The following is a 57,671-nucleotide window of genomic DNA, read 5'->3' as shown; positions in this document are numbered from 1 at the left end:
CAACAGATTTGGATAAGATTGCAGATCGAATTATAATGCTTAATCAAGGAGAAGTCATTCTAAATAAAGAAAAAGATGTATTATTGGAAGAACATGCTTTGGTAAAGGGAGAAAAGCAAATGCTAAACAGTAGCAATCGAACACAGTTTATCTCGCTTTCTGAACGAGGCTTTTCCTTTGAAGGGCTTACGGGCCAAAAAGAAAAGTTAAAAAGAGAAATGGAGAACGCCTTATTTGAAAAACCAACAATTGAAGATGTCATGATTGCATATATGGAGAGGTAGGGATGTTATGTATTTATCATTAATTAGAAAAGATTATAGTATTGTGCTTCGAAACAATATAGGATTGTTAATAGCACAGATGTTATTTATTTTAATTATTGTTTCAACAAATCTTGGAATCATGGGATATGCAATTATGGCCGTATCGTTTGGATGGCAAATATTAATGACAGTAAGTGCAAAAGATAAAATGAATCACTCCATGTCGCTTTTGTTATCCATGCCTTTTCAGAAAAAGACAATTGTGAATGCAAGATATATGAGTGTCATGTTAGGATTTGCTTTTGTTAGCCTTTTTTATATTGTAATCGTTGAAATTACAAAGTTTTTTCATGTGTTTTTATTTAAGCCTTTAAGCATTGAAGTTTTCTTTTTAACACTCTGTGCATATTCGTTGTTTGCGAGTGTTACCTTGCCACTTTATCTTAAGTTTGAAGACAGCGTAGTACGTGGTATTTCTTTGTTTTCTATCTTAGGAGTCACCATTTTAGGGGTCCTGATTTGGGATAATACAAACATAAGATTTCTCATCGATTCTATGACTTGGTTAAAAGAATATTATGCAATCATTTGTGTGGCAGTGATTTTCTTAAGTATAACTATATCAAGAAGTGTATCTATGTATTTCTTTGAAAGTATGGAATTTTAGGAGGAGATAGTATGAACCTGATTCGAAAAGATTTTATGCTGGTAAAAAATAAAATGCTAGCATATGGTTTTTTATGTACATTTATTACGTTGTTGTTTAAACTGCTGATTGACCATACGGTTATTGAAAATGCGCTTGTGTGTGCAATAGGATTGCTGTTTTCTTACTTTAATACCATCATATCCTTTGAGGCAGAAGGAAAGTATAAGGCAGGAGCTACAATTATAACACTACCATATATAAGACAAAATATTATAACTGCCAAATACTTAAGCATATTGCTGATAAACACCTTGTATTATGCAACGAATCTTCTTTTGCTGGCAGGCATGTATTTATCTGGAATTGATACATGGTCAGGAAAAGGTATTCTATATGGTGTTGCAGGTGGCTTAATAGTCTTGTCAATCATGATTCCTTTTTTTATTCGTTTTGATTATATTAAGGCATCTAACGTAATGATGCTTAGTGTTATGCTAGTTGGAGTTTTGATTGCATTATTTTCTAAAAAAAGTACGAACTTGAATGAAATGTTTTTTAACATATTTTTAATAGATGCAAAATATTTATGTTTTATTTCGCTTTTAATTGTGCTACTTTCTTATCTGATTTCTTCAAATATATTTTTAAAAAAAGAATTTAACACATAACTGCTATGAGAACCAACAACTCCTCTATTCTTTTATAAAGGGTAGGGGAGTTGTTGTATACTTTTAAATTAGAAATCCAAGAGCATCCAATTGTTTTTCGATTTCATCTAAAATCGATTCATTGTCCGCCTCGACGGTATGAGAATGTATATCACCTCCAAGAGTCTTAAGAGGTACTGCTTTCGAGGTTTCAACCTTGTTGACAAATTTATCAACATCTCGTCTAGAGGCAATATTTAAATCCGCAGTAATATTACCATATACCTCATGCTTCACCATTACATTACGAATAAATCCGCCACAATCAACGATACAATATAATTCTTCTTTGATTTGACTGGTATCATGAGATACAGTAAAAACTCTCGAAACGTTCATTGGGGAATCAGGAAATAGTAAGTATCCTCTGTTAGTGGATAATATATTATAATTGCGAGCCTTAAGGACAGCAATATCTTGTACGATGATTTGTCTGCTTACCCCTAACTGCTTAGAGAGAGCATCCCCTGAAACAGGAGTTTTCAATTGTTGCAATGTAGTTAGAATTTGTTCTCTGCGCTTTTCTACGTCCATAAAATATTCCTTTCGTATGTTCATTATCTAAAGTATAGCTTACAAGTACTTATTTGTACATACATTCCTTTTAAAATCACTTTGATTTTTGTGTGATTTCATGTAGAATAATAGGGATGGTAAGTGAAACGATTTACTTACCAGGGAGAGAGTAAGAATTGGAGGCAACATGAAGTCTAGTCTAAATAAAGGACAATTACAAGCTGTTACCCACGTAAAAGGACCATGTATTGTAATTGCTCCACCAGGAAGTGGAAAGACGATGGTCATTACACAACGAACAAAATATTTGATTGAGCAATGTGCGATAAATCCAGCCAATATTTTGGTCATTACTTTTACAAAGGCTGCAGCTTTGGAAATGAAGGAGCGTTTTCAACGCTTAATGGGTAAAAGTGTACCAGTTTCTTTTGGTACATTTCACGCTATATTTTTTACCATTTTAAAACATGCTTATGGATTTCGTGCAGAGAACATTCTAAGAGATGAGCAAAGAGTTGAATTCCTAAGAGATATCATACATAAATTCGAACTAGAAATCGATGATGAAATGGAATTTATTTCAGACATCACAGGTGAAATTAGTTTAATTAAAAATGATAGAATATCACTAGAAAATTATTATTCGACCAATTGTCCAGAGGATGTGTTTCGAAAGATATTTAAAGAGTATGATAATAAGCTTAAAAGATCTCGTTTAATCGATTTTGACGATATGCTTGTTTATTGTTATGAGTTATTTTTGGCAAGAGAAGATATTTTAAAGGCATGGCAAAATAAATATCAATATATTTTAATTGATGAGTTTCAAGATATTAATAAAATCCAATATGACATTGTAAAAATGCTCGCAAAACCAAACAACAATCTTTTTATTGTTGGAGACGATGATCAGTCTATTTATCGGTTTCGAGGAGCAAAACCAGAAATTATGTTAAATTTTGAGCATGATTTTAAGAAGGTAAACAAGGTTTTACTTGATATGAATTATCGGTCTACACAGTCAATTGTCGAAGGAGCAGTAAGAGTCATAAAGAATAATAAAAGTCGATTCGATAAAAAGATAAACACCATACATGGTCAAGGTGTTCCGATTGTAATCAAGAAATTTAAAGATCAAAACCTAGAAAATATGGAAATTATAGATAAGATATTAGCTTATAAAAAGTCAGGCAAAAGCTTTTCTGATATCGCCATACTTTATCGTACCAATACACAGCCACGTACCTTAGTCGAAAAGCTTATGGAATATAATATTCCATTCAAAATGAAAGATGTATTACCAAATATCTACGAACATTGGATAACAAAGAACTTAATATCCTATATTAATTTGGCAACTGGTTCTAGAGAACGAAAAGAGTTTTTGCAAATTATTAATCGTCCAAAACGATATATTAGCAGGGAATGCATTGATAATATGCAAATATCTTTTGAAAATATAAGAGAGTTTTATAAAGACAAAGATTGGATGATAGAACGAATCAACAAGTTAGAATATGATTTAAAGATGCTAACAAATATGCCTCCCTATGCAGCAATTAACTACATACGTCAAGGAATTGGTTATGAAAATTACCTAAAGGAATATGCAGAATTTAGAAGAATTAAGCCAGATGAATTAATAGACACCTTAAATGAAGTACAAGAAAGTGCAAAGCCATACAAGACTTATGGAGAATGGTTCCTTCACATGGAGGAGTATACAAACGAGCTAAAATCACAAGTGAAAAATAGAAACCACCAAGAGGATGCAGTTTCATTAGCAACCATGCATAGTTCGAAAGGACTGGAGTATAAAGTTGTTTTTGTAATTGATGCGAACGAAGGGATTACACCTTTTCGTAAAGCAATCCAAGAAGCCGACTTAGAAGAAGAAAGACGCATGTTTTACGTTGCGCTTACAAGAGCCAAGGAAGAACTGTATGTTTACTCACTAGAGGAGCGTTTGGGTAAGAAGTTAGAGGTATCTAGATTTGTTGGTGAATTAATGATTAGCAAGCAGGAATTGATACCGAACGCAGAAATTATTCATAAAAAGTATGGAGAAGGTATTATTAAAGCAGTTGATAAAGAAAAATTGATTATTTACTTTAAAAAATCTGAAAAGGTATTAGTACTAGATAGCAGCTTTTGTATTAGCAATCAATATATAGAAATCAAACGCTCGTAAGATAAGGAGAATGAATATGCTAGAAAAAGAAAAATTTATTTCTCTAAATTTTTTAAAAAAAGAAACGTTTACGGGAAGCTTAAAAGGGATGAGATATCGGTTATGCAAAGAAGTACAAGATGAGAAATCTCTCTTAAAAGTTACAATTTGGCCAGAACCATATTGCTTTGAAGTAACAAACGAAGAACAAAAACAATCTGTTGTGTTTGAATTTAGCAACGAAGGAAAGGACATGGCAGTCGACTGGTTAAATGAGCAATACGAAACGAAAAAAGAAGTATGGGATAGCGTGAATCCTTACAAATAAAAAACACATCAACCAGAAGTTAATAATTTCTGGTTGATGTGTTTTCTAAATTCAATGAAATAGAATGTGTTAGATATTATTATTCTTCTATTTCATCAAATTCTTGAGAGTCAAGCAATTCATCAAAGGCATCGGCAACCTTTTCATATTCGTCATCATCTTCAATGTTTGATAATTGAGGCTCTTCGTTTTCATCTTCAGTGTAACGATATAAGAATACTTCGCCTTCTTCATTTTCTCCATTTTCATCCAATGGAAGAAGTGCAATATAGTCTTGTTCATCAACAGGAAAAATGGTAAGAATAGCACACTCAACAACAGTGTCATCGTCTAGTGTTAAAGTTACGGTTGAGTTTACGTCAAAGCCATATTCTTCGTTGCAGCCGCAGTCACAATTTTCATCATGTTTACTCATGTAATATTCCTCTTTTCATTCTATCAATAGTATACCTATAAATAACTATAGGTATTCTTAATGTATCAGAATTATTTATGAATTGCAACCAGAATGTGGATGATAATGAAAATAAGAAATAAAATTAGCCATTTATATGCATGTTTGGAATTTATTACAAATCGCAATATTAAATATATATAAAAAAAGAAAAAAAATTGAAAAAAATGTGTTGACATTATTCAGTTTTATAATAAAATGAGAGTGGTAGAATTTTATAAAATTTGAGAGGAGAAACTTTCGTGGTTAGCAGTAGTACAAGTGAAGAACGTACCAGTCGGGGCAGCTATACAAACACCAATAATGGACCAAGACAAGAATACAAATCCAGAGGCTATAATAAGGACTTTAAATCTGGTACAGGCGCAGACAAAAAAGATTACAGAAATAACAATGGCGAGAAAAGAGAATACAGAGGCCAAAATAACACGGAACGAAAAGATTATAAAAAAAGAGATGGAAATGATAGACCAAACTATAACAACAGATTCAATAAAGATGATGATGATTATGGTCAGTCTAAAGGTTCTAGGTCGGGGAATAACCACGGGAAAGATTTTAGATCAAGAGGTAATGATTCAAAGGGTGGAATGGCTTCGCAAAAAGATACGAAGATAAAAGAACAACAACCAGATAAGCTGGATATTGTTAAGCGCTTAGAAAAAGAAAAAAAGGCGATGCAAAAAAAGACAGAAGCAAGTAACAAAAAAGCGAAGGCTGCTAATGCCAGACCACAGGTAAAAGTAAAAAGAACAAATAATATTGATTGGACAAAAGAGTATGAAAATGATTCATTTGATGATGATGATATGTTTTATATGTTTTAGCCAGTTAATAGAATTTTAATATATTAAGCCGAATTCCGTATAAACAGTACGGTTTTTGGCTTTTTTTCGTATAATAATACAAAAGAAGCTTGCAGATATAATAAAATATGGTAAAATAATGACAAGACATTCGATTTACATAAACAAATGAAGATTACGAGGTGAAAGGATGGCAGGTATACGTATAGAACGAGGAGCAGATCCTTCTAGATGTCCTATATGTGGAGCGGATTACAAACAAATAGTTCCTGAATTAGTAAAGTGTCCTAGTTGCGGATTTGAAGAGAAAAGTACCTTTGGAATTGTAAAGGAATATATAGAAAAAAATGGAATTACAACTATGTCAGTTGTATCGAAAGAATGTGGTGTTCCAATAAGAAAAATTGATAACTTTTTAAGAAGTGGTCAGTTAGAAATTCCTGAAGGATCTGATATATTTATAAAATGCAAGAAATGTGGTGTTGATATACGGTTTGGTAAGTATTGCAAGGAATGCGCTACAGAACTAATTAGAGACTTATCCAATGCAATTGAAATTAAAGAAAGTGAAATCGGTGATATTCCAAGAAAACTAGAAGGTAAAATGCGTTACATCAACAAGGATTAATTCACAGCCTACCTTCTATATAATGAAAGAAATTAAAATAGGAAGATTTGAACAAGAGATAGTTAACTATTTCTTGTTTTTTTTATATAATGGGAAAGTTATTAAAACTTTCTCATTATATAATTTCTCTTGAAAAATTACTTTACTTATCGTAGTAGTTATGTTACAATTACTACGACAGATAAAGTACGACAGCCGTAGTATGATAGATGAAGTAATTTTTGAAATACCATATTTGTCACTAAACGAAAGGAGTGATGAAATTTTGATAAGTAGCGATATCATTCGTGGCTATAATGATATTATAATTTTGTATTTATTATTAGAGGATTCTTCTTACGGATATGAGATATCTAAAAATATTAGACAGATTACGAATGAAGAGTACGTAATGAAAGAAACAACCCTATATTCTGCGTTTGCAAGATTAGAGAAGAATGGATATATTCAATCGTTTTTTGGTGAAGAAACACAAGGAAAAAGAAGAACCTACTATAAAATAACGCAAGAAGGATTGCAGTATTATAAGGAAAAATGTGAAGAATGGGAAGTAACCAAGGAAGTTATTAATAAATTTATAAAGGAGATGGGATAGTATGGAGACAATCAAAAACTATTTAGATAGTATCTTTATTGGATTACCTGAGTCAGAAGAAATTATGAGATTGAAATCTGATTTACAAGACAGCATGGAAGATAAATATATAGAATTAAAAAGAGAGGGAAAGACGGAAAATGAAGCAATTGGAATTGTAATATCTGAGTTTGGAAATATTGATGAACTGTTAAATGAGATGGAGGTTCAAACAAAGATGAATCAAAGCCAACTACCAACGCTAGATTTAGAACCAGCAAAAGAGTATTTGTCTTTAAAACATAAGTCAGATAAAATGGTAGGATTGGGTGTATGGATGATTATATTTAGTACTTCTATTCTTGCTTTTGTATACCAGGCATTAGAAGATAATTTATTTTTAACACAGTTGTCTGGTAATGCAAAAAATACGTTTCCAGCTTTGATTTTCCTTGTTTTCTTAATTCCAGCGGTTGCGATTTTAATCTATAGTGGTACTAAGCTTGATTCTTATAAATTTATTGAAGAGAATAAATTTAAAACTACATTAGCCACAAGAGCATATGTTGAAAACTATTACAACCAGGAAAAAACAAAGCAAACGCAAGGCGTAATCATTGGAGTAAGTGTGTGCTTTCTTTCGCTAGTGCCAGCACTAATCTCTAATATGATTAGTGATGATGCAACAACTTATGGTGGATCAATACTTCTTTTTATGATAAGTATAGCAGTCTATATATTAATAACCACAGGTAGTAAAGCAAATGCATGCAAACAATTACTACAAATCGATGAATACAAAGTCGAAAAAAGCAAAGAAAGTAAAGTAATAGGTATTGTAGCCAGCATTATATGGCCAATTGCAGTTTGCATTTTCTTATTTACAGGGCTTGTTTATCATAAATGGGAGATTAACTGGATTGTATTTCCTCTTACAGGAATCTTGTTTGGTGGATTTTGTGCCGTATATTCAATGTCCACGAAAGAAAATTAATATTGATTAAAAAGTGCAATAATTCTCATATCCAAAGAAGCATAGGAAGAGAATTATTGCATTATTTTTTATGTAAAAGGCTACTCATTGTTCAATATAGAAAGTTTATAAAAAAAATCTTGACAAAAAAAATGAAACTATATATACTTTGAATATCAAACTATTTGCAAATCAAAACAATGTAAAATAAAGGAGAACCTATTATGTTAGAAAGAATGAAAGAAATTATTGCAGAGCAATTAAGCGCACAGGAAGATACGATTACACTAGAAACATCATTTAAAGAAGATTTAGGTGCAGACTCTTTAGACCTATTTGAATTAGTTATGGCACTAGAAGATGAATACTCTGTAGAAATTCCTTCAGAAGATTTAGAAAAATTAGTGACTGTTGGTGATGTGGTAGATTATTTAAAAGGAAAAGGCGTTGAATAATATGAAAACCAGAGTAACAGAGCTTTTGGGTATTGAATATCCAATTATCCAAGGGGGAATGGCTTGGGTTGCTGAACATAATCTTGCGGCAGCTGTATCAAATGCAGGAGGCTTTGGATTAATCGGAGCAGCAAATGCCCCGACAGAAGTAGTTCGAGATCAAATACGAAAGGCGAAGGAGTTAACCGACAAGCCATTTGGTGTAAACATTATGTTGTTAAGTCCGCATGCCGAAGAGATTGCAAAGATTGTAGTAGAAGAAGGAGTTGCCGCTGTTACAACAGGAGCAGGAAACCCTGAAAAATATATGGAAATGTGGAAGGCAGCAGGAATCAAAGTAATTCCAGTTGTAGCTTCGGTTGCACTTGCAAGACGTATGGAGCGTTATGGAGCAGATGCAGTTGTTGCAGAGGGATGCGAATCAGGTGGGCACATTGGAGAACAAACGACAATGACACTAGTTCCACAAGTGGTTGACGCTGTAAATATCCCTGTCATAGCAGCAGGCGGTATTGGCGATGGCAGAGGATTTGCAGCAATTCGTATGCTTGGTGCAGAGGCAGCTCAAATAGGCACAAGATTTGTGGTTGCAAAAGAAGCAGTGGTTCATGATGCTTATAAGCAACGTGTGATTGCAGCAAAGGATATTGATTCTGAAGTTACTGGTAGAAGTACTGGTCATCCAGTAAGACAACTTAGAAATAAAATGACAAGAGAATACCTAAAAATGGAAAAGGAAGGTGCTTCCTTTGAAGAGTTAGAGTATCTGACACTTGGGTCATTGCGTAAAGCAGTTGTAGAAGGTGATATTGTTGACGGAACAGTAATGGCAGGACAAATTGCAGGGCTTATTAAACAAGAGCAAACATGTAGCCAGATTATACAAGAGATTATAAAGGAAGCAGAGCAATTATTAAAGATTAATTAGTTAGTTTCCTATTTGTCACTTTAAAAGAGACGGTGGCGAATAGGAACAGCAGGAAATTTTTTTAAATAAATACTTTGATAATCAAAATAAATGTCGATTTAGGAGAGCAACATGAATAAATTAGCTTTTGTCTTCCCAGGACAAGGGGCACAATACATTGGAATGGGTAAAGATTTTTATGAAAACAGCGACGAAGCAAGAAAAATATTTGAAAAAGCCAGCGAATTAGGAAATATAAATATGGCAGAGCTTTTGTTTGAAGAAAATGATAAGCTAAACATTACGGAGTTTACGCAAATTGCAATGCTTACGGTATGCTGTGCTATGTTAAAAGAGATAGAATTAAGAGGTTATTCACCCCAAATCAGCGCAGGCTTAAGTCTTGGTGAATATAGTGCCTTGGTAGCATCCAAGGTGCTTAGCTTTGAAGAGGCCTTTAAGGTAGTAAAGCAAAGGGGTAAATTTATGCAAGAAGCAGTACCAGAAGGTGGTGCGATGGCAGCCGTACTAGGACTTGATACTATCAGAATCGAAGAAGTCTGTAACAGTACACAAGGAATTGTTCAAATTGCTAATTACAATTGCCCAGGCCAAATTGTAATATCAGGTGAAGAAGAAGCCGTAAATACTGCTTCAGAAAAATTAACAGAAGCTGGGGCAAAAAGGGTAATTAGACTTAATGTAAGTGGACCTTTTCACTCTCTTATGTTAAAGGAGGCTGGCAAGAAGCTACGAGAAGTACTAGATAAGGCTGTTTTTAGTGATGTAACGATACCATATGTTAGTAATGTTACGGCAAATTATGTAACGGATAAGTTACAGGTTGTCGACTTACTAGAAAAGCAGGTATATTCTTCTGTAAAATGGCAGCAGAGTGTAGAAACAATGATAAAGGACGGCGTAGATACTTTTGTAGAAATTGGACCTGGAAAGACACTATCTTCCTTTATTAAAAAGATTGATAGAACGGTAAAGGTAATTAACATAGAAAAATATGAGGATTTAGGTAAACTGGCTGAATTATAGATGTAGGTAGCTAGGATAGGAGAGTTGTATGTTAAAAGGAAAAATAGCATTAGTAACGGGAGCAAGCAGAGGAATAGGAAAAGAAATAGCCATTACACTCGCAAAAGAAGGTGCTTTTGTAGCCGTTAACTATAATGGCTCGAAAGAAAAGGCAGAAGAAGTGATTCAAGAAATCATTTCTTTTGGTGGCAAGGCAAAAGCGTATCAATGCAATGTCAGCGATTTTGAAGAGGCTTCTAGTCTAATAGCAGATCTTATCAAAGAACATGAAAGAATCGATATCTTAGTAAATAATGCAGGAATTACAAAAGATAATCTTCTTATGAAAATGAAGGAAGAAGAGTTTGACCAAGTTATTGACATTAACTTAAAAGGTACCTTTAATTGTATGAAACATATATCAAGACAGATGTTAAAGCAAAAATCTGGAAAGATTATTAATATTTCATCTGTATCTGGAATACTTGGCAATGTTGGTCAGGCAAATTATTGTGCCTCAAAGGCAGGAGTAATTGGTCTTACAAAATCAGCTGCAAGAGAGCTTGCTAGCAGAGGGATTACGGTAAATGCAGTTGCACCAGGATTTATAGAGACAGATATGACACAGGTTTTATCTGAGGCAGTAAGAGAACAAGCAACAAAGCAGATACCACTTGGAAGATTTGGAAAAGTAGAAGAGATTGCTAATATGGTTTGTTTTTTAGCATCTGACAAAGCAAATTATATTACAGGTCAGGTAATCAGTGTTGATGGCGGAATGGCAATGTAAAAAGGAGTATGGTATGAGAAGAGTAGTAATTACTGGTATGGGTGCAATCACACCCATTGGATTAAGTGTAGAGGAATTTTGGAATAGCGTAAAAGAAGAGAAAATAGGCTTTGCTGAAATTACGAAGTTTGATACTTCTGATTACAAAACAAAGTTGGCAGCAGAAGTAAAAGGCTTTGACGGAAAAAATTATATGGATGCTAAGGCAGCAAAGAGGATGGAGCTATTTTGCCAATATGCAATCGCTGCTACCAAAGAAGCATTAGAAAACTCCAAGCTTGATTTGGAAAAAGAAGATCCTTATCGTATTGGTGTGTCAGTAGGCTCTGGAATTGGTAGTCTACAGGCAGTCGAAAGAGAACATAAAAAGTTATTAGAAAAAGGACCTGGAAGAGTAAATCCATTATTGGTTCCAATGATGATATCTAATATGGCGGCTGGTAACGTATCGATTCAGTTTGGTCTGAAAGGAAAAAGTATCAATGTAGTTACGGCATGTACAACAGGTGCTAACTCTATTGGTGAGGCATTTCGTAGCATCCAGTGTAGTGAGGCTGATGTTATGGTGGCAGGAGGAACAGAAGGCTGTGTAACCCCAATTGGAGTAGCAGGCTTTGCAGCATTAACAGCACTTTCTGATTCAACAGACCCAGCAAGATGTTCCATTCCATTTGATAAAGAAAGAAGTGGATTTGTCATGGGAGAAGGCGCAGGAATTGTTATTTTGGAAGAATTAGAACATGCAAAAAAACGTGGTGCGAAGATATATGCAGAAATAGTAGGCTATGGTACCTCAAGTGATGCATTTCATATCACATCTCCAGCAGAAGATGGTTCAGGAGCTGCAAGAGCTATGATGAATGCGGTAAAGGAAGCTGGATTGGAACCAGAAGATATTACTTATATTAATGCACATGGAACTAGTACGCATCATAATGATTTGTTTGAAACTAGGGCAATTAAGCTGGCGTTTGGCGAACATGCGTATCAAATGAAAATTAACTCAACCAAATCTTTGGTAGGGCATTTGCTTGGAGCTGCTGGTGCAATTGAGTTTATAACTTGCGTAAAAGAAATACAAGAAGAATTCATTCATGCCACAGTAGGATATCAAATCAAAGATGAAGAATTAGATTTAAACTATATGGCAAAGGCAGAGAATTGCAAGGTAGATTATGCTTTAAGTAATTCCTTTGGATTTGGTGGACACAATGCCAGTATTTTAGTGAAAAAATACAGTGAGGTATAACAAATGGAATTGAATAACATAGAAAAATTAATTAAAGCGGTATCTGATTCTTCTATCACAAATTTTGTATATGAAGAAGAAAATATAAAGCTTGTTTTAGAAAAGAATACCCAAACACAGATTGTTTCAGCAGTAGGGGCTACTCCAATTGTTGCTACAGAAGCGCAGATTAGTAAGCAGTCGATAGAAAAAGAAGGAAAAATAATTTCTTCTATTTTGGTAGGGGTGTTTTATAGTGCACCAGGTCCAGAAGAAGAAGCTTTTGTAAAAATTGGAGACACTGTGAAAAAAGGTCAAATCATTGGTATTATTGAAGCAATGAAGCTGATGAATGAGATTGAGTGTGATTGTGACGGTGTAGTAGAAGAAATACTAGTAAAAGATGGTGATATGGTAGAGTATGGCCAGCCACTATTTCGAATAAAGGAAGTGTAACTATGTTAAACATTAAAGAAATTATGGATATTATACCCCATAGGCATCCCTTTTTGTTAATCGATCGAATTGAAGAACTAGAGCCAGGGAAAAGAGCAGTTGGAACCAAATGTGTAACCTATAACGAACCATTCTTTCAAGGACATTTTCCAGCTGAACCAGTTATGCCAGGTGTTTTAATTATTGAGGCATTGGCGCAGGTAGGAACGGTTGCTATGCTTAGCATACCTGAAAACAAAGGCAAAATCGGATTCTTTGGTGCTATCAATTCGGCAAAGTTTAAAAAGAAGGTTGTACCAGGGGATGTATTAACGCTTGAAGTTGAAATAATAAAACAAAAAGGACCGATGGGTGTTGGTAGTGCAAAAGCCTATGTAGACGGTAAAGTTGCAGCAGTAGCTGAACTGACCTTTGCAATCGGATAAATGAGGTGCAGGTAGATGTTTAAGAAAATTTTAATCGCAAATAGAGGGGAAATTGCAGTACGTATCATTCGTGCTTGCAGAGAAATGGGAATCCAAACAGTAGCAGTTTATTCGACGGCTGATAAAGAAGCGCTTCATACCTTACTTGCTGATGAAGCCATATGCATTGGACCTGCACCAGCAAAAGAAAGTTATTTGAATATGGAACGAATCATTAGTGCTTGCATTGCCACAAAAGCAGATGCGATTCATGCAGGATTTGGTTTTCTATCAGAAAATAGTAAATTCGTAGATATGTGTGCGAAGTGTAACATTACATTTATTGGACCAAGTGCTAATGTGATTCATAAGATGGGAAATAAGGCAGAAGCTAGAAGAACAATGATAGAAGCTCTTGTTCCTGTAGTTCCAGGAACAAAAGAGCCCGTATATACAGCAAAGGATGGAATAAAATTTGCAGATGAGATTGGCTATCCAGTCATCATAAAGGCTTCCAGTGGTGGGGGCGGAAAAGGTATGAGAATTGTAGAAGACCATAATTCCTTTGAACAGCAATTTAACACAGCTCAAATTGAATCAGTAAATGCATTTGGTGATAACACCATGTACATCGAAAAATATGTTCAAAATCCAAGGCATATAGAATTCCAGATTCTAGCAGATAAGTATGGAAATGTCATACAACTTGGAGAAAGGGACTGCTCCATACAAAGACATCACCAGAAATTAATTGAGGAGTCTCCATCCATTGCCATTAGCAATGAACTACGAAAGAAAATGGGTGATACAGCCATTTTAGCAGCAAAAGCCGCAAACTATGAAAATGCGGGAACGATAGAATTTTTACTAGACAAAAGTGGAGAATTTTATTTTATTGAGATGAATACAAGAATCCAGGTAGAACATACAGTAACAGAGACAGTAACTGGTATTGATTTAGTGCAAGAGCAAATCAAAATAGCAATGGGTGAGCCATTAAGTATCAAGCAAGAACAAGTTATTCTTAATGGACATTCCATTGAATGTAGAATTAACGCAGAAAACCCAAAGAAGAATTTTACACCAAGTCCTGGAAAGATAACAAATCTTCACATACCAGGAGGAAAAGGCGTAAGGATAGACACCGCCCTGTTCCATGGATACACAATACCAGCTGTTTACGATTCTATGATTGCAAAAGTAATCGTACATGATAAATCAAGAGAAAAAGCAATCAACAAAATGCGAAGTGTACTTGGAGAATTTATTATAGAGGGAATTGATACAAATATTGATTTTCAGTATGAAATATTAAGCCATGCTGATTTTCAAAGTGGAGATATCAGCACAGATTTTATTAGTCAGACTTTTCTGGATAATTCTAATTGAGATTAGGAGATAGTCATATGTTAAAGTTTAAAAAGACAACATATATTACAGTGAATAGGAGCATTGAGCGTCCACTAAAGAAAACAGGGGAAGAAGAACTGTTTAACGAGCCACATGTACCAGAAGGTATGTGGAAGAAGTGTAACAAATGTCAGAGTATGATATATACCGAAGACGTGATTCATGAAAACCATACATGCGGAAAATGTGGACACTATTTTCGAATCGATGCGACGACCAGAATCAGTATGATAGCTGATAAAGGAAGTTTTATAGAATGGGATACAGGAATAGAAAATAGCAATCCACTAGATTTTAACGGATACAAAGAAAAAATCAAAAAGCTGCAAGAACAGACGAATTTGGATGAATCCGTCATGACTGGAGAAGCTTTAATACAAGGACAAAAATGTGCACTTGGAGTTTGCGATGCAGGATTTTTGATGGGAAGTATGGGCTATGTAACAGGTGAAAAGATTACGAGAATGATAGAAAAAGCGACGGAGAAAAGATTACCTGTTATCATTTTTGCATGCTCTGGAGGAGCAAGAATGCAAGAAGGAATTGTATCGTTGATGCAAATGGCAAAAACTTCTGCTGCGCTTAAAAAACATGCAGATGAGAAATTATTATATATTACGGTTTTAACCGATCCAACAACAGGTGGAGTCACTGCAAGCTTTGCCATGTTAGGAGATATTATTCTTGCTGAGCCTGGTGCTTTAATAGGGTTTGCAGGACCAAGAGTCATTGAACAAACCATTGGTCAAAAGCTTCCAGAAGGTTTTCAAAGGGCAGAATTTCTAGTAGAACATGGTTTTGTGGATCGCATTGTAAAAAGGGAAGAGATGAAGGAAGTCTTAGCAAAATTAATTAGGATGCATAATCAATCCAATTCTCTTACAGACATAAAATCCGTAAATGCACCTGCTTTGTTAAAAGAATCAAAAGCAAAAAGAAGTGCATGGGAGCAAGTGCAACTTGCAAGATTATCAGACCGTCCAACGGCTCTTGATTATATTGGACTTATTTTTGACGACTTTGAAGAATTCCATGGAGATCGATTATATAAGGACGATAAGGCAATGGTGGGTGGAATTGGATATTTTCGCGGCATACCAGTTACCATAATTGGCGAACAAAAAGGTAGGTCGACGAAAGAAAATATCGAACGAAATTTTGGAATGCCATCTCCAGAAGGATATCGTAAGGCACTACGTTTGATGAAACAGGCAGAAAAGTTTAACAGGCCAATCATAAATTTTGTAGATACCCCAGGAGCCTTTTGCGGTCTAGAAGCAGAAGAGAGAGGACAAGGAGAGGCAATCGCCAAAAATCTATTTGAAATGTCTAGTTTAAAGGTACCTGTTTTAAGTATCATCATAGGTGAAGGCGGAAGCGGTGGAGCATTGGCGTTAGCAGTTGGAAATGAAGTTTGGATTATGGAAAATGCAACGTATTCAATTCTTTCTCCAGAAGGTTTTGCCTCGATTTTGTGGAAGGATAGCAAACGTGCCGATGAAGCAGCTAAAGTAATGAAGATTACTGCAAAAGATTTGAAAAAGTTAAATATAGTAGAACGAGTGATTCCAGAGCCAGAAAAGCTTGATATTACAACACTAAATAAACTAAAAGAATATTTTTTATGTCATATCAGTGAATTCTTATTGAAATACCAAAGCTTCACGGAAAATGAAGTGATGGAAGAACGTTATAAACGTTTTAGAAGCATGTAGTGGAGGATAAAGGATTGGAAATAAAACCATTAAAAATAGGAGATTTGGTTGCAAAAATTCCTGTGATTCAAGGCGGCATGGGTGTAGGAATAAGTTTGTCTAGACTTGCTGGTGCAGTTGCACTAGAAGGCGGAGTAGGCATAATATCAACAGCACAAATCGGATTTCAAAGCCCTGACTTTGATAAAAACCCCATTGCTGCTAATCTAAAAGCCATTGGAGAAGAAATTAAAAAGGCAAAAGAAATTGCAAAGGGAGGCATCATAGGTGTTAATATTATGGTTGCCACAAAAGATTATGAAGAATATGTAAAAGCGGCTGTCAAAGCAGGTGTTGACCTTATAATTTCTGGAGCAGGGTTACCAACAACATTACCTAAGCTGATTGAAGGATCAAGAACAAAAATTGCACCAATTGTATCCTCTTTAAAATCAGCAGATGTGATTTGTAAAATTTGGGATAGAAAATATAAAAAGTCTCCAGATATGGTTGTAATAGAAGGAGCTAAGGCTGGAGGACATTTAGGCTTTACGGTAGAAGAAATTGAACAATTTGATGAAAGCGAATATGACAAAGAAATTGAAAAAATCATTTCACTTGTAAACCAATATGGGGAAAAATATAATAAGCAAATACCTGTGGTGGTAGCTGGTGGTGTATTTGACCAGAAAGATTTAATGCATTACCTAGAACTTGGAGCAAGTGGTGTACAAATTGCAAGCCGCTTTGTTGCAACCTATGAATGTGATGCAGACGAGAAATACAAGCAAGCTTACATCAATGCAAAAAAAGAAGATGTGGTAATTGTTAAAAGTCCAGTAGGACTTCCAGGTAGAGCGATAAATAACCCTTTTTTAGAACGTTTAAAGGAAGGTCCGATTAAGGTTTCAAGCTGTAGAAAATGCCTATCGCACTGTAATCCTGCTACCATACCTTATTGCATTACACAAGCGTTAATCAATGCTGCAAAAGGTGATATTGATCATGGACTTTTATTTTGTGGAGAAAATGTTTATCGTATTAATAAAATGGTTCATGTAAAAGATATTTTAGATGAGTTTCGATAATTTTTATAAAGTGTTAAGAAAGTGTCAGTTTTCTGGCACTTTTTTCTTATACTCGGTTAGTTCTTAATAGAAGGGCATAACATTAACATATGCAATCAACAAAAAAGATATTCTTATAACAGTGTTTCAAAGTACCAGTGTTCTTCATAATATATATTAATGAGTTGACTGGAGAAATCAAGTGTATTATGTAAAGAAGAAAGTAAACTATAATTATGCGAGTCAAAATAACATTACAGGCAGAGGAGTTACAATTGCCATAATGGATACTGGGATATACCATCACAGTGACTTTGATAATAGAATAATAGGTTTTAAGGATTTAGTGAATAATAGAATAGGAATATATGATGACAATTCACATGGTACGCATGTAGCAGGTATTTGTGCTGGAAATGGTAAATTATCCATTGGTAAATATGCAGGAATGGCACCAGGTAGTAATATTGTTATGATTAAAATTCTAGATGATGGCGGAAATGGTGAGTCTAACTCCATTACAAGAGGTGTAGAGTGGATTTTACGGAATAAGAATAGATATAATATAAGATTATTAAATATATCAGTTGGTACATTACCTAGAACAGGTGCAGAAGAAAAATCTGCAATATTAGATAGTGTGGAAGAGGCTTGGGACAATGGAATTGTTGTTGTAGCAGCAGCAGGTAATAGTGGTCCAGGAGGCTATACCATTACGACACCTGGGATTAGTAGAAAAGTAATAACAGTAGGTTCCTCCGATGATGGATTACAAGATGTATTTGGAAGAGTAAAAACAAATTATTCAGGGAGAGGGCCTACGATGTCATGTATATGTAAGCCTGATATTGTTGCCCCTGGTATGAATATTACTGCATGTAACGCAATGAATTTGAGAGATAGTAAAGCCTATTCCATTAAGAGTGGTACTTCTATGTCAACGCCCGTTGTAACAGGAGCTTTGGCATTGTTATTAGAAAAACACCCCGATATGGGAACAAGAGATGTTAAAATGCGAATCAAGGATAGTGCAGTTAATCTAGGCTTGCCAAGAAATAGGCAAGGATGGGGAGCACTTGACATAGAACAATTATTAAAAAATTAAAGACTAAAGGGACTGTTGCAATTGATTTTGCAACGCCCCCTTATACATATTCGTCTAATGGTTTAATTGATTAAGTGTTTACAAAACATTACGTCAAGCATATACTAGGAATTAAAAGAGATAAGGAGGACTTGATGAAAAAGCAAATAGTAACACTTGGGATTTTGGTAAGCTTATCACTTGTTGCTTGTCAAAATAGGCAGTTAATAGAAACAAATCAATTGGATACGAAAGAAGATCTTGTAACAGAACCTATAATGCAAAAAGAAATCGCTCAAAAAGTAACAACAGAAAATAATGAATATATCAAAGATAAGAAGAATTTGGAAAATAATTCAAACATATCCGTTGTATTTGAAGATAGATCTAGAGAAGAAAGAGATAAAAAGGGTAATTTATTATTAACAGTAACAAGTAACATACCAGTTGTAACCATACAAGGTAATGAAGAGGCTTCACAAAAAATCAATGCTTACTACAAAGAAAGTGAAAAAAAGCAAGAAGAAAAAATAAAGGAATACATAGATTATGCAACCGATCACTTTTCCTTGTTAAATACCGATCAGGTTGAGAACTGGAACGGATACGGATTAGGGGATATTTATGGCAGTAAAAGAGTGGATCAAGCAGCAATTAGTATTGTTGATGATACCTATGAGTATGCAGGCGGAGCGCATCCTAATACTACAAGGACAGCACAAAACTTTGACACTCAGTCAGGTAATCTTTTGACTCTTAAAGATGTTTTGACGGATGAAGAAAAGGGAATAGCATTTGTTAACGAATTTCTGCTAAAAAAAATGAAGGAATCTGAAGATGAGTTAGGTTTTTTTGAAGATTACGAAAACTATGTAAAGGATATTTTGACAGATCAAACTTGGTATTTCTCTGATGAAGGATTTGTTGTGATTAGTAATGTATATATTGTCTCACCATATGCGGCAGGAATCCAAGAATATGTGATTCCTTATTCACAATTTCCGTACTTGGTAGAAAAATACCAAAAGAAATAGACTGGTAAATGCTTTTCCTTTATTCTATAATGTGATAGGGGATGTTAGGAAAGGAAAAACAAATGCAATACGATTACAGCAATATAATTGAATATTTACTACATTGGTTTGATTATAATGCAAGAATTTTAAGATGGCGTCTTGAACCAAAGGCATATTACATATGGATATCTGAAATCATGCTTCAACAAACAAGGGTAGAAGCTGTAAAGGGATATTTTGATCGTTTTGTGGAAGAACTGCCAGATATAAAAGCACTTGCTGAATGTGAGGAAGAGAAATTATTAAAGCTTTGGGAAGGATTAGGCTATTATAATCGCGTTAGAAATCTGCAAAAAGCAGCAAAAATAATAATGAGTGATTACCAAGGACGGTTGCCAAATAGTTACGAAGAGCTTCTAAAGCTACCAGGTATAGGTAGTTATACGGCTGGAGCCATTGCATCAAATGTATACAAGATACCAGTGCCTTCTGTGGATGGAAATGTACTTCGAGTTGCAAAACGAATTGCTGGAAGTTTTGATGATATTACAAAGGCTTCGGTAAAAAAGCAATTAGAAAATGATTTGAGAGAAATCATGCCAAAGGATAGGCCAGGTGACTTTAATCAGTCGCTAATGGAACTTGGTGCAGTGATTTGTATTCCAAATGGAAAACCTCTATGTGAACAATGTCCAGTGTCTCATTTATGTAAGGCGCATCAACAAGGAATAGAAATGAAAATTCCTGTAAAAACACCAAAGAAATCAAGAAAGATAGAACATAAGACAATTCTTTTGTTCGAATATGAAGAGCGAGAAGAATTAACCAATAAAAAGCAAACGCATCGTATGTTAAGCTATTATTTGATTCAAAAAAGAAATAAAAAAGGATTACTTGCGGGATTGTGGCAGTTACCTTCATTGGAAGGAAAGAAGACTGCTTTAGAGATAGAAGAATATATAAGCAAGATGATGCAAGAACAGCAACTAGATTTTGGTATATTGGTAGAACCTCTTGGTGAAGGAAAACATATTTTTTCCCATATTGAATGGCATATGAAAGGATATCGAATTAAACTAACATCCAAAGATGACTCTTCTATAGTAGAAATAAAAGATATGATAAATCAGTTTCTATTAGCAGAGAATCAAGAAAGCAAAGAAGTAAAATGGATACATGCAAAAGAGTTAGAAGACTATGCATTGCCTTCTGCATTTGATACCTATCGAGGCTATCTAATGGAATAGATTGAAACCTACTATCAATTGTTGCTTTTTTTAATAGGACAAAGATGTTATACTGTAACCTATCAAAAAGAAAAGAGAAAGAAATGAGTCAAATAAATAAATTTATTAGTTTTAACTTATCAAAAGAAATTTTAGAAGCTTTGACCATGTTGAAATATTTAGAGCCTACAAAAATACAAGATATGGTGATTCCTAAAGCTTTAGAGGGCATAGATATTGTAGGAAAATCAAAAACAGGTACAGGAAAAACGGCAGCATTTGCAATACCCATTTGTGAACAAATTATTTGGGATGAGTATTTACCACAGGCCTTGATACTGGAACCGACAAGGGAGCTTGCAGTTCAGGTAAAAACCGAGGTGTTTCATATAGGACGTAAGAAAAGATTAAAGGTCCCTGTATTATTTGGTGGAATGCCAATTGACAAGCAAACGACTACGTTAAAACAAAAATCCCATGTTGTGGTGGGAACACCAGGAAGAATATTGGATCATCTAAGACGTGGAAATCTTAAATTAGAAAACATCAAATATCTTGTGATTGATGAGGCTGATTTAATGCTTGATATGGGATTTCAAGAAGAAGTAAGTGAGATTATAAGGCAACTACCAGATAAAAGGCAAACCATGTTATTTTCGGCAACAATGAGTGATGCGATAGAAGAACTGGTGAATGAGAATATGACAAATCCTTTGACTATCGCAATTGAATCAACGACTCAAACGGTATCAAAAGTAAAGGAAGAGTTGTACTATGTAGACAGTGAAGAAAAATATCATACATTCTTTTCCATTTTACTAATGGAGAATCCAAAGGATTGTATGATATTTTGTGCAACAAGAGAAATGGTAAATACGTTATATCATAAGATGACTAGAGATAAAATTAAATGCGGAATGCTTCATGGAGAACTTGATCAAAGGCAACGACTACAAGTGATAGAAGAATTTAGAGAGGGCCGATTTCATTTTCTGATATGTACGGATGTGGCAGCTAGAGGAATTGATTTTGATACAATCACTCATGTGATACATTATGACTTTCCAACTGGAAGAGAAACTTATGTTCATAGAACAGGAAGAACAGGTAGAAATGGCAAGAATGGAAAAGCAATTAGTCTTGTCACACCAGATGAAGAGAAAATGAAAAAGATGGTTGAGGCATATACATTAAGAAAGTTAGAAGAAAAGGTATGTCCAAAACGAGAAGACATTGATGAGAAGGCATTTTGGAAAAAGCAAAGTGAAAAAACAGTTCGAAAGGAAAGGAAGGGAGCTGTTTTTAACAAGACGATTACCAGATTATGCATTGGTGGTGGAAAAAAATCAAAAATGAGAACCGTTGATATTGTAGGTGCTATTTGCAGTATTGATGACATAAGTGCAGAAGATATTGGTATCATAGATATTAGGGACAGTTTATCTTATGTTGAGATTCTAAATAACAAAGGAAATAAAGTAATGAATGAACTGCAAAATAAGACAATTAAAGGAAAGATTAGAAAAGTAAAAACTGTGAAAGGAATATAAAAATGGAATTAAAAGCAAGGTTTAAAACCTTGTTTTTAATTCCATAATTTATAAAAACTAATTAGGATATACTAATCTAGATTCATCTATGTGGTAAAGAACCTCATTTAAGAATTTATTCGCAAGATAATTTGCCATTGGAAGATTCATATCTAAATAGTTGCCACAATCCTTAGCACTTGCACCAGGTATTTCATCTTTAAAATCTCTTATAAATTCAAACAACTCAGTTAATAAAGGTATGATGTTTTTTGATTCATAATCACCAGCAAGCAGTAAATAAAAACCAGTACGACAGCCCATAGGACCAAAATAAATAATTTTGGAACCAAAATCCTTATGATTTCTTAAATATGTTGCCGCTAAATGTTCGATTGCATGCATTTCAGCAGTATTCATGACTGGTTCACCATTAGGTTTTGTCATTCGGATATCAAAAGTTGTGATAATGCTAGTACCTACAGGGTCTTTTCGAGACACATATACCCCAGGGATTAATTTAATATGGTCAATGGTAAAACTTGTAATTTTTTCCATAAGAATGCTCCTTTGCAAAATACTTATTGATTCAGTATACTGAATCGTTAGGTTTATTTTTACATTTTATTGAAATATTATATCATATATTGTATTATGATAAAAGATTATTATTTTATAAGTGAATATGCCTTTTTAGGTGACACTTTAAATGAATAGAATATATAGCTAGAATATGATAATGAATAGTAGCATGGAGGAAAAAATGATAGGCGATAAAAAAGTATTATTTAGCGGGATGCAGGCAACCGGTAATTTAACACTCGGGAATTATTTAGGTGCATTAAAGAACTGGGTAAATATATGTGATGAGTATGAGTGCTTTTACAGTGTGGTAGATATGCATTCCATAACGGTTAGACAAGATGCGGCTACACTTAGAAAGAGATCAAGAGAACTTCTTACACTATATATTGCAGCAGGTCTTGATCCAGAGAAGAACTGTATTTATTATCAATCTCATGTTTCGGCACATGCAGAATTGTCATGGATTCTTAATTGTTACACCTATATGGGCGAGTTGAATCGAATGACACAATTTAAAGACAAATCAGCAAAGAATGCAGATAACATTAATTCAGGGTTATTTACTTATCCTGTATTAATGGCAGCAGACATTTTGTTATATCAGGCAGATGTGGTTCCAGTTGGAATCGACCAGATGCAGCATCTTGAATTGGCAAGAGATATTGCTACTCGATTTAACGGAATCTATGGTGATGTTTTTACCGTTCCAGAAATCTACATGGGTAAAGTTGGGCGTAAAATCATGTCCTTACAAAATCCAGATAAAAAGATGTCCAAATCAGATGAGAATCCGAATGGCAGCATCTATCTTATGGATGATACGGATACGATTATTCGTAAATTCAAACGAGCGGTAACCGATTCGGATAACCAAATAAGATATTCAGAAGACAAACCAGGTATTAAGAATCTAATTGATATCTATTGTGCAACAACTGGTAAGTCATCAGAGGAAGTGGAAAAAGAATTCGATGGCAAAGGATATGGCGACTTTAAGCTTGCAGTAGGAGAAGTAGTAGCACAGTGTTTAAAACCAATTCAAGACAGGCAAAAAGAGCTACTAAATGATAAAGCATACGTAGATGGTGTTATAAAAAATAATGCGGAAAAAGCAAGCTATTTTGCGACCAAGACACTTCGTAAGGTACAAAAGAAAGTAGGGTTTCCAGAAAGAATTAGGTAAACTAGAACGTTAAAATAAAACTATGTTACTTTTCTAAAAGAGAATCAAAGTTATATTGGGTAACTAAAAGGAGGAATCTATATGAATTTAACAATGGATGAGGCAATCAAAGTTTTAGAAATGCAAGAAGAAATTCTTCAGTTTTCTCATTTTACAAATGACGATGCATGGGAACTAGGTAACATTATAGTTGCAGCAGGTAAAAAACTTGACGTATCCATTGCAATTAGTATTCGATTAAACAATGGATATACCGTATTTCAACACGGGTTTGATGGTACCAATTTGTTAAACGAAAAATGGATTGACAGAAAATTTAAAACCGTTATGATGGCTGAAAAGAGTAGTCTTTATACGTATATGTTGCTTAATCAAAATGAAGAAAGTTTTGAAGATTGGGGATTAAATCCAAGAGAATATGCCGCATGTGGAGGTGGCTTCCCAATTCGAATTGAAGAAGTTGGTGTAATAGGAGCTGTTATCATATCAGGTCTTGATCATGTATCGGATCATGATTTGTTAATTAAATGCATCAGCAAATACTTACATGTAGACGAAGTTCCAAGGATTAAAGCAATGTAACCCAATATATACAAAGTGATACATTAGGTTACGCTAGAATTTGTTATTCAATTAATTTTTTCATATCTTGAGGCAGTGGCGAGACAAAAGCCATTGCCTCTTTTGTGATAGGATGAACAAAGGAAAGCTTATGGGAATGCAATGCTTGCCGATTGATATGTGTAAAAACAGGATTATAAATAAAATCACCTGGTAGGGGATGTTCAATGTACTTCATATGCACCCTGATTTGATGTGTACGGCCTGTTTCTAGGACTATTGAAGCCAGCGAAAAGTCATTCTTATAATCAAGTCGTGAATAATGGGTAATTGCAGTTTGTCCATGATCAAAATCAATACAGCGTTCAATTACAGAGCCTTCTTTTCTGGCGACTGGAGCATCAATGGTACCATTATCATTTAATTTTCCCTCTACAAGTGCCAGGTATTCTCTATGAATTTCACGATTTCGTACCATTTCAGAAAGGATACAGCTACTATACATATTTTTAGCAAGAAGAACAAGACCTGAGGTATCTTTGTCCAAGCGGTTTACACAACGAAAAACAAAAGGAAGATTTTGCGACTCATAATAATAAGCCAATCCATTTGCAAGTGAATTATCATAATTGTTCATGGAAGGATGTATGGGTGTGTTTGAAGCTTTATTGATGATTACGATATCTTCATCTTCATAAACGATATCTAACTCCATTTTGACAGGAACAATATTGTCAGAAGACGATTCTTCTATAATCTGAATGGTTAAAACATCATTTGTATGAAGTAAATCATTAATATAGGCCCATGTATTGTTTAACAAAATACCTTGCTCTGTTTTCTTTAGGTGAATAATGAGTTGTCTTGAATACAAATGTTTTCGAAGAAAATCTCCGATTTTGTAACCATCATAAGCATCATCAATCTTGTAAATAAAAGTTCTATTCATTAAATATCTCCAAAAGTTTGTTTCTGTTTTTCTTAATAACGTATTGAATCATTAAACAAAGGTTAAACTGTAACGATTATAGCACAACAAAGATAAAATAGCAGTATTTAAATAAAACTTCCTTGACTAAAATTTTTTGGTATCATAGAATAAAAGTTAGTCGCTTTTTGGAGAAATAGGAGGAATACGAAATGGAAAAGCAAAAAGAAGTACAAGAAAATAAAATGGGAACTATGCCTATAAATAAATTACTGATATCAATGTCACTACCTATGATAATATCTATGCTTGTACAAGCAATGTATAATGTCGTTGATAGCATATTTGTATCAAGATTGGGAGAGGATGCATTAGTTGCAGTATCTTTAGCATTTCCAATTCAGAATTTAATGATAGCGGTAGCTGTTGGGACAAGTGTGGGAATTAACGCATTATTATCTCGATGTCTGGGAGAAAAAAAGTTTAAGGAAGCCAATCTATGTGCCTTAAATGGTGTTTTTTTAGCAGTATTAAGTTATATTGTATTTGCGATTTTTGGTTTTATTTTTGCAGAGCGGTTTTTTGTAGGTCAAACGAGCAATCCGCAGATAATTAAATATGGAACACAATATTTATTCGTATGTACCGTATTTTCTTTTGGAATGTTTCTACAAATTATCATGGATCGCTTGCTTCAATCGACTGGTAGAACGTTCTATAATATGATAACACAGGGGACTGGAGCTATTATTAATATTATTTTAGATCCTATATTAATATTTGGTTTATTTGGATTTCCAAGATTAGAGGTTACGGGCGCAGCGATTGCAACTGTTGCAGGACAAATTGTTGGTATGACTTTGTCAATTATTTTTAATATTAAAGTAAACAAAGACATTCATTTAACAATAAAAGGGTTTAAGCCTCATTTAGAGACCATAAAAAAGATTTATGCAGTTGGATTGCCTTCTATTATCATGCAGTCTATTACTTCTGTTATGACTTTTGGAATCAATAAAATATTAATTATGTTTACAAGTACAGCAGTCTCTGTATTTGGTGTTTATTTTAAAATGCAAAGTTTTGTCTTTATGCCAGTATTTGGTCTAAACAATGGTATGGTTCCAATTGTAGCATATAATTATGGAGCAAAAAAGAAAAAACGAATTATACAAACGGTCAAGATGAGTATTGTGATTGCGACAGGAATTATGTTATTTGGTTTTGCGATTTTCCAGATATTTCCAGCACAATTACTTAAAATGTTTAATGCCACAGATGACATGTTAACAATTGGAACTTATGCTTTAAGAATTATTAGTATTAGTTTTATTTTTGCAGGATTTTGTATCATCCTTTTATCCGTTTTTCAAGCATTAGGACATGGAATGTTAAGTTTGATCGTTTCTTTAATCAGACAGTTGGTAGTTATATTACCTGTGGCATTTATACTAGCCAAGCTTGGAGGGTTACATGCAGTTTGGTATGCATTTCCGATTGCAGATATCTTTTCTGTAACCTTTAGTATTATTTTTCTTCGAAAGATATATCATACAACTATTAAAAATTTAGAATGATACTATTGACATTTTGTTAACAATATGGTAGGATTATTTTAACAAAAGAACATGAACGTTCATTCATTTGTTTTTTAAATGATAAAAGGGAGTAGTTAGCATCAGTTTGATGTTATACGAAGGCGTCATAACGATTGATAAAATCAATCCGCGTCGTATGAGTAAATAACAAGACTTTTATTGCAATATTTATTGTGATAAAGGTCTTTTTTGTTTACTATTTGGTTAAGTAACATTAGCCTGCATTAAGTTAACAAGATACTTTTACCCCAATATCAAGAACATAGTAACAATTAGAAAGGAAGAGGGATATGGAATTTCAAACAAAAAATAATTCATTTAAGAATGGTATGAAAGTGGCAGGAAAAGTTGCAACAGGTGTGGTGATAACAATTATAGCTCTTATTTTGATTTTTGGTTCCACTTATCAAATAAAAGAGCAAGAACAGGCAGTATTAATTACATTTGGTAAAGCAAAAGCCGTTACGGAGTCAGGTTTGCATTTTAAGATACCGCTGATTCAACAGGTTCGAAAAGTAGATACAACCATTCAAGGGTTCACAATTGGTTATAATTCAGATACAAATGAAACAATTGATGAAGAAGCTGTTATGATTACAAGCGATTATAACTTTATTAATGCAGATTTCTTCGTAGAATACAAGATTTCTGATCCCGTAAAGGCTTTATATGAATCACAGCAGCCACAAAAGATACTTAAGAATTTATCGCAAAGTTGTATTCGAACTGTTATCGGTAGCTATGATGTAGATAGCGTTTTAACGACTGGTAAGAATGAAATACAAGCGGCAATCAAAGAGATGATATTACAAAAATTAGAGGAACAAGATATAGGTATTCAGCTTGTCAATGTTACAATACAGGATGCAGAACCGCCTACTACTGAAATCATGGAGGCTTTTAAAGCAGTAGAAACAGCAAAACAAGGAAAAGAAACAGCCTTAAACAACGCAAATAAATATAGAAATGAAAAACTTCCAAACGCGCAGGCAGAATCCGATAAGATTATAAAAGATGCAGAAGCATTCAAACAAGAACGAGTTAACGAAGCGACTGGACAGGTAGCAAGGTTTAACGCAATGTATGAAGAATATGTAAAAAATCCAACTGTGACAAAGCAAAGAATGTTCTATGAAGCAATGGAAGATATCTTACCAAACATTGATATTGTAATTGATGGATCAAATGGAGTACAAAAAGTATTGCCGCTAGAACCATTCGTAAGTATGCAAGGAGCAGACAATAATCAAGGTTCATCTACAACAACAGAGTCAAATCAATAAACAGGGGGAATTAAAATGAAGAAAATTAAAAAAATAGGAATCGTTGTAATAGCATTTATGCTTGTAATCGTTGCATCTAGTTCAGTTGTAGTAACTGCTGAAAATGAATTTAAGTTAATCCGTCGATTTGGAAAGGTAGACCGAGTAATAACAGAAGCAGGCATTGGTTTAAAAATACCTTTCATTCAAAGTGTAGATACATTACCAAATGAAATTTTATTATATGATCTTGCCTCCTCAGATGTAATTACGAAAGATAAGAAGACGATGATAACAGATAGTTACGTATTATGGAAAATAACAAACCCATTAAAATTTGCACAGTCGTTAAACTCCTCAATCCTGAATGCAGAAAGAAGATTGGATACGGTGGTATATAATTCCACTAAAAATATCATTGGTAGTAGAAATCAAGATGCGGTTATATCAGAAAGAGATGGAGAACTAACGAAAGCAATCATGGATAATATTGGTACTACAATGGAACAATACGGAATAGAAATTATTACCATTGAAACAAAACGTTTGGATCTTCCAAGTGATAATAAAGCAGCAGTGTATGAAAGAATGATATCAGAAAGAGGCAACATCGCAGCTACTTATACAGCTGAAGGAGAAGCAGAGGCACAAAAGATTAAAAATACAACAGACAAAGAAATAACAATACTTTTATCAGAAGCAAACAAACAAGCAGAAATATTAAAGTCAGAAGGGGAAGCAGAATATATGAGAATCTTGGCAGAAGCATATGCGGACGAAAGTAGAACAGATTTTTATGCTTTTGTTAGAAGTTTGGATGCAGCAAAAGCATCATTAAAAGGTGATAACAAGACATTGATTCTATCAGAAGACTCTCCAATCACTCAAATATTTAATGGCAACTAAGGAAAGATTACTTCCTAAAGAAAACGAGAAAGTTGAAAAGCGTGGATCATTACCACGCTTTTTATGATGAATAAAAAGAGATGATAAAAGGATTGGAATCTATTTGATAATATATTAAAATGATAGAAGAGTATGACACAAAAGAAAGATATGAGGTTGATAGAATGGAGATATTTATTATTCTAAGTATTGTAATATTAATATTACTCATCATTAATTTAATTCTTACGATACGAAATTTATCTGCTACAAACACGAAAACTTTAAAAAAAGAATTATTAAGCGAAATTATGAATCAACAGACCTTATTAACAAATAATACGCAAAGCTTTATTAACTCGATAATGGCTAGTCAAAGACAGGCGACTGAGTTGCAGGATAAGAGATTAAAAGAATTAACCGATCGTATTTCATACAATCAAGCAGTGTTAAAATCAGATCTCATGGATAAATTAGCTGGTTTTCAGGTAAGCCAAACAGAGAGCTTGAAGGCCTTACAAAGTAGTGTGCGAGAAACGACTAGTATGCTTACAGAAGCACAAACAAAGCAATTTGCAATGCAAGATAAAAGGCTACATGATATCTCGACATTGTTAGGTGATACACAAACGAAATTAGAAGCAACGGTTTCAAGACGTCTTATGTTAGTAGATGAACAGTTTAAAACGTTTACCAATCAAAACAAAGATTCTTTAGAGGGCATACGCAATACAGTACAAGAACGATTAGAGTCATTGCGAAACGATAATAATGAACAACTTGAAAAAATGCGTTCTACGGTAGATGAAAAACTCCAAAAAACGTTGGATGAAAGAATTACACAGTCCTTTAAGATGGTAAATGATAGACTTCAAGAAGTGTATGCTGGACTAGGAGAGATGAAAACGCTAGCAAATGGCGTAGGGGATTTAAAAAAAGTGCTATCCAATGTAAAGACAAGAGGAATTCTTGGTGAATATCAATTGGGTGCTATTATCGAAGAAATATTAACGAAGGAACAATATGAAGAAAATGTTGCGACAAAGAAAGGCTCTTTGAATCGAGTAGAATATGCCATTCGATTACCTGGAGAAGATGACCAAGTTGTTTATCTGCCAATCGATGCAAAATTCCCAGGTGATACCTACAGCCAATTGGTAGATGCCTATGAGCAAGGAGACAACGATGCAATCGCATTAGCACAGGCGGCACTTGATGCAAGAATTAAAGGCTGTGCCAAAGATATACATGATAAATACATAGATCCACCTTATACAACAGATTTTGCAATTATGTTTTTACCATTTGAAGGACTTTATGCAGAGGTGGTTCGCAGAGGGCTTATTGATACATTACAAAGACAATATCGTGTGAATATTGCAGGACCAACCACATTTGCAGCTTTGTTAAATAGCTTACAAATGGGATTTAAGACACTTGCAATACAAAAGCGTTCCAGTGAAGTATGGAATGTTCTTGGAGCAGTTAAGACGGAGTTTACAAGATTCGAAGAGGTTTTAGCGGCGGCACAAAAGCGAATTGAACAAACAGGGGCAGAATTAGATAAGCTAATTGGTGTTAGAACCAGAAAAATCAATAGTAAGCTTAGGGAAGTATCGCAACTTCCAACATTAGAGTCAAAAGAAATATTTGATAACGTAATCGAGGTAGATGAAAATATTTCATAACAAAAAAAAGCGAATGTGAGAAAGGCAGGAATATCAATAAAAATGATATTCCTGCCTTTAGTTATGACATGTAAAGCAATTGGCAGAATCTTTGTGATTGCTGTTACTACTTTGACATTTTGGACATATTCCAAAAAATTCAAGGTTATGTCCCGTAATCTTATAATTTGTTTCCGAACATAAATTAGATTCTAAACTTTCTAATGGACAGGCATCTATGGAAATACATTCATCGCACTTGATGCATTTTAATACATGCTGGTGCGAATGGGTTTGAATTTTATAGTAAAGTTTTCCATCTTGGTATATTGTTTTTGATACAATGTTTCTATCTGCCAATGCGTTAAGGGCACGATATACGGTGGAAAAGCTCATTTTTATTTCTTTGCTTGCTATCTCCATAATTTCTTCTGCAGTAAGTGGAGCAGGCGCCTCTTCAAGTATAGAAATAATTAAATTACGTTTTTTTGTTTGCTTTAAATCAGTTGTTTCTATAATTTTATTTTTCATATATTGCTCCTGACATCATACTTAATAAGTACTATGTAAATTGGTGACTTTTAACTAAATAATAGGCTAGTATGCTTGAAAAGTCAATATCCATAAGTCTTTTTATAAAATAACTTGACACATATAAATTTATGAAGTATATTAAATGCAAATGATTTGCATTTGCATTATGTTTTAAGAAAGGATAAGTATCCAATTAAGAGGATACCGTAAATAATATGAAAAAAATATATACAATAATTCTTTTTGTCACTTTATTAAGTATATTAAGTGGATGTGCATCAAATAAAGCTGGTGAAGATAGCTCTAAATTAAAAGTTTATACAAGCTTTTATACGATGTATGATTTTACAAGTAAAATAGCAGGGGATAAGGCAGAGGTGATTAATTTAGTTACAGATGGCACGGAACCTCATGACTGGGAACCTTCCACAACGGATATGGTTGCACTTGAAAAAGCAGATATATTGGTTTATAATGGTGCAGGAATGGAGCATTGGGTTTTGCAAGTTTCTGATTCACTACAAAATGATATTATATTAGTAGAAGCTTCAAAGGGTGTAGAAATTATAAGTGGAGAGGAAGAAGAACATAGCGACCCACACGTATGGCTAGATGCTAAAAATGCAAAAATTGAAATGGAAAATATCAAAAATGCACTTGTACAAGCCGATGAAGCGAATGCATCTTATTACGAAGAAAATTTTAAAAAGTATGCAACTTTGCTTGATGAGTTAAATGAAGAATTAGTAAAACGACTTGGAGCATTAAAAGATAAGAGTATTATTGTATCACACGAGGCGTTTTCTTATCTATGCAAAGCATATGGATTAACGCAAACCTCGATTGGAGATTTAGAAGCAGATGCAGAACCAGATGCAAATAGAATAGCAGAAATCGTAGAGTTTGCAAAAGAAAATAATGTGACTACTATCTTTTTTGAAGAATTGGTAAGTCCTAAAGTTGCAACTGTAATTGCAAATGAAATTGGTGCCGCTACAGCTGTTTTAAATCCGATAGAAGGATTGACAAAAGAACAAGCTGATTCTGGAGAAGATTATTTTTCATTAATGAAAGCGAATATAAACGCATTGGAACAAGCGCTTAACCATGATTAGGTGATAATATGAGTGATATACAAATTAAAAACATGAGCTTTGGATATGAAGAAGGCTTAGTTTTAAAAGATGTTAATATAGACATCAATAGAGGTGATTTCGTTGGTATCATTGGGGCGAATGGTACTGGGAAAAGTACTTTAATTCAATTAATATTAGGCTTGCTTACCCCTAAGGAAGGTAGTGTAACGTGCAATTATCAAAATGTGGGTTACGTTTCGCAAGTCGGCTTTGCAGTAAAAGCCGATTTTCCTGCAACGGTTAAGGAAGTAATTATGCTCAATCTCTTTCGAGAGATTGGGCTATTTAAACGTTCTACTAAAAAGCACGAGAAAATGGTAGAGGAAGCTCTTGCTACAGTTGGAATGCTAGACATGGCTAATCGACAAATCGGTAAACTTTCAGGTGGACAACAGCAAAGAGTAATGATTGCAAAAGCGTTGGTATCTTCTCCTGAAATTCTTGTTTTGGATGAGCCAACTGCATCAGTAGATGCTAAGAACGAAGAGATGTTATATGAGTTACTAAATCGATTGAATCAAGAAAGAAATTTAACAATAATTATGGTGACTCACAACATTGAAAATATTGAGGAATCTATGAATAAAATATACATTATAAAAAATAAATTAGTGACTAGGAGGAAGTAGTATGCTATTTCAATATGATTTTATGAGAAAAGCATTTCTTGTCGGCATACTGCTTGCAATTATCATACCCTGCATTGGTCTGATTGTCGTACTTCGAAGACTTTCCATGACAGGAGATGCTTTAAGCCATATGTCACTTGCAGGCGTTGCACTTGGATTGATTATAGGAGTTAATCCAGTACTAGGAGCTACGCTAGCTTGCATTGTTGCAGCCTTTGGAATTGAACTTATTCGAAAGAAGTTTAAAAGATATTCCGAGATGGCAATTGCTATTATCATGTCAGCAGGCGTGGGGCTTGCTGGTGTGTTATCTGGTTTTGTAAGCAATGCATCAAATTTTAATAGTTTTCTTTTTGGAAGTATTGTTGCAATTACAGACTTTGAATTAATTTTAGTTATTATAATTAGTGTTCTTGTTATGATAACGTTCGTCGTGTTATATAAGGAATTGATGCATATGGCCTTTGATGAAATGAGTGCTAAGATGGCTGGTATACCCGTTAAGACAATTAACATTATATTTACAATATTAACCGCACTAACAGTTTCAATTGCTTCAAGAACAGTTGGGGCGCTTATTATCTCTTCTCTTATGGTAATTCCCACCGCTTGTGCGATGCAGTATGGAAAAAGCTATAGGCAGACATTAATTTATTCAATTCTTTTTGCTATTGCATTTACGGTTATTGGACTTAGTATATCTTATTATATGGGATTAAAGCCTGGTGGAACGATTGTATTAACAGGTGTTATTTTCTTAGTTATAACATTATCAATAAAAGGAAAGAATTAGAATAAGTAGTATTATTAAGGTAAACCATAAAAGAAAGAGTGTCTGCTTTGCAGGTATGTTGGGGCTGGCGAGAAGGAGAAAGTTATGAAAGTAACCTATATTTATCATAGTAGTTTCATGGTAGAATTATCACATACTGTTTTGATATTTGATTATTTTAAAGGAGTTATTCCTAAAATTAATACGGATAAAGATATTTATGTTTTTTCTAGTCACAAACATCATGATCATTTTTCTTTAGAGATATTTCAGATATTTAAGAATAATCCAAAAGTCAAATTTATTTTATCCAATGATATAAAGTTAAACGATAAGTACTTAGAAAAGAATGATATTGATTTAGAGGTAAAAGAAAGAATTATAAATATCAGAGCCAATCAAAGTATTTGTGTAGATGAGATGCAAATAAAAACATTAAAATCAACAGATTTAGGAGTTGCCTTTTGCATAGAAGTAGAGGGACAATCTATTTATCATGCAGGAGATCTTAATTGGTGGCACTGGAGCGAGGAGTCAGAAGATTATAATTTAAATATGGAAAGACAATTTAAAAAGCAATTAGAGGGAATTGAAAATCAAGCGTTTGATATTGCCTTTTTACCTGTTGATGCAAGGCAAGAAGATTACTTTTGGTGGGGATTTGATTATTTTATGAAACATACGAATACCAAGATAGTATTTCCAATGCATTTTTGGGAGGATTACACAGTAATCGACCGATTAGAGAAAATTGCAAAAGAAAATGGATATGAGAGAAAGCTTTATAAAGTGAAAGGAGATGGACAAGAGTGGGAGATATAAATTTAAAATATATGCTGATGATAGCGGGGGCTTTGCTGATCATCTTTATATATTTTAAATATAATCAGATAAAAATTAAACGAGAATTTGTAATCAAGGCGAAAGCACAATGGGGGAAAAAGCCTACTAGAAATTTAAGTTATGAACAATTAGAAGGAATCAAACGATATTTTTTATTAAAAAGAAATACAGAATATTATATAGATGACATAACTTGGAATGATCTTGATATGGATGCAATCTATCAGTTAATAAATAATACGAATTCCTCTGTTGGGGAACAATATTTATATTATCTGTTACGAACACCACAGTTTGATCAAAATGAGCTGGAAGAACGAAAACGAATCATTGATTTTTTTGAACAGAATGAAGAAGAGAGAGTCAAATTGCAGTGTATTTATGGAGAAATTGGAAGGACAGGCAATTACTCCTTAAGTGATTACATTTACAACCTTGCAGATTTGGAACAAAGAAGTAATATGAAGGAGTACGGTATGCTCATACTTGGCATACTTTCTATAATATCAGCTCTTCTTATTCCAACTTACGGGGTTTTATTGTTTGTTGCTGCTGCAATTGTTAATATTGGTCAGTATTTTAAAGTAAAAGGTGAGATTGAACCCTATTTTGTTTCAATTGCTTATATTAATCGAATTTTAAATGGAGCGGATGCATTTGCAAAAGCATTACCAAAAGCATGTGAAGAATATGCGACTCGTACCAGACAAATAAAGAAAGAATTTAAAAATTATAAAAGACATGCAAGGTGGGTGAAAGGTAGCAAACCTACAACAGGATCAATCGATGAAGTAATATTTGATTACATTAAAATGTTTTTTCATATTGATCTCATTAAATTTAACTATGTATTAGCAGAGGTAAAGGACAAAGTTGAATATATCGATGAACTCATTGAATTATTGGGAAGCATGGAAGCTTATCTTGCAATAGCATCTTTTCGAGGCGTTGTTGATGATTACTCTATTCCTACGTTATCAAACGAAAACACGACAAAAATACAAATAAAGGATGTTTATCATCCATTGATTACAAATCCAGTATTAAATAGCATCAATCAAAATAGGAGTGTGTTAATTACAGGTTCTAATGCTTCTGGTAAATCTACATTCTTAAAAACGATAGCAATTAATGCAATTTTAGCTCAGACCATTTATATGGCAATGGCAAAAAAATACGAGGCTAACTTTTATCGAATTTATTCTTCTATGGCACTAACGGACAATCTTTATAATAATGAAAGTTACTACATTGTTGAAATTAAATCATTAAAACGAATTATAGATGCATCAAAAGAAGCAACACCAATTTTATGCTTTATTGATGAAGTATTACGAGGAACGAATACGGTTGAAAGGATTGCTGCATCAGCACAGATTCTAAGTAGTTTGAATCAAAATCATGTTATGTGCTTTGCGGCAACTCACGACATTGAATTAACTCATATTTTAGAAGATATCTATAACAACTATCATTTCGAAGAGGAAATTAGAGATGATGATATTTTATTTTCTTATGAATTAAAAGAAGGAAGAGCGACGAGCCGTAATGCTATTAAGCTGTTAAGTATCATAGGATACGAAGACAAGATTATAAATAAAGCAGAAGAATCAGCAGCTTCCTTTATGACAAATAACAGATGGGAGAAAATAAGATGAAAGCAAACATCTATACGGATGGAGCAGCAGAGGTAATCCCGATGGACCAGGTGGATAAGGAACAACTAGATTAAATACACAAGAGTAACGAAGAGTGGACTTAGAATAGGAGGTTATATCTACATGGGTAAAAAAGTATATGCAATTAAAGAAGGGCTTGACCCAGTTAAGAATGAAATTATAGAAAACAAAATTGTTGCAACTTGGGATGAATGTCTTAAATATGTAAAAGGCGTAAAAGGTGCTAAATATAAGAGTTTTGAGAACATTGAAAGTGCAAATCAATATTTAAGGGATGGTAAAATCCTAAAAAAAGGTGAAGGTAATTATCCAGAGGATTGCTTACATATATATGTAGATGGCAGTTTTAATTCTGCTACCGAGAGATATTCCTATGGGATGGTGGCTGTACGTAATAATATAATTGAGTATATTGAAGGCTCATCATCAGAAGATAATTCTATGAAAGATATTAGACAGATTGCTGGTGAGTTAAAAGGTTCTATAAGGGGAATACAATATGCACTTGATAAAGGTGAAAAAAAAGTTGTGTTATTCTATGATTATGAGGGAGTTGCGCATCATGCAACAGGATTTTGGGAAAGAAGAGAACCTTCCTCCATTGAATACTATAATCAAGTGAATGATTTAATGAACAAAGGCATTGAAGTTATTTTTGTTAAGATTGATAGCCACACCGGAGATTTATTTAATGAACTTGCTGATGAAGTTTGTAAAGAAAGATTATCGATTTCCTCAAGCAAGGTAGTAGAAAAATGGCTTGCATCTAATGTTATTTATGTAGATAATCTAGAAATTAAAAAAGAGATTATAAAAATTGCACCTAAATATGAAAGCAATATAATTATAATTGAAAATAATAAAACGGATAACTATGTAAGCGAAGTTAGTGGATTAAAATATAGTAATATAATCAAAATTTATGAAGAAAACCATGAAGAAGGCATCAATTTGATTAATAAATTAAGCGAATATGAAAAGAATAATTTTATCATTTATTTATTAAAAAATAAAAAATAAATTAAGTATTTTAACAAGAAAAGGACTCTTCGTTTAAAGAGCCCTTTTTATTAAGTGCGAGACGGGATTCGAATTCTATCCCCTAAAAAATACTTTTGACTATATTTTATGATTATTCTATTTATCATCTATGACAAACGTCTCATAAGCCTTTATTGCTTTATCTCTCATATTAAAAAATATCTAAGATAAGATAGGTAACAAGGTTGTTTCTGGTAAAGTGTTACCGTTTTCCCATTTGCAATATCCAAGGCATTCTAATTAACCTGAAATATTGCTTTTCTTAGATTGTGGTAGTAAAATGTAATTTATTGACAGATAAAATAGTTAAGAAAAGAATGTATGGGGATTACAATGTAAATGATTATCTTGCCATGTCAGCAGCGGATGGAACTGATTTATTGGAAGATAATGTTTCTTAAAAAAAGCTTAATATTCTTACTATTCTTGACCAAGTATTTATTTACAAAAAAATTTATGATATGTTAAAATACATAAAGATAAAATGAAAGAGAAATGATGTATGAAAAAGAATATGAAAGCAATTTTTATCGTTTCAATATTATTTATTATTGGTGTAGGTATATTTGGACTTGCTAACGGTAATCTTAAGTTTGGAAGAAATAATTCAAAATATGGGTCGCTATCTAATGATTTTAAAAAATCAAATGAAGAGAATGAGTCGGCAAAAGTAGTTGAGCAAACGAAGGAAGAGGAACTTGCAGATACAAACGATAAAAATGAAGTTAATAACTCTACGCAGTCAATGCAAAGCAATATGAGTGATGACACATCAGTCCCAGATTCGAAAGAAGTTACCCAAACAGAGGAAGATGCACAAGAATATACTTTGTTTGCGACGGATGAACTGAGTGATGAAAAGGCGAAGGAACCGGAAAAAACAGAAAAAGAGCAGTATATAGAAAGACTCAATAGTATTACGATTTATTATGATGACCTGTGGAGTAGGACAGATTCTTTTTCTATGGTTGATATGAAAGAACTTAAAAACCAAGAATATACGAAGTGGGATGATGAGTTAAATACGATATATCAGCTTATTAAGAAAAAATTACCTGAGGATAAGTTTATTGTTCTTAGAGATGAAGAGCGAGAATGGATTACCAGACGAGATGAACAAGCGGCACTAGCAAGTAGCAAATATGCAGGTGGAAGCATGGAAAGTTTGGAATATATGGCTGTAATGACAGAACTTACAAAGGAAAGAACATATGAATTGGTGGATATTTATTTTGAAGAATAGTATTGAAAACAAAAATGGCATGTGTTACGATAAATGTTAGTTCACGAAAGTTTAAGGAGGAGTAACAATGTCAACAAATGTATATGACATTCTGCTAGAAAGAGGTTTTATCGAACAGACAACTCATGAGGCGGAGATTAGAGAATTACTAGGTAAGGAAAGAGTTACCTTTTATATAGGCTTTGATGCAACTGCAGATAGTTTAACAGCGGGACATTTTCTTACAGTAATGGCAATGATGCACATGCAAAGAGCAGGTCATAGACCAATTGCTTTACTTGGAGGAGGAACCACAATGATTGGTGATCCATCTGGTAAATCGGACATGCGTTCCATGATGACAAGAGAAACCATAGACTATAATGCAAAACGTTTTCATGAACAGCTTTCAAAATTCATCAGTTTTGACAATGACAATGCAATAGTTGCCAATAATGCGGATTGGCTTTTGGATTTAAACTATGTAGAATTTTTAAGAGAAATCGGTGTACATTTTTCAGTAAATAAGATGTTAACAGCAGACTGTTATAAGCAAAGAATGGAAAAGGGGTTAACGTTTTTTGAATTTAATTATATGCTGATGCAATCTTATGATTTCTGGAAACTCAATCAATTATACGATTGTAAACTACAATTAGGTGGAAATGACCAATGGTCTAATATCATTGGTGGAGTAGAGTTGATTCGTAGAAAAGAACAAAAGCCTGCTTTTGGCTTAACCTTTAAATTGTTAACGACCAGTGAAGGTATTAAGATGGGTAAGACAATGAAAGGCGCAGTTTGGTTGGACCCTGAAAAGACTTCACCATATGAGTTTTACCAGTACTGGAGAAATATTGAAGATGTGAAAGTAGAAGAATGCTTGGGACTACTTACCTTTTTACCAATGGATGAGGTAAGAAGATTAGGTGCATTAAAAGATGCAGCAATCAACCAAGCAAAAGAAGTGTTAGCATTTGAAATCACGAAGATTGTACATGGGGAAGAAGAAGCAACAAAAGCACAGGAGGCTTCTCGTGCATTGTTTTCTAACGGAGCAAGAAGCGAAGATATTCCAACGACTACTTATACAAAAGAACAGTTAGCTGACGGAATTGATTTGATTACACTTTTGGTTGATACAAAGCTTGCACCAACTCGTTCGGAAGCAAGAAGAGTAATTCAGCAAGGCGGAGTTACCGTAAATGACATAAAGGTTACTGAATTTGATAAAAAATTTGCCATAAATGATTTAGACAGTGATGGAGCATTGTTAATCAAAAAGGGTAAAAAAGGTTATCACCAGATAAAGGTTGATTAGGAGGCGATTCAATGGAATTTATAAGAGCATTTCTAACATCAGGATTAGTAATGATTGTTTTTGCAGGACTTATAGTTTGTGGTACTGTAATAGGTAAAAAGCTAAGAGATAAGAAAGATGCTACACAGTAATACGTGTGCATGAAGCGGTTATATAATTGGAAAGTTCAAAGAACTTTCTATTATATGAAAAAAAGATATGATGCGAAAGATAATTCTTTTACATCATATCTTTTTTTGATTCCTATTGGATGAACGATACTATCTGTCACTATTGACTGAAAATGATTGTTCGGGGAATAGTAAGAAAATAGTAAGAAATGATACGTTGACATTATGAGAGATTCGTTATATATTAAGTGTATTAAGACTAATAGTACAGTGGATACGGTGAGAGTCGGAAAGGAGTTAAGTATGATTGTTATTGATTATAAGGATAAAAGGCCAATTTATGAGCAGATTATAGAGAAATATGAGAATTTAATCATTCGAGGAGTACTAGAAGGTGGAAGTAAGCTTCCATCTGTTAGAAGTCTAGCAATTGATTTATCCATTAATCCAAACACCATTCAAAAAGCATATACAGAACTAGAGCGGTCAGGTTATATTTATTCCGTAAAAGGAAAGGGTAATTATGTAATTGATGATGAAGAGATTAAGAAGCGTAAAAAGGAAGCGGTTGCTGAGCAGTCAAAAAATCTTGTCAGACTAGTAAAGTCGTTGGGAATTACAAAAGAAGAATTTATGGAGAATTTAAATTATGTATTTGAGGAGGTTGGGTTATGATAGAGGCTGTAAACGTATCAAAAAGTTTTCGAAATATTAAAGCAGTTGATGATATATCAGCTACGATTAAAGAAGGCACTGTATTTGGACTTATTGGTACAAATGGAGCAGGGAAAAGTACGTTTCTTAGAATGGCATGTGGGGTTTTGAAACCAGATCATGGTGAAATCTCAATCGACGGATTGCCAGTTTATGAAAACGAAGAAGCTAAGTCTAAGATTTTTTATATCTCAGATGATCAATATTTCTTTGCGAACGCCACAAGTAATGATATGAAAAATTACTACAAAAGTTTTTATAGTAAATTTGATTCAGTTCGATTTGACGAGTTAATGAAAAAGTTTGAATTAGATCCGAATCGTAAAATCAATACATTCTCGAAAGGAATGAAAAAACAAGTGTCTATTTTATGTGGTGTATGTGCCAACACGGAATATTTGTTTTGTGATGAGACTTTTGATGGGCTAGATCCAGTTGTTCGTCAAGCAGTCAAAAGTATTTTTGCCAATGACATGGAAGAGAGAAAACTTACACCAGTAATTGCTTCTCATAATCTAAGAGAATTAGAAGATATTTGTGATCATGTTGGACTTTTGCATAAAGGTGGAATTCTTTTATCCAAAGATTTGGAAGAAATGAAATTCAATATTCACAAAATACAATGTGTATTAAAGAATGAAAACGATGAGGAAGTACTATATCATAAGCTTGATATATTGAAAACAGAAAAAAGAGGATCACTTATTACAATAACAGCAAGAGGAACACAAGTTGAAATTGTGGATGTAATTAGTCAGTTAAATCCACTCTTTCATGAAATACTACCGCTTTCTCTGGAAGAAATATTTATTAGTGAAACGGAGGTCGTTGGATATGACATCAAAAAGCTTATATTTTAATTTGATTCGAGAGGATTTAAAGCGTAGGGTATGGACAATTTCACTTATGATGCTGTCCTTTGTAATTGCTTTACCCATTTTTACAATGTTAAGATTAGCTCGAATGAAAGAGGCAATAAATAATACCAGTCTTTTGGAAGCACAGAAATATTTTGCAAAAATATCAAATACAAATAACATTGGATTACTTATGACAATTGCAATTAGTGGAGCCATTATATGTGCAATGAGTGGTTTCTTTTACTTGTATTCAAAAAGTAAAGTGGATTCTTATCATAGTATTCCTGTTAAAAGGGAAAAACTTTTTTTTACAATCTATATAAATGGAATTTTTATTTACGTAATACCATACTTAATTAATCTATTACTATATTTTATCATAGGGGCCGCAAATGGGTTATTGACAGGCTATGCATTTACAGGTGCATTTGAAGCGCTTCTTATTAATTTGACAGGATATTTACTTGTGTATAGTATCACAATCATTGCAGTCATGTTAACGGGTAATCTAATCGTAGGATTAATGGGAACGACAGTATTTTTGCTATACGGTCCAGCAATCATTGTATTAAAAAATGCGATATGTGAGACTTTTTTTCATACTTATTATGCAACAGAAGGTGTAAGCGATAATATAATTTATGTATCTCCAATATTTGCTTACGTTAATTTAGTTACTTTAGCAGGCAAAAAAGGATTTGGAATGTTTTTCATTGGCGTTTTCATTGTCGCAGCATTAGCTGTTGTTGCTGGAATATTTCTTTATAAACTTCGCCCTTCTGAAGCTGCTGGAAAATCTATGGCATTTTATCAAACGCAGGCAGTGATAAAGATTTTAATTGTAATACCAGTTGCTATTGTTGGCGGATTGCTTTTTATGAGTATGTCAGAGTCTAATTCTTTTGGCTGGACTATTTTTGGAATTTTATTCGTTGGGTTTTTATCACATGGAATCATAGAAATTATATATAACAGTGATTTCAAGAGTATAGTTGCTAATAAATTACAATTAGTAATTTGTATTGTAATATCTTTAGGTATAGCAGGTGCTGCAAAAGAAGATATTTTCCAATACGATTCCTACCTTCCAGATAAAGGAAAAATAGAATCGATGGGTGTTTCCTTCGATAATTTAGAATCCAATTATGAGTATTATGATTTTGAGAATGAGTATCCAAATAGCTATCAAAAATACCCATATGTATATCATACAACATATCGATTGGATCATATGAATATTACAGATTTATCAATGGTGTACCCACTTGTTGAATACGCGATTGCAAACAATGTGAATCGTATAGATTATTCACAAATCGATAATTCCATTAATTATATATCCTTTACTGTAAAGTATACATTAAAGAATAAAAAAGAGACTTATCGTAATTACACAGTTAAATTTGATGATGCTTTAGAATATATTAATAGTCTTTATGCAGATGAAAATTATAAAAACGGTGTTTATCAAATTTTTTCAATGGATAAGAATATTATAAATTCTGTTAGCTACTATAACCTCGTAGAAGGAATGGACGAAACACTCAAGCTTACAAGAGAACAAATGAATGAATTTTTATCAATTTACGAAAATGAATTAAGAAATCTTACTGCCACTGAAATGGTGGAAAGTTTTCCAGTGACACAAATCAGTTTGGAAATAGGCGAAAATGATTCCTATGTTGTTCAGAATTATTATATTTATCCATCATTTGCCGATACCATCAAATATATGGAGTCAATAGGTGCTAATTTAGACTCCGTAATAGACGCAGATAATATACAATCGATCATAATTACGAATTATACGGATGGTAAATTGGATGAAAATAATATAACAATAGAAAAACCTGTTACAAATGAATATGTATTTACAAATAAAGAAGACATTGAAAAGATTACAAAGGCATTGATTTTAGATCGTTTTACCAATGGAATGAAATATAATATTGATTTAAATTATAATTATGTAGTGGATATACAATATAAGTACACGGTTAATAACACCGATCGTGCCTATTTGGTAATAGATAAATTATCAGAAGATATACGTTCAAAAATTCAATAAATGATTCACAATACAAGAAGTGGTTGTTTGCCGCTTCTTGTGCTGTGAGAAGGGAGCTAAAATGAGTAAGAGAAAGATACAAGACTGTTTTCTTTATGGCATATTTGCTTTCTATCTTATATTGTTAATTTCAGTTACTATATTTAAATATGTAACACCACTGGATTTATTTCATCAAGATAGAGTAATAAATCGAAGTATTAATTTCATTCCGTTTGAAACAATAATAGGATACATGTCAGGCAGGTCTGTGGTCTCACAGACAGTGGTTTGGTATAATATTTTAGGAAATATATGTTTATTTATGCCTCTTGGAATCTATTTGCAATTATTTCGAGCAAGAAAAAATAGATTTTTTAACAGTATTATTATTGTATGTATCGTGAGTCTTATGATTGAGTTAATACAATTTGTTTTTGGTATTGGTGCAACGGATATTGACGATGTCATGCTGAATTGTCTTGGGGGAGTGATAGGAGTATTATTATATCAAGTAATAGGTTTAGCAGTCAAAGATAAACAAAAGATTAAAGCTATTATAACGATTTGTAGTTCGATTGTCGCTGTTCCAATGATGGTTTTAGCAATTCTTATAATGGTTGTTAACAAATGAGGCTTTGTTTCTAGCTTTTGCAATTGACAAAGAAATTAAATGATTTTATAATAGAAAATGCTAGCCTATGCTAGCATTTTTCTATTATTGATTGAAAGAAGTAATGTTGCAGGGAGGCAATGGGGCTTAATTGCGACCTTAGTGATACAATGATAACCTAGGAGGAAATATTGTGAAAAATTATGGCGTTAATGAACTAAGAAAAATGTATTTGGATTTCTTTGAAAGCAAAGAACATCTTGTTATGAAAAGCTTTTCCTTGGTTCCTCATAATGATAACAGTTTATTAATTATTAATTCAGGTATGGCACCACTTAAGCCATATTTTACAGGACAGGAAATCCCACCAAGAAAAAGGGTGACAACTTGTCAAAAATGTGTTCGTACAGGTGATATTGAAAACGTAGGTAAGACAGCAAGGCATCTTACTTTTTTTGAAATGCTTGGAAACTTTTCTTTTGGAGACTATTTTAAAAGTGAAGCCATTGCTTGGAGTTGGGAATTTTTAACGAAGGTAATTGGACTTGAGGAAGATAGACTATATCCATCTATCTATAGTGAAGATGATGAAGCGTTTGATATTTGGACAAAAGAAATTGGAGTAGATGGATCTAGAATTACAAGATTTTACAGAGATGAGAATGGGAATTGTGATAATTTCTGGGAACACGGAGCTGGTCCATGCGGTCCATGTTCAGAGATATATTATGATAGAGGTATCAAATATGGCTGCGGCAAACCAGATTGTAAAGTAGGCTGTGAATGCGATCGTTTTATGGAAGTTTGGAACAATGTATTTACACAGTTTGATGGAGATGGTAAAGGCAATTATACTGAGCTTGAACAAAAGAATATCGATACTGGAATGGGACTTGAAAGATTAGCAGTTGTTGTGCAAGATGTAGATTCCGTATTTGATATTGATACAATGAAAGCAATCCGTGACCGAATCTGTCAGTTAGCAGATGTTACCTACCAAACAGATGAGATAAAAGATATATCCATTCGATTAATAACAGATCATATTCGTTCGTCTACGTTTATGATTTCTGATGGAATAATGCCTTCCAATGAAGGGAGAGGTTATGTACTTCGAAGATTGATTCGACGTGCAGCAAGACATGGACGTTTGCTAGAAATAGATGGACAGTTTTTAGCAAAATTAAGTGAAACAGTAATTAAGGAATGTAAGGATGGATATCCAGAACTAGAAGAAAAGAAAGAATTTATTTTAAATGTATTAACCCAAGAAGAAAGTAAATTCAATAAAACAATTGACCAAGGATTAGTGATTCTTTCTGAAATGCAAAGTGAAATGGAAGAAAAAAATCAAAAGATTCTTTCAGGAGAAAATACTTTTAAACTCTATGATACGTATGGATTTCCAATTGATTTAACCATGGAAATTCTGGAAGAAAAGGGCTTTGGTGTCGATAAAGCAGGCTTTGAAAAAGCAATGCAAGAACAAAGAGATAAAGCACGTAAAGCAAGAAAAGCTACGAATTATATGGGAGCAGATGTAACGGTATATGAATCCATTGATTCAAGTATAACTTCTACATTTGTTGGGTATGACAGGTTATCTCATAAGTCAAAAATTACAGTTTTAACAACAGAAACTGAAATTGTTGATGCATTAACAGATGGAGAAAATGGAACAATTATAGTAGACGAGACACCGTTTTATGCTACAATGGGCGGTCAGAATGCAGATATTGGTACCATTAAAACAGCAGAAGGTGAATTTATTGTAGAAGATACAATAAAGCTTTTGGGAGGTAAAATAGGACACATTGGTAAGGTTACAAAAGGTATGATAAAATCAGGTGATGAGGCATTCCTTATCGTTGATGAGCAAAATCGTTTGGATACTTGTAAAAACCATAGTGCCACTCACTTATTGCAAAAAGCACTTCGTAGCGTACTTGGTTCGCATGTAGAACAGTCAGGTTCTTTTGTTGATGGAAATCGTCTTCGATTTGACTTTAGTCATTTTTCAGCAATGACAGATGAGGAAATTACAAAAGTAGAACAACTAGTAAATGAAAAAATAGCAGAGAATATCGATGTTGTAACCAGTATTATGGATATTGAGGAAGCAAAGAAAAGCGGTGCAATGGCATTATTTGGTGAGAAATATGGTGAGAAAGTCCGTGTGGTTAAAATGGGAGATTTCTCAACGGAATTATGTGGTGGTACGCACGTAAATAATACAGGTTCCATAGCGGCATTTAAAATTATTTCTGAAAATGGTGTTGCAGCAGGCGTTCGTAGAATTGAGGCAATTACGGGAAATGGCGTGTTAAGCTACTATAATGAATTAGAGAGCACATTAAAGACAGTTGCCAAACTAATAAAAGCCACTCCTGCTAACCTAGAAGAAAAATTAGAGCATTTATTAATGGAAATGAAATCATTACAAAGTGAAAATGAAAGCCTAAAAAGTAAGTTAGCCAAAGATGCACTTGGTGATGTAATGGATCAAGTAATTGAAGTAAAAGGTGTCAAGGTATTGGCTGCAAAAGTAGAAGGTGTAGATATGAACGGCTTAAGAGACCTTGGTGACCAGTTAAAGGATAAGCTTTCAGAAGGTATTGTAGTTCTTGCATCCGCACTTGATGACAAAGTAAACTTAATGGTTACGGCTACAGATGGTGCGATTAAGCTAGGAGCTCATGCTGGCAACATTGTTAAGGAGATTGCTTCACTGATTGGCGGAGGCGGCGGTGGTCGACCAAATATGGCACAGGCTGGCGGAAAGAATCCAGCTGGAATTGATGCTGCGATTGCAAAAGTCAAAGAAGTAGTACAAGAGCAAATTAAATAAAAAAATATATTGACAGATAAGCTAATTGGCAATATAATCATAATAGTGCAATAAAAATACCCAAACAGTTGTATTTAGCACAATACGCAACTGGAGGGAGGTTAGGTGTGAGACTATGTCAAATGTAATCGTAAAAGATAATGAGACTTTAGATAGCGCTTTACGCAGATTTAAAAGGAACTGTGCGAAAGCTGGTATTCAGCAGGAGATTCGCAAGAGAGAGCATTATGAAAAGCCAAGTGTAAAACGTAAAAAGAAATCTGAAGCGGCTAGAAAACGTAAATATAATTAATTATAAAAGACCTCAATTACTTTAATTGAGGTCTTTTTTTAGCATTTTTAAGTGTGAGTATCATGAGCTTTTGCTCGTTTGGAACATCTTTTTGTTCTAAGATTTTTTCGAGCGTTTTATTATAAGTCCATGTTTCTAACGTACAATTTGTTAAATAACCATATGTAACACCTGGATAGTTTGTATATGCAGATGACAACAACCATGCAACAGCCATTTTCACATAATAGCTATCAAGACGAACTGTACTTATTTTTAAAAAAATCTGATTAATATAGTCATCATTTAAATAATGATTGAGAATGATAACAACTCCCATTCGAACCTGCCATGGACGTTTAGAGCTTAATAGGGTGTCCAAATAAATCCAGAATTCCTGTGGATAATTACTGATTCCTTTTAAAGTTGTACAAAATGTATCACAGGTTAACCAGTTTCGAAATCCTAAGGAAAATGTTTCAATCATATGCGTGTATTCAAGCAGACTTACATTACTCATTCCAATAATCATACCCTTTAAAGTAGTCTCTTCATAATAAGTATTGGAACATAATCCGATAAAAGAACGCCAATTTCCTTTTAATATTTCATTTGCTATTTTTCTAAGAATAGGCATTTTGATTCCGAGAATTTTTCTTGTTCCAGGCATAAGAGTATTTTGAAATTGACTAAATTCACGATTGGAAAAAGGTTTTAAGTCATTTAGAAAAGCGCTATATTCCTTTTCTGTCCATATATCATAGATTAAATTCATAATTGCTCCTTTGTAACTCTAGATTAAGAGTGTTTATTGCATTAAAAAAGTTCTTCGTACTTTTCTATGTAAAACCCCTCAGGGAAAATCGCAAGCAAACGCATTGTCCCCTATCATTATATGTCAAAAATAAGAATAAATAAAGGAAAATTAAGAGGTAGATTTGCTTTGAAAATAAGAAATACAAAGGGTGACAAGAAATATAAGGTTATTGTAATATAATCGTAAAATTATGACGAAGATAACTACTAGTATTATAGAAAGAGCTATGCTATAATAGCATATGAATTTTTAAAAGTACTATGTTTATAAGATACAAAGGGGGATTTCTAATGTGGAGTCGAGAACTACTAGGAACTGATGTATATCATATTGTTCATTGGTTTTTTGTTTATAGTATTTTAGGCTGGTTAGTTGAATCAATATACATGTCAATCTGTAATAAAAAGATTACGAACAGGGGATTTATTAGAGGACCAATTTGCCCTATTTATGGAGTGGGTGCATTATCGGTTTATTTTATTTTAAAGCCATTCAGCCAAAATTATATTTTGCTTTATTTTTGTGGAGCGATTCTTGCAACATTTCTTGAATATGTAACAGCCAAACTTATGATACGTATCTTTGGAGAAGTGTGGTGGGATTATAATAACAAGCCATTCAATTACAAAGGGATATTATGCCTTGAGAGTACGATCGCTTGGGGATTTTATACTATATTTATGTTTGCGTTTTTGCAAAAATTTGTGGAGGCGGTAGTAGAAGGTTATCCGATGTCTGTTGGTATTCGAATTGGAACGATTGTAATCGTTTATTTTACGTTAGATTTTACAGTTAGTTTGTTAGAAGCCAAGGTTGATAGTATGCCAAAAAGCGTGAGTGAGTGGCAGGAAACGATTAAAGCGGTTATTTATAGAGATTAAAGAGAAATACTTAATAATGTCTCAAATGTTACTGAAAAAATTATTGATGCATGCTATCATATAACAAGGAAATGAAATTTTTACCTTTATAAGTAATTTTTGTTATATCCAAGAAGGAGGAATGATGGTATGCAAGCATTTGTTGATCAAGATACGTGTATAGGCTGCGGACTTTGTGTTGGTATAGAACCAAGTGTATTTAGAATGAATGAGGATGAAAGAGCAGAAGGATATGCAGCTACGACAGATGAGACAAAAGAAAATGTAGCGCAGGCAATTGATATGTGCCCTGTGTCAGCGATTGAAGAGCGGGAGGCTTAGAATGAACCTTTCAAGCTATTTAGAACAGCATAAATCAATACGTGATGAAATAAACTGGATTCAATCTAATTTAACTACAGTAAAAGTGGAAGAGCATGCTGAGGAAATAGCACTCCATATCAATCAGTTATCTGGTAAACTTAAGATACATCTAATGAATGAAGACAAGTTCTTATATCCATCACTAATAGCCAATCCAGATATGGCTATCAAACAAATGGCAATAGATTATCAAAATGAGATGGGAGATTTACAAGAACGTTTTAAGAGCTTCAAAGATAAATATAATGTAAAGTCAAAGTTATTAGAAAAGAAAGAATCGTTTGTTGAAGAAGCAAAAGTAGTGATTTGTGCAATCGAGGATCGTATTTTAAAAGAAGAAAAAGAGATATATCTTTTTATTTAGTGATTAAGAGTCTTTGTAGTTTGTGCTACAAGGACTTTTTATATATATAATAGGCAACTCCTTCACCCAAATTAAGAGCAAGAACTATACATGAAAAAGCAAGAACTAGTAATGATAATGATGTAAAATATTGATATGATATATCTAATATAAAGGATGCAAGAATTTGCTAAGTAATTAGGAAAGGTTTCATTTACGTTAGTCTTGTATCCGATTGGAGGGGAAAATGAGATTAGATCTAAGTGGAATATGGGAAGTTGCCTTTGAAGAAAGTGATGTAGAATTACATTATAACGATAGAATTCAACTACCATCAACTACCGAACAAGCTGGCATTGGTAAGGAAAACAACGAAAAGACTTCATTGTATTTGGGTAGGAAAAGACCTGTTTGTGGCGCTGTCTGGTATCGTAGAAAGTTTGTTTTACCTAGGGAATGGGATAATGATTATGTACGCCTTTGCTTGGAACGAAGTAAGTTTACTAAAGTATGGCTGGATCAAAGGCAAATAGGTGAGTCCTACGAGACCTTGATTGCACAAAAATATGATTTGGGAAGGCTTGAAGCAGGAGAACATGAAATATTAATACGAGTGGACAATAATCTTGAACAATATGATTATTTTCCAAAAAGTTTACTGAATGGACATCAATATACACAACATACGCAAACGAATTGGAATGGCATCTTAGGAGACATATATGTAGAAAGCCATAAGGGTATTTATGTTGACAAAGTGTTAACCCATAGATTAGAAAAGTATTTAGATATCGACATTAAAATTTGCCCAGTAAAACAACAAAAAGAAAAATTATATGTTTCTGTAACGATGACAGAGTATAATACAAAAAATCAGGTATACGAATATAAAACGTTGTTTAATTGGAAGGATATTAGTATTTCTGTTTCAAATGAGACATTTCAACTATGGGACGAATATGCACAAGTTTTCTATGAAATAAAAGTAAGTATACTTAATCAGCACGAAGAAAAACTATGCGAAGATTACGTAGTTATTACGGGAAGACGTTTTGTTGAAACAAGAAAACACGAACTTAGAATCAATCAAAAAAGAATATCGTTAAGAGGGAGTTTGGATTGTGCCATCTATCCACTTACAGGAGCATGTCCTTTTGAAGTCGAAGAATGGATGAATATTTTATCGAAGATAAAAGCGTTTGGGATGAACCATTACCGCTTTCATAGCTGGTGTCCTCCAGAAGCCGCTTTTTTGGCAGCAGACCAATTAGGAATGTACTTACAGGTTGAATTATCTTGTTTTGCAAATGGTATGTATCACGAGGATGAACCGCAGTATGATTCGGCATTAAATAACTACTTGTATGATCAATCAGTTAAGGTAATAGAAACATTTGGAAATCATCCAAGTTTTGTTTTATTTGCAGTTGGAAATGAAATGGTAGGGAATTTAAACGAATATAATAAATTGATAAAGTCTCTAAAAAAAATCCGAACAGATATCATGTATTGCCAAGGAGCAAATAATTTCCTTCTAAATCCACAAATTTGTGAAGAAGACCAATTTTTTGTAACCATGCGTACAAAACCAGGTAATAATATTAGAGCTTCTTTTTCTCACAATGACTTACCACTAGGAAGCATTCAGACAAAAGATAGAGTAGGAACGCTGCCAACCTATGATGAAGAGATAAAAGGCATAGACATCCCTTTGATTGCACATGAAATTGGGCAATATCAGTCTTTTCCTTTATTGTCGGATTATAATAAATACAAAGGTCCGTTACGAGCAGATGTATATACTATACTTGAAGAAAAATTAAAGGAAAAAGGGCTACTTCCAAAAAATGAAGCCTTTTACTATGCAAGTGGAGCACTGCTGGTAGAATGTTATAAGGCAGAAATTGAAGCAAATCTTAGAACTGAGAGAATGAGTGGTTTTCAACTTCTGGGACTGCAAGATTTTACAGGTCAAGGAACTGCTTTGGTAGGTGTATTGGATAGTTTTTTGGATAATAAAGGATTTATTGAAGCCAAGGATTTTAGAAGGTTTTGCAATGAAGTAGTAGTAATGGCCACCCTGCCAAAATATTGTTTTGAGTTTGGAGAAGATATTCCATTTGAAATTTTTATCTATAATTACAGTGGACATAGTAAGAAGAGTTGTTTATCGGTTGAATTACTAATTGCTAATAAGGTAATTACAAGTATTTACAAAGAGGATGTCGTAAGTGAAAAACAAAAACTAACACGTGCCATGGAGGGAATCATAGTACCAAGTGACTTTCTAGGAGCATGCGAAGCAAAGCTTAAAATAACATATGGAGAATATGAAAATGAATATGTTGTTTGGCTCTATCCACAAATAGATGGGTATATTGATAGCTTAATAGATTCTAAAAAGGAAGAAAAAGAGCAAGAGTTTGTAATTGAGTTTGCAAAAGGCAGTAACAAAAATCAAGAAGTGTGGGTTACGAATACTTATAATGAGAAGGCTAAAAACGTACTGAAAGAAAATGGAAAAGTACTGCTTTGTACTTCAAAGCATGAAGAGAGCATAGAGGGATTTTTTCCAACTGATTTTTGGTGTTATCCAATGTTTTGCGAAGCTTGTATCAAAAGTGGTAATCCAGTAGCACCTGGTACAATGGGGTTATTGATTGAGTCCGAGCATGCTGCCATGAAACATTTCCCAACTAGAACCTATTCACAGTGGCAATGGCAACAAATAGTAAGTAAAGGAGTAGGTGTTATCCTTGATGATGAGGTAAATTATCACATCATTGCACAGGTAATTGATAATTTCGATAGAAATCATTTATTAGGATTCATTTATGAAAAGAAAGTAGAAAATGGGAGACTTTTGGTTTGTGCCAGTGATTTATTGGAAAATCTTGAGTTGCCAGAAGTAAGACAACTGTATAACAGTTTGCTTGACTATATGCTTAAGGTATAATAAAAGTATTAGAAGAAGGGTTATTGCCCTTCTTCTTGTGTGTCTTCTTTGGGAGATACGGAATTTTTCCTAGGTAAATCAATTTCTGGAATGTTATCATCATCATAGACATCTTTTGACGAATTCTTTTCTTTCATATGAGACATTTGACACCACCTTTCGCTGTTAGTATGTACCACATTGAAAAATGAATACAAGAACAGAAAAATTTGTTTGATTATATGAGATGTAATTTATTGATTCGTAGTTTGAGTGGTAGTTAAGCGATAATTACCAGGAGTTAACTTTTCCCATTTTTTAAAGGTAGAACAAAAACTACTTTCGTTTGCAAAGCCAGATAAAAAACAGATTTCCTTGATAGAAATATTTGTGTTCTTTAGCAAAAACTTTGCATGATTGACTCTGGTGGCGATGATATATTCATGAGGTGTATAACCAGTTTCTTTTTTGAAAATTCGTGTAAAATAATAAGGACTTAGAGAGGCTCTTTTGGCTAACTGTTCTAGGGTTAGTGTTTCACATAAATGCTCACTAATATAAGCGGTCGTTTCTTCGATTACATCCGCACTTGTATTAATTTTGGATGGGATATCTTTGTCTATTAGCAATTGTGTCAACATATTTGTAATATATTGGGAAATAAGAGCATCTTTTATGGGAAGATTATCACGAAAATTTCGATAAAGTTTATCTAAGTTTTTTTGAAATAAGTAGGAATCTTTAAGTGTTAATACCACGTTAAAGTTGTCAGTAATGGTTTCAAAATATTGTCTAGCAACAGGGCCGTCAAAATGTAACCACTTGGCTTCCCAACCATTGTCCGAATAATAAATATGTGGCTGGTAACAATCCAAAAAGACAATTTGATTCTTTTTTGCAGTATAGGTCTTGTTATTAACAATAATGTTACATTCTCCGCCTAGAACTAGCATAAATAAAAAACTATCATAGCGGTTTCTGCTTAGCTTGTAACCAGGGGCATAATAAAAATGTCCAGTGCATAAAGGATAAAAGTACATGCTTTTGGCTTGAGAGCCAGCTGTATAAATATAATACTCTGATTTATTTGAAACACCTGTTTCGTAAGTTTGCATTCAATCACCTCTTATGCGTATTATAAGAGGGATGGATGAAAAGGTCAATATGATTTAAAGCAATTTTTTAATATGAATCAGCAAAAATAAAGAATGAATATTACGATATAATTCGATATGATAGGGAATATATAAGTAGATTATAGTTGTTTTTTTTATAACAAAGGAGGTTATTATGGAAGGTGTAAACATATGGGAAGAAATCGTTGTAATTCCAACTTATGAGATAGGTGAAGCAGACAAAAACCCCATTTTTTTGGAGAAGAGGGTATATCAGGGAAGCACAGGTAAGATATATCCATATCCAACGATTGATACAATTAGTGATGAAAAAGTGGATAAGGAATACAAGGCCGTATTCTTAGAAAATAAATATATAAAAGTGATGATTCTGCCTGAATTAGGTGGGAGAATACAAAGAGCTTACGATAAGACAAATGATTATGATTTTGTTTATTATAATCAAGTAATTAAACCAGCCTTAGTTGGACTTACTGGGCCTTGGATATCAGGTGGAATAGAATTTAACTGGCCACAGCATCACAGACCTACTACATTTTCACCAGTAGACTACAAACTTTCTAATAACCAAGATGGAAGTAAGACTTTATTTGTTAATGACGTGGATCAAATGTATGGAACAAAAGGGATTGCAGGGTTTACGTTATATCCAGATAGGGCATACATTGAAATTAAAGGACAACTTTATAATAGGACCCCTATGCCACAGACTTTTCTATGGTGGGCCAATCCAGCCATAGCAGCAAATGAGCATACCCAGTCTATTTTCCCACCAGATGTACACGCTGTAATGGATCATGGAAAAAGAGATGTTTCAAGTTTTCCAATTGCTACGGGTGTATACTATAAGCATGATTATAGCGAGGGAGTTGATATCTCTAGGTATAAAAACATTCCAGTTCCAACCTCTTATATGGCTGAAAAATCCGATTATGATTTTGTAGGAGGATATGACCATAAATTAAGAGCGGGTATTCTACATGTTGCAGATCATCATATTTCACCAGGTAAAAAACAGTGGACTTGGGGGTGTGGTGACTTTGGAAAGGCATGGGATCGTAATCTAACGGATGAAGACGGGCCATATATTGAATTAATGACAGGTGTATTTACTGATAATCAGCCAGATTTTACGTGGTTAAAACCTTTTGAAGAGAAGACTTTTAAACAGTATTTTATGCCTTATAAAAAAGTTGGAATGGTGAAAAATGCCTCGATATATGCGGCTCTAAATCTTGAGAAAAGACAAGAAGGAATTTATATTTGCGTGTATGCAACGATGCCATTTGAAGATGCTATCATTCGCCTAATTGCGAATAATCAAACAGTCCTTGAAGAAGTGGTACGGATATCTCCAACGGATATTTTTGAAACAATACATGCTCTAGAAGTGGAAAATGAAACAGATTTAAAAATTGAAGTTTGGCACAAAGAACGCTTATTAGTAGAATATCAGCCAAAGGAAAAAGCACAAGAACAGCTTCCAGAGCCTGCAAAGCCTGCTAAAGATCCAAAAGATATAAAAACAAATGAGGAATTGTATCTGACAGGTCTTCATATTGAACAATACCGCCATGCAACCTATTTACCTGATTCATACTATTTAGAAGGCTTAGCAAGAGATGAGCAAGATATCAGAATTAACAATGCATATGGCGCATTATTAATGAGAAGGGGACTGTTTAAAGAAGCAGAGCATTATTTTAGGACAGCTATAAAACGTTTGACATGGAAAAATCCCAATCCTTATAACAGTGAACCTTATTATAATTTGGGGTTGTCTCTTTTTTATCAAGAAAAAATGGCAGAGGCCTTTGATGCATTTTATAAAGCCTCTTGGTCGAGTGAACAACAAGAAATGTCCTTTTATTATTTAAGTGCAATCAGTACACTTCGTAAAGAATATGAAGAAGCATTGGAATTTGTAGAAAAAAGTCTCATTAAAAATGCTCATCATGTAAAGGCGAGAGGATTAAAGGCATACTTACTTAGAATGCTTAAAAAAGAAAAAGAAGCCATTGCATTGATCAAAGAAAGTATGAGGATAGATTCCTTTGATTATGTGTCTCTTTTTGAACTTGCCTGCTTATCGCCAGAAAACAAAGATGAGATACTAGGGGAAATGAATCAAATCATGCGTAATTTTGAAGAAAATTATCTTCAGGCAGCAAGAGATTATGCAGAATTTGGTGCATATGAACAAGCGATTCGGATTTTACTTGAGTGTACGAAGGAAAAGCCGTTGTTATATTATTATAGAGCATATTATTTAAGTAAATTTGGAAAAGATAGCAAAGAATTACTACAAAAGGCAGAGCAGACAGAGCCAAGCCTTACATTTCCAAATAAGCTTGAAGATATTAAGGTGCTTAGCTATGCAATAAATGCAAATCAAAAAGGTGCGAAAGCATATTATTATCTGGGCAACTTATATTATGATAAGCTTCAGTATAAAAAAGCAACAAAGCTTTGGGAACAGTCGCTAGCACTGGATGATAGGTATCCAACCGTTCTTCGTAATCTATCACTTGCCTATTATAATAAGTTTTATGAGAAGCAAAAAGCAAAAGAGGTATTAGAAAAAGCTTTTTTCCTTGATACGACAGATGCCAGAGTATTTCTTGAATTAGATCAACTTTATAAAAAGCTTGGAGTAGACATTAAAATCCGCCTCGCTAATTATGAAGCATATCATGATACCTTTATGAGTCGAGATGATTTATATTTAGAATATGTAGTACTTCACAATATGCTTGGACATTATCAATGTGCATATGAATTATTAATGAAGCGTAAATTTCACCCATGGGAAGGTGGAGAAGGAAAAGTAACCTCCCAATATAAGCTATGCTTGATTGAGCTAGCCAAGATAGCAATCAAGGAACAAAGATTAAAGGAAGCCAAAGAATACTTAGAACAAGCACTCATTTATCCATATAATTTGGGAGAAGGTAAGCTAGAAGGTACAAAGGATAATGATATATACTATTATCTTGGATGTGTGATGCAAGAACTTGGACAATTAGAAAAGGCAAAAGAATACCTTCACTTAGCAACCATTGGAACGAATGAACCAGCAGGAATGATGTATTATAATGATCAGCCAGCAGATATGATTTTGTATCAAGGTCTATCTTTTCAAAAATTAGGAGAAGAAGAAAAAGCGAAGGCTAGGTTTGAAAGATTAGTGGAATATGGGCAAAACCATTTGCATGATGAAGTAAGAATTGAGTATTTTGCTGTTTCTTTGCCAGATTTTCTGATTTTTGAAGAGGATTTAAAGGTTCGCAATCAAGTTCATTGTTATTATTTAATTGGATTAGGAAAGTTAGGATTTGGAGAGATAAAAGAGGCCAAAAAGGCATTTGAAAAGGCATTGGCACTCGATAAAAATCATGTAAATTGTAGACGATTTATGGAGGATTTCAATGACTAGATATGGATATAACGCAAAGTATTTGACAAAGAATGAAAAGCCTTGGTTTCCAATTATGGGTGAAATACATTACTCGAGAGTACCAAGA

Annotated in this window: 58 protein-coding genes (2 of these 58 only partly in view); 50 read left to right on the top strand and 8 right to left on the bottom strand. The window is 33.6% G+C overall.

Features of this window, described 5'->3' with window-relative positions:
• The 3 genes in view from F7O84_RS07135 to F7O84_RS07125 are tightly spaced (at most 11 nt apart) and all read left to right on the top strand, a layout consistent with a single transcriptional unit that may run on beyond the window.
• On the top strand, positions 1-284 hold the 3' end of the coding sequence (locus F7O84_RS07135) for an ABC transporter ATP-binding protein (RefSeq protein WP_151143525.1). It extends 574 nt beyond the left edge of the window; the window shows 284 of its 858 coding nt (coding positions 575-858); its start codon lies off the left edge, out of view; its stop codon occupies positions 282-284.
• A 7-nt stretch (positions 285-291) separates the two neighbouring features.
• Positions 292-933, top strand: coding sequence for an ABC-2 transporter permease (locus tag F7O84_RS07130; protein WP_151143522.1), 642 nt, complete (start codon positions 292-294; stop codon positions 931-933).
• Between the two features lie 11 nt (positions 934-944).
• Entirely contained in the window at positions 945-1,583 is a 639-nt protein-coding gene (locus F7O84_RS07125) for an ABC-2 transporter permease (RefSeq protein ID WP_151143519.1), read from the top strand.
• Between the two features lie 63 nt (positions 1,584-1,646).
• On the opposite strand, the gene F7O84_RS07120 is transcribed toward F7O84_RS07125, so the two are convergent.
• The gene (locus tag F7O84_RS07120) at positions 1,647-2,156 is read right to left on the bottom strand and encodes a transcription repressor NadR (protein WP_151143516.1); all 510 of its coding nucleotides are present in this window, start codon (positions 2,154-2,156) and stop codon (positions 1,647-1,649) included.
• 169 nt (positions 2,157-2,325) lie between these two features.
• Between F7O84_RS07120 and F7O84_RS07115 the strand changes: the two genes are divergently transcribed.
• Together F7O84_RS07115 and F7O84_RS07110 are read left to right on the top strand one after the other, a co-directional pair.
• Positions 2,326-4,329, top strand: coding sequence for an ATP-dependent helicase (locus tag F7O84_RS07115; protein ID WP_151143513.1), 2,004 nt, complete (start codon positions 2,326-2,328; stop codon positions 4,327-4,329).
• A gap of 16 nt (positions 4,330-4,345) precedes the next feature.
• A complete protein-coding gene (locus F7O84_RS07110) occupies positions 4,346-4,636 on the top strand; it encodes a GNAT family acetyltransferase (protein ID WP_151143510.1) in 291 nt (96 codons plus the stop codon).
• Between the two features lie 79 nt (positions 4,637-4,715).
• Here F7O84_RS07110 and F7O84_RS07105 read toward each other — a convergent pair whose 3' ends face one another.
• Positions 4,716-5,051 carry a DUF1292 domain-containing protein gene (locus F7O84_RS07105; protein ID WP_151143507.1) on the bottom strand — a complete coding sequence of 112 codons (336 nt, stop codon included), beginning with the start codon at positions 5,049-5,051 and terminating at the stop codon, positions 4,716-4,718.
• 281 nt (positions 5,052-5,332) lie between these two features.
• Between F7O84_RS07105 and F7O84_RS07100 the strand changes: the two genes are divergently transcribed.
• The 18 genes from F7O84_RS07100 to F7O84_RS07015 all read left to right on the top strand — a co-directional run bounded on the left by F7O84_RS07100 (position 5,333) and on the right by F7O84_RS07015 (position 22,384).
• Positions 5,333-5,917, top strand: a complete 585-nt coding sequence (locus F7O84_RS07100) for a hypothetical protein (protein WP_151143504.1) — start codon at positions 5,333-5,335, stop codon at positions 5,915-5,917.
• Between the two features lie 169 nt (positions 5,918-6,086).
• Positions 6,087-6,524, top strand: a complete 438-nt coding sequence (locus F7O84_RS07095; RefSeq protein WP_151143502.1) for a hypothetical protein — start codon at positions 6,087-6,089, stop codon at positions 6,522-6,524.
• 265 nt (positions 6,525-6,789) lie between these two features.
• A complete protein-coding gene (locus F7O84_RS07090; RefSeq protein WP_151143762.1) occupies positions 6,790-7,119 on the top strand; it encodes a PadR family transcriptional regulator in 330 nt (109 codons plus the stop codon).
• A 1-nt stretch (position 7,120) separates the two neighbouring features.
• Complete coding sequence (locus tag F7O84_RS07085; protein ID WP_151143499.1) at positions 7,121-8,092, top strand: permease prefix domain 1-containing protein; 972 nt, start codon at positions 7,121-7,123, stop codon at positions 8,090-8,092.
• 203 nt (positions 8,093-8,295) lie between these two features.
• Complete coding sequence (gene acpP, locus F7O84_RS07080) at positions 8,296-8,526, top strand: acyl carrier protein (RefSeq protein ID WP_151143496.1); 231 nt, start codon at positions 8,296-8,298, stop codon at positions 8,524-8,526.
• A gap of 1 nt (position 8,527) precedes the next feature.
• Positions 8,528-9,454 (top strand): enoyl-[acyl-carrier-protein] reductase FabK, encoded by a 927-nt coding sequence (fabK, locus tag F7O84_RS07075; protein ID WP_151143493.1) that lies wholly within the window; start codon positions 8,528-8,530, stop codon positions 9,452-9,454.
• 111 nt (positions 9,455-9,565) lie between these two features.
• Positions 9,566-10,480 (top strand): ACP S-malonyltransferase, encoded by a 915-nt coding sequence (fabD, locus tag F7O84_RS07070; protein WP_151143490.1) that lies wholly within the window; start codon positions 9,566-9,568, stop codon positions 10,478-10,480.
• 28 nt (positions 10,481-10,508) lie between these two features.
• Positions 10,509-11,249, top strand: coding sequence for a 3-oxoacyl-[acyl-carrier-protein] reductase (gene fabG, locus F7O84_RS07065; protein WP_151143488.1), 741 nt, complete (start codon positions 10,509-10,511; stop codon positions 11,247-11,249).
• A 13-nt stretch (positions 11,250-11,262) separates the two neighbouring features.
• Positions 11,263-12,498 carry a beta-ketoacyl-ACP synthase II gene (gene fabF / locus F7O84_RS07060; RefSeq protein WP_151143486.1) on the top strand — a complete coding sequence of 412 codons (1,236 nt, stop codon included), beginning with the start codon at positions 11,263-11,265 and terminating at the stop codon, positions 12,496-12,498.
• 3 nt (positions 12,499-12,501) lie between these two features.
• A complete protein-coding gene (gene accB / locus F7O84_RS07055) occupies positions 12,502-12,933 on the top strand; it encodes an acetyl-CoA carboxylase biotin carboxyl carrier protein (RefSeq protein ID WP_151143483.1) in 432 nt (143 codons plus the stop codon).
• A 2-nt stretch (positions 12,934-12,935) separates the two neighbouring features.
• Positions 12,936-13,358, top strand: a complete 423-nt coding sequence (fabZ, locus tag F7O84_RS07050) for a 3-hydroxyacyl-ACP dehydratase FabZ (RefSeq protein ID WP_151143480.1) — start codon at positions 12,936-12,938, stop codon at positions 13,356-13,358.
• Positions 13,359-13,373: 15 nt separating this feature from the next.
• Positions 13,374-14,726: an acetyl-CoA carboxylase biotin carboxylase subunit gene (locus tag F7O84_RS07045; RefSeq protein WP_151143477.1), complete on the top strand. Its 1,353-nt coding sequence runs from the start codon at positions 13,374-13,376 to the stop codon at positions 14,724-14,726.
• 17 nt (positions 14,727-14,743) lie between these two features.
• Positions 14,744-16,462, top strand: coding sequence for an acetyl-CoA carboxylase carboxyltransferase subunit alpha (locus F7O84_RS07040; RefSeq protein ID WP_151143475.1), 1,719 nt, complete (start codon positions 14,744-14,746; stop codon positions 16,460-16,462).
• 14 nt (positions 16,463-16,476) lie between these two features.
• Positions 16,477-17,529 carry an NAD(P)H-dependent flavin oxidoreductase gene (locus tag F7O84_RS07035; RefSeq protein WP_151143472.1) on the top strand — a complete coding sequence of 351 codons (1,053 nt, stop codon included), beginning with the start codon at positions 16,477-16,479 and terminating at the stop codon, positions 17,527-17,529.
• Positions 17,530-17,710: 181 nt separating this feature from the next.
• Complete coding sequence (locus F7O84_RS07030; protein WP_151143469.1) at positions 17,711-18,613, top strand: S8 family peptidase; 903 nt, start codon at positions 17,711-17,713, stop codon at positions 18,611-18,613.
• Positions 18,614-18,747: 134 nt separating this feature from the next.
• Complete coding sequence (locus tag F7O84_RS07025; protein WP_151143466.1) at positions 18,748-19,626, top strand: DUF3298 and DUF4163 domain-containing protein; 879 nt, start codon at positions 18,748-18,750, stop codon at positions 19,624-19,626.
• 41 nt (positions 19,627-19,667) lie between these two features.
• Positions 19,668-20,855 carry an A/G-specific adenine glycosylase gene (locus F7O84_RS07020; protein ID WP_243140831.1) on the top strand — a complete coding sequence of 396 codons (1,188 nt, stop codon included), beginning with the start codon at positions 19,668-19,670 and terminating at the stop codon, positions 20,853-20,855.
• An 83-nt stretch (positions 20,856-20,938) separates the two neighbouring features.
• Positions 20,939-22,384, top strand: a complete 1,446-nt coding sequence (locus F7O84_RS07015; protein ID WP_151143461.1) for a DEAD/DEAH box helicase — start codon at positions 20,939-20,941, stop codon at positions 22,382-22,384.
• A 57-nt stretch (positions 22,385-22,441) separates the two neighbouring features.
• On the opposite strand, the gene F7O84_RS07010 is transcribed toward F7O84_RS07015, so the two are convergent.
• Complete coding sequence (locus F7O84_RS07010; RefSeq protein ID WP_151143458.1) at positions 22,442-22,921, bottom strand: S-ribosylhomocysteine lyase; 480 nt, start codon at positions 22,919-22,921, stop codon at positions 22,442-22,444.
• 205 nt (positions 22,922-23,126) lie between these two features.
• Between F7O84_RS07010 and trpS the strand changes: the two genes are divergently transcribed.
• Both trpS and F7O84_RS07000 read left to right on the top strand, forming a co-directional pair.
• Positions 23,127-24,131 carry a tryptophan--tRNA ligase gene (gene trpS / locus F7O84_RS07005; protein ID WP_151143455.1) on the top strand — a complete coding sequence of 335 codons (1,005 nt, stop codon included), beginning with the start codon at positions 23,127-23,129 and terminating at the stop codon, positions 24,129-24,131.
• Between the two features lie 81 nt (positions 24,132-24,212).
• Entirely contained in the window at positions 24,213-24,713 is a 501-nt protein-coding gene (locus F7O84_RS07000; RefSeq protein WP_151143452.1) for a heme-degrading domain-containing protein, read from the top strand.
• A 43-nt stretch (positions 24,714-24,756) separates the two neighbouring features.
• Here F7O84_RS07000 and F7O84_RS06995 read toward each other — a convergent pair whose 3' ends face one another.
• Positions 24,757-25,641 carry an RluA family pseudouridine synthase gene (locus F7O84_RS06995; RefSeq protein ID WP_151143450.1) on the bottom strand — a complete coding sequence of 295 codons (885 nt, stop codon included), beginning with the start codon at positions 25,639-25,641 and terminating at the stop codon, positions 24,757-24,759.
• 191 nt (positions 25,642-25,832) lie between these two features.
• Between F7O84_RS06995 and F7O84_RS06990 the strand changes: the two genes are divergently transcribed.
• From F7O84_RS06990 to F7O84_RS06975, 4 genes are all read left to right on the top strand, one after another.
• Entirely contained in the window at positions 25,833-27,197 is a 1,365-nt protein-coding gene (locus F7O84_RS06990; RefSeq protein WP_151143447.1) for an MATE family efflux transporter, read from the top strand.
• Positions 27,198-27,508: 311 nt separating this feature from the next.
• On the top strand, positions 27,509-28,501 hold the full coding sequence (gene hflK, locus F7O84_RS06985) for an FtsH protease activity modulator HflK (protein WP_151143444.1): 993 nt from the start codon (positions 27,509-27,511) through the stop codon (positions 28,499-28,501).
• Between the two features lie 15 nt (positions 28,502-28,516).
• A complete protein-coding gene (gene hflC, locus F7O84_RS06980) occupies positions 28,517-29,386 on the top strand; it encodes a protease modulator HflC (RefSeq protein WP_151143441.1) in 870 nt (289 codons plus the stop codon).
• Between the two features lie 119 nt (positions 29,387-29,505).
• Positions 29,506-31,053 carry a DNA recombination protein RmuC gene (locus F7O84_RS06975; RefSeq protein WP_243140830.1) on the top strand — a complete coding sequence of 516 codons (1,548 nt, stop codon included), beginning with the start codon at positions 29,506-29,508 and terminating at the stop codon, positions 31,051-31,053.
• A 57-nt stretch (positions 31,054-31,110) separates the two neighbouring features.
• Here F7O84_RS06975 and F7O84_RS06970 read toward each other — a convergent pair whose 3' ends face one another.
• Positions 31,111-31,563: a Fur family transcriptional regulator gene (locus F7O84_RS06970; protein ID WP_151143438.1), complete on the bottom strand. Its 453-nt coding sequence runs from the start codon at positions 31,561-31,563 to the stop codon at positions 31,111-31,113.
• 218 nt (positions 31,564-31,781) lie between these two features.
• Here F7O84_RS06970 and F7O84_RS06965 point away from each other — a divergent pair, with 218 nt between their 5' ends.
• The 15 genes from F7O84_RS06965 (at position 31,782) to rpsU (ending at position 47,693) form a co-directional block, all read left to right on the top strand.
• Positions 31,782-32,681: a metal ABC transporter substrate-binding protein gene (locus F7O84_RS06965; RefSeq protein WP_151143435.1), complete on the top strand. Its 900-nt coding sequence runs from the start codon at positions 31,782-31,784 to the stop codon at positions 32,679-32,681.
• A gap of 8 nt (positions 32,682-32,689) precedes the next feature.
• Entirely contained in the window at positions 32,690-33,331 is a 642-nt protein-coding gene (locus F7O84_RS06960) for a metal ABC transporter ATP-binding protein (protein WP_151143432.1), read from the top strand.
• Position 33,332: 1 nt separating this feature from the next.
• Positions 33,333-34,124, top strand: coding sequence for a metal ABC transporter permease (locus F7O84_RS06955; RefSeq protein ID WP_151143429.1), 792 nt, complete (start codon positions 33,333-33,335; stop codon positions 34,122-34,124).
• 84 nt (positions 34,125-34,208) lie between these two features.
• Positions 34,209-34,925, top strand: a complete 717-nt coding sequence (locus F7O84_RS06950) for an MBL fold metallo-hydrolase (RefSeq protein WP_151143426.1) — start codon at positions 34,209-34,211, stop codon at positions 34,923-34,925.
• A complete protein-coding gene (locus tag F7O84_RS06945) occupies positions 34,913-36,604 on the top strand; it encodes a MutS-related protein (RefSeq protein ID WP_151143422.1) in 1,692 nt (563 codons plus the stop codon). Before F7O84_RS06950 ends, F7O84_RS06945 begins: the two co-directional genes overlap by 13 nt.
• Positions 36,605-36,727: 123 nt before the next feature.
• Positions 36,728-37,645 (top strand): ribonuclease H1 domain-containing protein, encoded by a 918-nt coding sequence (locus F7O84_RS06940; RefSeq protein WP_151143419.1) that lies wholly within the window; start codon positions 36,728-36,730, stop codon positions 37,643-37,645.
• A 290-nt stretch (positions 37,646-37,935) separates the two neighbouring features.
• Positions 37,936-38,067 (top strand): hypothetical protein, encoded by a 132-nt coding sequence (locus F7O84_RS19345; protein WP_279237987.1) that lies wholly within the window; start codon positions 37,936-37,938, stop codon positions 38,065-38,067.
• Positions 38,068-38,168: 101 nt separating this feature from the next.
• Complete coding sequence (locus tag F7O84_RS06935) at positions 38,169-38,909, top strand: lysozyme inhibitor LprI family protein (protein ID WP_151143416.1); 741 nt, start codon at positions 38,169-38,171, stop codon at positions 38,907-38,909.
• Positions 38,910-38,976: 67 nt separating this feature from the next.
• The gene (gene tyrS / locus F7O84_RS06930; RefSeq protein WP_151143413.1) at positions 38,977-40,209 is read left to right on the top strand and encodes a tyrosine--tRNA ligase; all 1,233 of its coding nucleotides are present in this window, start codon (positions 38,977-38,979) and stop codon (positions 40,207-40,209) included.
• Positions 40,210-40,544: 335 nt separating this feature from the next.
• Positions 40,545-40,994: a GntR family transcriptional regulator gene (locus F7O84_RS06925; protein WP_320411218.1), complete on the top strand. Its 450-nt coding sequence runs from the start codon at positions 40,545-40,547 to the stop codon at positions 40,992-40,994.
• Positions 40,991-41,893 carry an ABC transporter ATP-binding protein gene (locus F7O84_RS06920; protein ID WP_151143410.1) on the top strand — a complete coding sequence of 301 codons (903 nt, stop codon included), beginning with the start codon at positions 40,991-40,993 and terminating at the stop codon, positions 41,891-41,893. Before F7O84_RS06925 ends, F7O84_RS06920 begins: the two co-directional genes overlap by 4 nt.
• Positions 41,868-43,961, top strand: a complete 2,094-nt coding sequence (locus F7O84_RS06915) for a DUF6449 domain-containing protein (RefSeq protein ID WP_151143407.1) — start codon at positions 41,868-41,870, stop codon at positions 43,959-43,961. Before F7O84_RS06920 ends, F7O84_RS06915 begins: the two co-directional genes overlap by 26 nt.
• A gap of 61 nt (positions 43,962-44,022) precedes the next feature.
• Positions 44,023-44,574, top strand: coding sequence for a VanZ family protein (locus tag F7O84_RS06910; RefSeq protein ID WP_151143404.1), 552 nt, complete (start codon positions 44,023-44,025; stop codon positions 44,572-44,574).
• 172 nt (positions 44,575-44,746) lie between these two features.
• The gene (alaS, locus tag F7O84_RS06905) at positions 44,747-47,401 is read left to right on the top strand and encodes an alanine--tRNA ligase (RefSeq protein WP_151143401.1); all 2,655 of its coding nucleotides are present in this window, start codon (positions 44,747-44,749) and stop codon (positions 47,399-47,401) included.
• Between the two features lie 115 nt (positions 47,402-47,516).
• Positions 47,517-47,693, top strand: coding sequence for a 30S ribosomal protein S21 (rpsU, locus tag F7O84_RS06900; protein WP_094377655.1), 177 nt, complete (start codon positions 47,517-47,519; stop codon positions 47,691-47,693).
• A 16-nt stretch (positions 47,694-47,709) separates the two neighbouring features.
• On the opposite strand, the gene F7O84_RS06895 is transcribed toward rpsU, so the two are convergent.
• On the bottom strand, positions 47,710-48,447 hold the full coding sequence (locus F7O84_RS06895) for a DNA alkylation repair protein (RefSeq protein ID WP_151143398.1): 738 nt from the start codon (positions 48,445-48,447) through the stop codon (positions 47,710-47,712).
• Between the two features lie 332 nt (positions 48,448-48,779).
• Here F7O84_RS06895 and F7O84_RS06890 point away from each other — a divergent pair, with 332 nt between their 5' ends.
• The 4 genes from F7O84_RS06890 (at position 48,780) to F7O84_RS06875 (ending at position 53,032) form a co-directional block, all read left to right on the top strand.
• The gene (locus F7O84_RS06890; protein WP_151143395.1) at positions 48,780-49,370 is read left to right on the top strand and encodes a putative ABC transporter permease; all 591 of its coding nucleotides are present in this window, start codon (positions 48,780-48,782) and stop codon (positions 49,368-49,370) included.
• A gap of 129 nt (positions 49,371-49,499) precedes the next feature.
• Entirely contained in the window at positions 49,500-49,691 is a 192-nt protein-coding gene (locus F7O84_RS06885) for a ferredoxin (protein ID WP_151143392.1), read from the top strand.
• 1 nt (position 49,692) lies between these two features.
• Positions 49,693-50,097, top strand: coding sequence for a hemerythrin domain-containing protein (locus F7O84_RS06880; protein ID WP_151143387.1), 405 nt, complete (start codon positions 49,693-49,695; stop codon positions 50,095-50,097).
• Positions 50,098-50,323: 226 nt separating this feature from the next.
• The gene (locus tag F7O84_RS06875; protein WP_151143384.1) at positions 50,324-53,032 is read left to right on the top strand and encodes a glycoside hydrolase family 2 TIM barrel-domain containing protein; all 2,709 of its coding nucleotides are present in this window, start codon (positions 50,324-50,326) and stop codon (positions 53,030-53,032) included.
• A gap of 20 nt (positions 53,033-53,052) precedes the next feature.
• Here the strand turns inward: F7O84_RS06875 and F7O84_RS19340 are convergent, their stop codons facing one another.
• The gene (locus tag F7O84_RS19340) at positions 53,053-53,178 is read right to left on the bottom strand and encodes a hypothetical protein (RefSeq protein ID WP_279237986.1); all 126 of its coding nucleotides are present in this window, start codon (positions 53,176-53,178) and stop codon (positions 53,053-53,055) included.
• 87 nt (positions 53,179-53,265) lie between these two features.
• Positions 53,266-54,126 (bottom strand): AraC family transcriptional regulator, encoded by an 861-nt coding sequence (locus F7O84_RS06870; RefSeq protein WP_151143379.1) that lies wholly within the window; start codon positions 54,124-54,126, stop codon positions 53,266-53,268.
• A gap of 175 nt (positions 54,127-54,301) precedes the next feature.
• Between F7O84_RS06870 and F7O84_RS06865 the strand changes: the two genes are divergently transcribed.
• Together F7O84_RS06865 and F7O84_RS06860 are read left to right on the top strand one after the other, a co-directional pair.
• The gene (locus tag F7O84_RS06865; protein ID WP_151143376.1) at positions 54,302-57,583 is read left to right on the top strand and encodes a DUF5107 domain-containing protein; all 3,282 of its coding nucleotides are present in this window, start codon (positions 54,302-54,304) and stop codon (positions 57,581-57,583) included.
• Positions 57,576-57,671 carry the start of a beta-galactosidase gene (locus F7O84_RS06860; RefSeq protein ID WP_192451680.1) on the top strand. It continues 1,965 nt past the right edge of the window, so 96 of the gene's 2,061 nt are visible here — the first part of the coding sequence; the start codon lies at positions 57,576-57,578; its stop codon lies beyond the right edge, outside the window. Before F7O84_RS06865 ends, F7O84_RS06860 begins: the two co-directional genes overlap by 8 nt.

The organism is Candidatus Galacturonatibacter soehngenii, from assembly GCF_008830185.1.
Lineage (GTDB): Bacteria > Bacillota > Clostridia > Lachnospirales > Lachnospiraceae > Lachnotalea > Lachnotalea soehngenii.
The sequence above is the reverse complement of the archived record's forward strand: the minus strand, read 5'-3'. Positions and strand labels throughout refer to the sequence as shown.

Coding starts and splice junctions, on each gene's coding strand:
- F7O84_RS07130 (WP_151143522.1), top strand. CDS start 292: ATGTATTTATCATTAATTAGAAAAGATTATAGTATTGTGCTTCGAAAC.
- F7O84_RS07125 (WP_151143519.1), top strand. CDS start 945: ATGAACCTGATTCGAAAAGATTTTATGCTGGTAAAAAATAAAATGCTA.
- F7O84_RS07120 (WP_151143516.1), bottom strand. CDS start 2,156: ATGGACGTAGAAAAGCGCAGAGAACAAATTCTAACTACATTGCAACAA.
- F7O84_RS07115 (WP_151143513.1), top strand. CDS start 2,326: ATGAAGTCTAGTCTAAATAAAGGACAATTACAAGCTGTTACCCACGTA.
- F7O84_RS07110 (WP_151143510.1), top strand. CDS start 4,346: ATGCTAGAAAAAGAAAAATTTATTTCTCTAAATTTTTTAAAAAAAGAA.
- F7O84_RS07105 (WP_151143507.1), bottom strand. CDS start 5,051: ATGAGTAAACATGATGAAAATTGTGACTGCGGCTGCAACGAAGAATAT.
- F7O84_RS07095 (WP_151143502.1), top strand. CDS start 6,087: ATGGCAGGTATACGTATAGAACGAGGAGCAGATCCTTCTAGATGTCCT.
- F7O84_RS07085 (WP_151143499.1), top strand. CDS start 7,121: ATGGAGACAATCAAAAACTATTTAGATAGTATCTTTATTGGATTACCT.
- acpP (WP_151143496.1), top strand. CDS start 8,296: ATGTTAGAAAGAATGAAAGAAATTATTGCAGAGCAATTAAGCGCACAG.
- fabK (WP_151143493.1), top strand. CDS start 8,528: ATGAAAACCAGAGTAACAGAGCTTTTGGGTATTGAATATCCAATTATC.
- fabD (WP_151143490.1), top strand. CDS start 9,566: ATGAATAAATTAGCTTTTGTCTTCCCAGGACAAGGGGCACAATACATT.
- fabG (WP_151143488.1), top strand. CDS start 10,509: ATGTTAAAAGGAAAAATAGCATTAGTAACGGGAGCAAGCAGAGGAATA.
- fabF (WP_151143486.1), top strand. CDS start 11,263: ATGAGAAGAGTAGTAATTACTGGTATGGGTGCAATCACACCCATTGGA.
- accB (WP_151143483.1), top strand. CDS start 12,502: ATGGAATTGAATAACATAGAAAAATTAATTAAAGCGGTATCTGATTCT.
- fabZ (WP_151143480.1), top strand. CDS start 12,936: ATGTTAAACATTAAAGAAATTATGGATATTATACCCCATAGGCATCCC.
- F7O84_RS07045 (WP_151143477.1), top strand. CDS start 13,374: ATGTTTAAGAAAATTTTAATCGCAAATAGAGGGGAAATTGCAGTACGT.
- F7O84_RS07040 (WP_151143475.1), top strand. CDS start 14,744: ATGTTAAAGTTTAAAAAGACAACATATATTACAGTGAATAGGAGCATT.
- F7O84_RS07025 (WP_151143466.1), top strand. CDS start 18,748: ATGAAAAAGCAAATAGTAACACTTGGGATTTTGGTAAGCTTATCACTT.
- F7O84_RS07020 (WP_243140831.1), top strand. CDS start 19,668: ATGTTAGGAAAGGAAAAACAAATGCAATACGATTACAGCAATATAATT.
- F7O84_RS07015 (WP_151143461.1), top strand. CDS start 20,939: ATGAGTCAAATAAATAAATTTATTAGTTTTAACTTATCAAAAGAAATT.
- F7O84_RS07010 (WP_151143458.1), bottom strand. CDS start 22,921: ATGGAAAAAATTACAAGTTTTACCATTGACCATATTAAATTAATCCCT.
- trpS (WP_151143455.1), top strand. CDS start 23,127: ATGATAGGCGATAAAAAAGTATTATTTAGCGGGATGCAGGCAACCGGT.
- F7O84_RS07000 (WP_151143452.1), top strand. CDS start 24,213: ATGAATTTAACAATGGATGAGGCAATCAAAGTTTTAGAAATGCAAGAA.
- F7O84_RS06995 (WP_151143450.1), bottom strand. CDS start 25,641: ATGAATAGAACTTTTATTTACAAGATTGATGATGCTTATGATGGTTAC.
- F7O84_RS06990 (WP_151143447.1), top strand. CDS start 25,833: ATGGAAAAGCAAAAAGAAGTACAAGAAAATAAAATGGGAACTATGCCT.
- hflK (WP_151143444.1), top strand. CDS start 27,509: ATGGAATTTCAAACAAAAAATAATTCATTTAAGAATGGTATGAAAGTG.
- hflC (WP_151143441.1), top strand. CDS start 28,517: ATGAAGAAAATTAAAAAAATAGGAATCGTTGTAATAGCATTTATGCTT.
- F7O84_RS06975 (WP_243140830.1), top strand. CDS start 29,506: ATGATAGAAGAGTATGACACAAAAGAAAGATATGAGGTTGATAGAATG.
- F7O84_RS06970 (WP_151143438.1), bottom strand. CDS start 31,563: ATGAAAAATAAAATTATAGAAACAACTGATTTAAAGCAAACAAAAAAA.
- F7O84_RS06965 (WP_151143435.1), top strand. CDS start 31,782: ATGAAAAAAATATATACAATAATTCTTTTTGTCACTTTATTAAGTATA.
- F7O84_RS06960 (WP_151143432.1), top strand. CDS start 32,690: ATGAGTGATATACAAATTAAAAACATGAGCTTTGGATATGAAGAAGGC.
- F7O84_RS06955 (WP_151143429.1), top strand. CDS start 33,333: ATGCTATTTCAATATGATTTTATGAGAAAAGCATTTCTTGTCGGCATA.
- F7O84_RS06950 (WP_151143426.1), top strand. CDS start 34,209: ATGAAAGTAACCTATATTTATCATAGTAGTTTCATGGTAGAATTATCA.
- F7O84_RS06940 (WP_151143419.1), top strand. CDS start 36,728: ATGGGTAAAAAAGTATATGCAATTAAAGAAGGGCTTGACCCAGTTAAG.
- F7O84_RS06935 (WP_151143416.1), top strand. CDS start 38,169: ATGAAAAAGAATATGAAAGCAATTTTTATCGTTTCAATATTATTTATT.
- tyrS (WP_151143413.1), top strand. CDS start 38,977: ATGTCAACAAATGTATATGACATTCTGCTAGAAAGAGGTTTTATCGAA.
- F7O84_RS06925 (WP_320411218.1), top strand. CDS start 40,545: ATGAGAGATTCGTTATATATTAAGTGTATTAAGACTAATAGTACAGTG.
- F7O84_RS06920 (WP_151143410.1), top strand. CDS start 40,991: ATGATAGAGGCTGTAAACGTATCAAAAAGTTTTCGAAATATTAAAGCA.
- F7O84_RS06915 (WP_151143407.1), top strand. CDS start 41,868: ATGACATCAAAAAGCTTATATTTTAATTTGATTCGAGAGGATTTAAAG.
- F7O84_RS06910 (WP_151143404.1), top strand. CDS start 44,023: ATGAGTAAGAGAAAGATACAAGACTGTTTTCTTTATGGCATATTTGCT.
- rpsU (WP_094377655.1), top strand. CDS start 47,517: ATGTCAAATGTAATCGTAAAAGATAATGAGACTTTAGATAGCGCTTTA.
- F7O84_RS06895 (WP_151143398.1), bottom strand. CDS start 48,447: ATGAATTTAATCTATGATATATGGACAGAAAAGGAATATAGCGCTTTT.
- F7O84_RS06890 (WP_151143395.1), top strand. CDS start 48,780: ATGTGGAGTCGAGAACTACTAGGAACTGATGTATATCATATTGTTCAT.
- F7O84_RS06885 (WP_151143392.1), top strand. CDS start 49,500: ATGCAAGCATTTGTTGATCAAGATACGTGTATAGGCTGCGGACTTTGT.
- F7O84_RS06880 (WP_151143387.1), top strand. CDS start 49,693: ATGAACCTTTCAAGCTATTTAGAACAGCATAAATCAATACGTGATGAA.
- F7O84_RS06875 (WP_151143384.1), top strand. CDS start 50,324: ATGAGATTAGATCTAAGTGGAATATGGGAAGTTGCCTTTGAAGAAAGT.
- F7O84_RS19340 (WP_279237986.1), bottom strand. CDS start 53,178: ATGTCTCATATGAAAGAAAAGAATTCGTCAAAAGATGTCTATGATGAT.
- F7O84_RS06870 (WP_151143379.1), bottom strand. CDS start 54,126: ATGCAAACTTACGAAACAGGTGTTTCAAATAAATCAGAGTATTATATT.
- F7O84_RS06865 (WP_151143376.1), top strand. CDS start 54,302: ATGGAAGGTGTAAACATATGGGAAGAAATCGTTGTAATTCCAACTTAT.